The sequence below is a fragment of the Bradyrhizobium pachyrhizi genome, assembly GCF_001189245.1.
GTDB lineage: Bacteria > Pseudomonadota > Alphaproteobacteria > Rhizobiales > Xanthobacteraceae > Bradyrhizobium > Bradyrhizobium pachyrhizi.
Genome location: NZ_LFIQ01000058.1, coordinates 39,780 through 89,463 on the forward strand (window position 1 = coordinate 39,780; position 49,684 = coordinate 89,463).

The following is a 49,684-nucleotide window of genomic DNA, read 5'->3' on the forward strand; positions in this document are numbered from 1 at the left end:
TGACGGCTGGCCGCCGGCGATGCGCAAGGCCTTCAGAAATCGCTCGGCGACCGGATAGGCCTCGCGGCAGGCCAGCCGCTTCGGCCGCGGCGCGCTGTCGAGGCACTGGATCGACAGGACATAGGGAATCCCGAAGCGGGTGAAGGCGTAGCGGACATAGCCCTCGCGAATGAAGCGGCGCAGGTCCGGAAACTGCGCGGCCAGCGTCTTGACCGGCTCGCCCTTGCCGCCGAGCCGGTCGGCGAGGTCGTAGACCAGGATCGAGCCGGAAATCTGCACCTCGACCGGCTTTGCAAATGTCCGCTGCGGCAGGCCGTCGCCGGCGCCGGGGTCGAGCGAGAACACGGCATCGTAGCCCGACGCACCGGCATGGAAGAAATCGACCGCGCGGAAATCGGCCTGGTAGCGCGCGATCGACAGGCTGTCCGGCGCACTGTTTTGCCGCGCGTCGAGATAGCTTGCGGGGTCGAACGGCAGCAGCACCGGGATCGGGCTCTGCGCGATGCCGGGAAACAGCGGCGCTGTCACCGCGTTCAACTGCACCAGCGCAGGCGTCGCCCGCGGATCGGTGGCGGCGACGCGGCGCTGGCCGGCGAAAGTGAAGCCGGCGGCGATGGCCGGGCGGCTGCCGATCTCTTGCCGCAGCTGGTCGAGCACGGCACGCCATTCGACCCGCATGGCCGAGATCGATGGCGTTCGGAATTCGTCGGCATGGGCGCGGGGAAGAGGCGAGAGCAGGGCTGCCAGCCAGCAACTGACGAAGCTGACCACCTTCCTGTTCACTGCACACCCCGGGCTCATGTCTGATCGCCCGAGAGACTAAAGCAAGTTCCGGAAAAGTGTGTAGCCGTTTTCGGTAAAGTTGACGCTTAACCAACAAGTTGAGGCGCGGTGACGATTCATTTCAAATCCCACCGCGCGTCAGCGCTTAGTCCTTGGCGCGTTCGACGTAGGAACCGTCTTCGGTCATGACCACGATGCGCGTGCCCGTGGTGATGTGCGGCGGCACGCCGGTGCGCAGGCCGTTGGACAGCATGGCCGGCTTGTAGGACGAGGAGGCGGTCTGGCCCTTGGTCACGGGCTCGGTCTCGACCACTTCCAGCGTCACGCGCTGCGGCAGCTGGATCGCGACCGGGTTGCCCTCGTGCATCGAGAGCTTCACGGTCATGTTCTCCTGCAGATACGGCGCGGACGAGCCGACGATCTCCTTGGAGACCTGGACCTGGTCGTAGTTGTCGTTGTTCATGAAGTGGAAGCCGTCGCCATCTTCATAGAGGTAGTTGTAGTTGTGGTCCTCGACGGTGGCCTTCTCGACCTGGTCGGTGGTCTTGTAGCGCTCCGAGACCTTCACGCCGTCGCCGATGCGGCGCATTTCGATCTGGCTGACCGGGGTGCCCTTGCCGGGATGAATGTTCTCGGCGGACAGGACCACATAGAGCTTGCCGTCCTGCTCGATGACGTTGCCCTTGCGGATGGAACTGGCGATGACTTTCAAAGGTGTTTTCCTGAATTTGAGAGCCTAAGGGCGCCAACCGGATCGGCAGCCCCTCGGCCATGGCGGCGATTTCGGGCTGCAACATACTGATTTGTCCCTGAGATGCCAGTCTTTTGCGGCCGAATTCGCAAGGTTGCCAACCGTCCCGGCCGTCCCGATCGGCGCTATTTTCGGGCCGGATCGGGCGTTTTCAGTGCGGTCCGGTTGTGCTCGGCAAAGCTCGCGGGAACCGAGAATGTCCCGGTTTTCAGATCGTAGAGGCAGCGCCAGTCCTCGACCCAGGGGAACGGCGTTTCCTCCCCCTGGATGTCGAACGACAGGCCGATCACGGTTAGCGGGCCAGTGCTGGCGCATCGAGGCGTAGTTGTCCTCGAGCCCCTTGATCAGACAAGGCCGAGACACACACGCAGGGCTGTTCCGCGTAACCAACTGGCCATGGGGCTCATCCGTTTCAGGGAATCTGCGGATGGGACGCGCGAGCCGTCGTTCAGGTTCAGCCATGCGCGCATGGACAAGGTGCGCGTCTTTCGACAAGAAGGGATCAGTCTCGCTGCGTTCCGCGGAGGCTCGGGCTGTGTAGGCTTATGAACTTGTGCGGAATCAATCGGTTGCGCAGGACTCTTGAGTGCGGATGGCGGCTCGTTGATGTTGAATCCATGAGGATGCTCTGGCGATGACAGCTCATGACCGGCCGTCGCCCTGGTGGACGCCGCAGCGCTATGCCGACCGCAGGCCGTTCCTGCAGGCGCGGACGGCGATCACGCGAGCGGTGCGCGCCTGGTTCGAGGAGCAGGGATTTGCCGAGGTCGAGACCGCGATCCTGCAGATCTCGCCGGGCAACGAGGCGCATTTGCACGCCCCCCGCACCGAGCTCAGGCACGCCGATGGCTCACATGCGCCGCGCTATCTGCGCACCTCGCCGGAGTTCGCCTGCAAGAAGCTACTCGCGGCCGGCGAGCCGAAGATTTACGAGTTCGCGCGAGTGTTCCGCGACCGCGAGCGCGGCGACCTGCATCTGCCCGAATTCACCATGCTGGAATGGTACCGCGCCAATGCCGGCTATGACGCCATCATGGCCGACACGATCGTCGTGATCGCCCATGCGGCGCAGGCGACCGGGATCGGGCGGTTTTCCTTCCGTGGCAGGACGGCCGATCCCTTTGCCGAGCCGGAGTTGCTGACGGTCGCGGCGGGTTTCGAGCGCTTCGCCGGCATCGATCTCCTGGCGACGATCACGGGCGGCGAAGGCGACCGCGAGGCGCTGGCGGTGGCTGCAGCAGCGCGGGTGCGGGTTGCAGATGACGACACCTGGTCCGATATCTTCAGCAAGGTGCTGGTCGAGCATGTCGAGCCTCATTTGGGACAGGGCCGTCTGACCGTGCTGTTCGAATATCCGTCGCCAGAGGCCGCGCTGGCGCGCACCAAGGCCGGCGATCCTGATGTCGCCGAGCGTTTCGAGGTCTATGCCTGCGGCGTCGAGCTCGCCAACGGCTTCGGCGAGCTGACCGACGCGGCCGAGCAGCGCCATCGTTTCACCGCAGCGATGGACGAGAAGGCCCGCCGTTATGGCGAGCGCTATCCGCTGGACGACGATTTCCTTGTCGCGGTCGGCCAGATGCCGGAGGCCAGCGGCGTCGCGCTCGGCTTCGACCGGCTGGTAATGCTGGCCAGCGGCGCGCCACGAATTGATCAAGTGGTCTGGACACCGCCTGCGGGAGAGACATGAACAGGATCGATCCAAAACTGGCGGCGACGCTGCGACAGCCGCGCGAGCTGGTCGATGCCGGGCTCGCGCCGGTCGCAGCACTGGTCGAGCTCGAGCAGGTCGCTGCGCGCTACGCGGTCGCGGTGACGCCGGAGCTCGCCGCGCTGATTGACCCGGCCGATCCCACCGACCCGATCGCGCGGCAGTTCATCCCGAGCGCCGACGAACTCGTCGAGCAGCCGAGCGAGAACGCCGATCCGATCGGCGACGACGCGCATTCGCCGGTCGCCGGAATCGTGCATCGCTATCCCGATCGGGTGTTGTTCAAGCTCGTCCATGTCTGCGCGGTGTATTGCCGGTTCTGTTTCCGGCGCGAAATGGTTGGGCCGGGAAAGGCCTCGGCCTTGTCCGATGACGCCTACCGCGCGGCGCTGGATTACATCCGCGGCCATCCGGAGATCTGGGAAGTCATCCTGACCGGCGGCGATCCCTTGATGCTGTCGCCGCGCAGGCTGACCGAGATCATGGCTGATCTCGCCGATATCGATCATGTGAAGATCGTTCGCCTCCACACCCGTGTTCCGATCGCCGATCCAGGCCGTATCAATCCCGAGATGATCGCGGCACTGCGGGTCGAAGGCGCGACGACCTGGATTGCGATCCACGCCAACCATCCGCGTGAGCTGAGCAACACTGCCCGCGCGGCGTGCGCGCGCCTTGCCGACGCCGGCATTCCCTTGGTGAGCCAGTCCGTCCTGCTGCGCGGCGTCAATGACGATGCTGCGACGCTCGAAGCGCTGATGCGCGGCTTCGTCGAGTGCCGGATCAAGCCCTATTATCTGCATCACGGCGACCTTGCGCCTGGCACAGCGCATTTGCGCACCGCGATCGAAGCCGGGCAGGAACTGATGCGGGCGTTGCGCGGGCGTGTGTCCGGACTTTGTCAGCCGGATTATGTGCTCGACATCCCCGGCGGCCACGGCAAGGCGCCGATCGGCCCGAGCTATTTGTCGCAGCCGGCTTCCCGCGAACGTGAAGATCCGATGGAACGGCGCTACCGTATCGTCGATTATTGCGGCGACGTTCATCTTTACCCGCCGCAACCCTGAGGCGGCGATGAGCGGGGCCGGGGACGGACGGCAGGAGCCGCCCGAAGACGGGGGCAACCGCAGCATCGAAAATGCTGTGATGTTCGGCTTCTTTGTGGTGCTGGTCGCCGCGGGAATCTGGCTCCTTGGCACGATGGCCGATATACGGAAGGTACAGGATTGCGCAGCGCAGGGGCGACGCAACTGTGCTACCGTCGAGGCGCCGGAACGGGCGCGATAGGGTTGAGAAGCGGAGACGCGAGATGCGGAAGACAGTTTTGTTGATGGCTCTGATGATGGTTGCGGCCGGAGCGCCCCAGCTTGGCATCTCCCAAGCCTGGGCGCAGCAACAGGGCGGATCGTCCTCCATGCAGAAGGGCGGGACGGTCCCGGAGGCGCCGATCGGACATCGTCAGCCGCGCCGCGGCGACGTTGGCAGTGAGAAGAATATCAGCGATCCGAACAGTCAGGCCAACAAGGAAGACGCGGCGCTCGACAGGAAGATCAAGAGCATCTGCCGCGGTTGCTAACCCACGCAGCTGACCGGCGAGGCGCGATATCCGCCCCGCCGGCAACGCTCAATCCGTTCGGCCGCGTCAGGCCGAACGCTCCTGCAGGCCGTCACGCTGTACCCTGCGCCTTGCGTCGACAGCATCGGCCAGCTGCTTCAACACGTCTGCCGTCGTCCCGAGGTCGATGCAGCCATCCGTGATGCTCTGGCCGTAGGTCAGCGCCTTGCCCGGCACGACGTCCTGGCGTCCCGCAACAAGGTTGCTCTCGATCATCACGCCGATGATGCGCTGTTCGCCGCCTGCGACCTGGCGCGCGATGTCGGCGGCAACCGCCGGCTGATTCTCCGGCTTCTTGCTGCTGTTGGCGTGGCTGGTGTCGATCATCAGCCGCGCCGCGACACCGGCGCGGCCGAGCTCGGCGGCGGCAGCAGCGACGCTCGCGGCATCATAGTTCGGCGCCCGGCCGCCACGCAGGATGACGTGGCAGTCTTCGTTACCGCTGGTGGCGGCGATCGCCGAACGGCCGCCCTTGGTGACCGCCATGAAATGATGCGGGTGCGAGGCCGACTTCACCGCGTCCGCCGCGATCCGCACGCCGCCGTCGGTGCTGTTCTTGAAGCCGACCGGGCAGGACAGGCCGGAAGCCAACTCGCGATGGATCTGGCTCTCGGTGGTGCGCGCGCCGATCGCGGCCCAGGAGACCAGATCGGCGATGTATTGCGGCGTCGTCATGTCGAGGAATTCGGTGCCGGCCGGCAGGCCGAGATTGTTCACCGCCGACAGCACGTTGCGGGCGAGCCGCAGGCCCTTGTTGATGTCGAAGCTGCCGTCGAGATCGGGATCGTTGATCAGCCCCTTCCAGCCGACGGTGGTGCGGGGCTTCTCGAAATAGACCCGCATCACGATCTCGAGGCGGTCGGCGAGCTGTTCGCGCAGGCTGGCGAGGCGCTCGGCGTAATCGACTGCCGCCGCGGGATCGTGGATGGAGCAGGGGCCGACGACGACCAGCAGGCGGTCATCGGTGCCGTTCAGGATCGCGTGGACGGCGTTGCGGGCGCCCATCACCACCCGGGTCGCCGTCAGGGTGCGCGGGACCTCCCGCATCACCTCTTCGGGCGTACTGAGCTCTTTCAATTCCTTGATGCGAAGATCGTCTGTCGTACTCAACACGGCTGGCTCCTTTGGAGTTCGCGACCTGCCGGCACACAAAAAAGCCGCCAGGTCTGGCGGCTTGTTTTGGACGTTTGCTGCAATTCTTCAGATTGAGCGCGATCCTCCTGCCGCCAGCGAGCTGTCGTAGCTAAAGTACCAAAAATAGCTGGTGGCGACGGTGATCATGGGCGGCTCTATAGCGCAGGGATTTGGGGCTGTCACCCCCCAAATGCAAGCCCTCCGCGGTTCGGCGTCAGGTGTTTCGCGCCGCCAACGCCATGCCGATCAGGGTCGCGCCGCCGAACATCAGATTGAGGCCGACGAGGAGGCCGATCGCCCACCCCGCGGATTCCGGCAAGCCTGCGATGATGAAGAAGGCGATCACGATGTCCATCAGGCCGGCGATCAGCAGCCACGACCAGCGTCCCGACAATTCGCGGCGGTGCTCCAGCGCGTACATGACGGTGGCGACGCCCTCGGCGACGAAATAGGCGCCGACCACGATGGTGAGCGTCAGCACGCCCTGCATCGGACGGGCGAGCAGCACCATGCCGGCCAGCACGGCGAGCGCGGCCGAAATCAGCGACCACCAGAAGCCCGGCATGCTGCGCGCCCAGAACGTCACGATCAGCCCACCGATGCCTGAGATCAGGAACATCCAGCCGAGGAAGATGGTGACGGCGAGGCTCGCGAAGGTCGGCACGATCATCGCGGCGATGCCGAGGATCACCAGCAGGATGCCTTCGAACAGGAACGCCTTCCAGTGCGCCTTCACCGCGGCCTGCATTTCCGATCGCAGCTTGTCGAGGTCGTTGGACAGGGTCATCGCGGCTCTCCGGATCTGCGCGTGTGCAGTCTATCCTAACCGGTTACAAATGGTCAGCCCGTCAGTTGCGGCAGCAATAGCTGTGCGCTCATCTTTCCGCATGGCGGTTCTCGACAGCCAGAATCTTTGGCACAAGCCTGGCCGCCAGATATCGCGAGGCGCGCGGCGACAGATGCAGGAAGTCGGCCGACACCAGATCGTTTGCGCTGGTCCCGACCCTCGTCAGACATCCGTCCGCGTTGCACAGCTCATCATAGGGCGACAGATATTCGATCCCGAGATCGGCGGCGATCTGCCCAACCCTGCCGTCAGTCTGCTTGGTCGATCGCACATCGTGGCTGCGTTCCGGGATCAATGCATGATGGCGCAGGAAATATTGCACCGTCAGATGGGGCACCGTGTCGGTCCAGACCGGGACAGGGCCGACCAGGATGACACGGGCGGCGCCGGCCTGTCTGAGGGCGGCAATCGTCGGGCGGAGATCGTCGGTGGTGGGTTCTCTGCTCCACGCCAGGTGCAGGAGCACGACATCGGGGTGCGAGTTGGCAACCGCAGCAACGATGTGGCGGTTGGTTTGAACACAAAACGGAATGACCTCGGCCTGCGCGGTGAAGAGCGGCGGGCAGGAATTGACGGTGAACTGGGCTAACCCGAATTGATCGCCCTGGACTTGGCGCAGCCCGGCGGCAAGCATGCCGGCGGTCGAATCGCCCCAGACGAAAACAAGCGGGCGCTTGCTGGCGTCGACGCAACTCGGATCAAACACGGGATCGGCGGAAGCGGAGATGTGGCATTCGCCGTATCTCAGGAAGTCCCTGGATACGATCATGGCGCCGGCTTCGCGAACGATCGCCGGAAGCCGAAAGGCAAAGCCGTCGACGATCGCCAACGCTCCCACCGATGCAACGGCCACCATCGATGCCGCAAGGACTGGCGCCACCCGCCACTGCCCGAACCTGATTGGGCGCTCGACGTAGCGATAGGTTGCCCAGGCCAGAATGAAGCTGGCCCCAACGGCCAGCCCGTTCTCGGCCAAGGTCAGGGGACGACCTTTGAAGCTCGCCGCAAAAACCAGGATCGGCCAATGCCAGAGGTAGAGCGGATAGCTGATCAGCCCGATCGCGACCGCGGTACGGGTCGAGAGAAATCGATTGCGACCTGACATGATGAGGGCGGCGGCTGCGGCGACCGGCGCCACCGCTGCGATCCCGGGGTAGGTCATGGAGGGCGAATAGAACGCGGTTACCGCCGCGATCACTGCGAGCGCGGACCATCCGAGAAGGTCGCGCGCCGCGGAGAATCCGTTGGGCAGGCAGACGGCCACCAATGCTCCGGCCGCGAGCTCCCACGCCCGCGTGAACGGCTGGTAGAATGCGGCTTCAGGGTTGGTTCGAACCACCAGGATATTTGCGACAAGCGATGCGATGAAGATAAGGGCAAGGGGAGCGGCGGCGGCGATCCGCCATCGCATCAGCGCCCACAGCAGCAAAGGCCAGACAAGATAGAACTGTTCCTCGATGCCGAGCGACCAGAGATGGAGCAGTGGTTTCGTTTGCGCGGCCGCATCGAAATAGCCACCCTCCGAATAGAACAGCAGGTTTGCCGAGAAACCCGCGCCTGCCGCAATCTCCTTTCCAAGGGCCACCAACTCGCTCGGCATCAGAAGTTGCCATCCGGCGATGAAGGCGGCGATCAAGACGACGATCAGGGCGGGAAAAATCCTGCGAATGCGACGCGCATAGAACGTCGCAAGGCTGAAGCTCCCGTTCTGAATGTCGCCATAGATGATCCCGGTGATCAGGTACCCGGAAATGACGAAGAAGATGTCGACCCCGACGAACCCCCCGGGAACATATTGCGGGAACGCGTGGCCGAGCACGACCAACGAGACGGCAACGGCCCGCAGGCCGTCGATATCCGGCCGATAATTCTTGTAGTTGTGCCCCATCGTCCTCTCGCGCCTGGTCTGTGTCTCTCCCTGAACCTGCCGAGGTTGTTTTGCAAGGGGAGCGGTGCCGGCCGGGGCGCTAGCTTTGACCGGGAGCGGACGGAAAGCCCTCCGAGGCGGTCCGCATCCGGTTGCGGCCGAGGAAGTAGACCGCGGTGGTCGCGATCAGCAGCGCCAGTCCGATCAGGATCGAGGTGAAGCCGATCGGGACCAGGATGAACGAAGCATTGCGCTCGGGATTGACGTACCAATGATGCAGCGAGGTGAGCAGGAAGGAGACGCCGGCAAAGCCGGCGCCGCCGCCGATCAGCAGCAGTGCCCACATCCGCCGCAGCTGGCTGAGCCGCTCGCGCGCAACGTCAGTGCGCGGCGCATGATGCTTGCCGAGGCGTCGCACCAGGCGGATTGCAAAGCCGATCGAGGAGAAGCCGATCAGCACGCTGGCCGAGCCGAGCAGCAGCCGCGTGGTCGAGCCGAGATCGGGGATGCGCTGGAGCGCGAGCAGCGGAAAATCGAACGCCGCGTGCAGCGCGACCGGCGCGACCAGCACCAGTGCCCAATTCGTCATGCGCGCCCAGTCGCGGTGACCCCGGTAGGCGCCGAGCGCGCCACCGGAGCGCGCGATCGCAAGGTAGGCGCCGGCGATGATGCCGAGCGCGCCGTGGAACGGCACCGTGAGCACGCTGCGCAACGCCGCGAGCGCACGCCACATGTCCTTGTGCTGGACCAGATAGGCGAGGTTCTCATAGGCGGCAAATCCAAGTCCGGCGGCCGCGCCATAGACCACCGTATCCATCGGATCGGCGAAGGCGCGGCGCCGCGTCGAGATCGCGACGATGACGAGCACCTTGACGATCTCCTCCGGTGCCGCGACTCCGAACGCTGCACGCACCGCCTGCGTCGCCCAGGGATTGTCGGGAATGGCGAGCAGTGCATTGAACGGAATTCGCGCCAGGCCGAGCAGCGAGATGCTGGCCGCGCCGAGCACGAAGGCGAGCCACACCTGAACCGGCGGTCCGGGGCGCTCGTCGGCGGCGATGACCAGCCACAACACCAGCAATGCGGGGGCAATGGCGGCGGCGCCGATGACGGTTGGAAGCGACTCAAGCAACAACATGAGCCGGACGGGCCCCTTTGATGGCACCAAGGCGATGCGTGCCGAAGAAATGGCAGCAAGTTCAGCGGATTGCAAATCGGTCTGATGCCGTTCTCGTGACCAATATGCCACGGTGCCTTACGAAAGCGGGTTGGAAGGGTGCCGTTGCGGGACCTTGATCAGCTAAGGGCCGAGGGCGGCTCCCGGACAGGTTCCTGACGGGCGGCAGGTCCATGGCGTTCCAGGCGCAGGAGCTTTGGTAGCCCGACGATGCCGGGATCGCGACCTGTGGGTCCGATCAGCTTTCGGCACCGCGTCCCTGTCGTTGGGCTATAATGCCGTGGGCAAGGCGACTGATCCGGTAAAAGCCAGAGATGCTTTCGATTGATTCTGCTGTGATCGTTCTTGCCGTGATCGCGCTGTTTGCGGCGTTCGTAAATGGCGCGCTTGGTTACGGGTTTTCCTCGCTCACGGTGCCGGTCGCACTCGTCTTCTACACCAACCGCGTCCTCAATCCCGCGGTGGTCATCGTCGAAGTCTTCGTCAATCTGTATGTCCTGTGCATCAACCTGAGCGGTGTTCCGGCCGTGTGGCGGCGCGTGCTGCCTATTCTCATCGGCATGCTGCCCGGCATCGCGGTCGGAGCGTTTGCGCTGACGTCGCTTCAGCCCGGCTGGACCAAGTTCGCCACCTACTCGATCATTCTGCCGCTCATTCTGCTGCAGGCGGCCGGTTGGCGGAGGCCGATCCAGTCGAAATGGCTGGTCGGTTTGCCTTTCGGAACGATGCTCGGGATATTGTACTCGGTCACGACCATTTCGGGCCCGCCGCTGGCGATCCTCTTCAACAATCAGGGTCTCGTCAAAGATGAGTTTCGGGCCGGTCTCGCACTGGTTCGGGTGACGGAGTCCAGCCTGACTGCAATCGCGTATTACAAGCTCGGTCTGTTCGTCGACGAGAGCCGGAGCATCCTGTTGGTGCTCGTTCCCTGCGTTGTCCTCGGCATACCGCTCGGTGCCTGGCTGATCCGGCGGCTGGACGCCGAGACGTTTCGCCGGATCTGCATGAGCTTTGATGCGTGGGTCGTGGGATTCGGCCTGTCGCGCGTATTGATCGAAGTGAAGCTGATGGAAAGCCCGTGGGCCTACAGCGTCATGGCCGGCACGATCCTGATCGACATCTGCTTGCTGTACGTCTTCTTCACCGCGAGGAGAAGCACCGTGCAGAGCTCGCACGCGTTGGCTTCGCTGAAGTCGGGCAACCGGGGCGGTCCGACCTGAAGGTGCTCTAACCTGCGAGCAGGCGCCGGCAGGTTTCGACAAATACCTCAGCACCCGTGACGATATCTGCGTCGTCGGTGTTCTCGCTCCAGTGATGGCTGATGCCCCCGATCGACGGCACGAACAGCATCGCCGCCGGCATGATGGTGGCGAGGACCTGGGCGTCATGGCCGGCGCCGCTCGGCATGCGGATCGATTTGCCGCCGGCGCAGGCTGCGCTCGCGGCTTCGATCGCATCCTGGAATGCGGGCGTCATCATCGCGGGCACCCCGGTGCGGATGCGCTCAACCTTCACGCCGCAACGGCCCTGAGCGGTGGCCTCGGCCGCCAGCCGATGCAGCTGCTCCTCGAGACGTGCGATCACCTCGGGATTGTCGTCACGAATCTGGAATAGCATCTCGGCGCCGCCTGGAATGATGCTCGGTGCGCCCGGGTCCAGCGTGATGCGGCCGGTGGTCCAAACCGTGCGCGGTCCCGACAGGGCAGGGAAGCTGTCGTCGATCGCGACGCAGAACCGCGCCAGCGCGAGGCCGGCGTCCCTGCGCACCGCCATCCGCGTGGTGCCGGCGTGGTTCTGCTCGCCGGTGAAGGTGATGCGATACTGCCAGATGCCGACGATCGAGGTGACGACGCCGATCTTGAGCCCGCTGCTTTCCAGCGTGTCGCCTTGCTCGATATGCGCTTCGAGATAGCCGATATGGCGGCCGGCCTCGGCGTTGAGGCGCGGGCGGCCGGCGAAGCCTGCCTCGCGCAATGCATCGCGCATGGTGCGATCGCTGGAGCGGTCGCGGGCTGCATCGATGTCGGCTTCGGTCACTGCAGCGACAAACGACCGGCTGCCGAGGAAACTGCCGAAATGCCCTTCCTCGTCGCACCACGCGGCGACCTCGACCGCGCCGTTCGCGTCCGGGTCGGTATTGATGACGCGCGCCGCCTCCAGCGCGTAGATCACGCCGAGCGGCCCATCGAGCCAGCCCGCATGGTTCTGGCTCTCCAGATGCGAGCCGGCGAGCAGCTTTGGACCTGCCTTCGCGCTGGAGCCGAGCACATTGCCGATGCCGTCGATCGTCGCGGTGAGATTGGCGTCCGGCAAACGCGCCGCGAGCCAGTCGAGCGAGCGCAGATGCGGCTCCGAGAATGTCGGCTTGTGCACGCCGGTCTTGTAGGCGCCAATCGCTCGGAGCGCGTTGAGATCGGCGAGCACGCGCTTGCCGTCGAAGCGACCGTTGATGCCTGGCATGATTGGACTCCGGATTGCGTCTTGATTTGCGCCCTGGCGCCTCATTCCCGTCTTGATGCCGTCGCGGTTGGATGCGACGGAACAATCAGGGCAAACGATTTCTTAGCGGTTCTGCTCTTAGGTCGCAGTACGAATAGCGTGAGAGTGTGATCATGTCTGCATTCCGGAACTGGGCTCGCAAGGCCGCTGTGCTGTTTCTTCCGATCGCGCTCGGCGCCTGCGCGCAGGTCTCGCAGCAATACAGCATGACCACGCCCCCGCCGGGGACAGGTCCGCTGGCCTGGGACGGTGCCGGACAGGACCCCAATCTCCCGCAGCCGCGGCGCCATGCGCGGAATGTGTCGCCCGCGGTGGCGGACACATCGCCTGCGCAACTGTCGGAAGCGGATGCCGACGACCGGCTGGCGCGCAAGCTCGTGATCTGCAGCACCTGCATCAAGCGGACGCCCGTGGCGGATCAGCCGAATAATCGTCAGGACGTCGCCAGCAATCACTAGCGGCTGGCGCTGAGCGCTGTTGCTGGACACCCAGCCGGCTCGCAGGCCTTAGTTAGGCCACGATGTCGGTCGATGCGCAGGCTCATGTCCATCCGAAGATTCATTGTTCCCGTCGTCGTCGTCGCGCTTGCCGCAGCAATCCTGATTCACGTCGGGGGCTCGCGTGCGCATGCGCATGTGCCGACGCATTGCGGCTTCTGGACCTCGATCGAGGCCGGATTGTCCTGCAGGTGATCTCCAGGTGTCCTTCCCAGTGACCTGCAAGCCGGGAAAAGCGTTCTGAACGCTTGCCCGTCCGGCCAATCGCCACTATACGTTCGCCCGTCGCGGCTTGAGAGCTGTGGCCAGTCCGGCGCATCTCACGTCTAACGTATTGATTTGCCGGGAGTTTTGCTCCCTTCGTCTATCGGTTAGGACGCCACCCTTTCACGGTGGAGAGAGCGGTTCGATTCCGCTAGGGAGCGCCATCACGGCCAAAGTGAAGACTCCACAAAATCAGGCGTTTAAGCGTCCAGATTAACATTTTCGGCGCATCATCCGGTCGATCTCGCGACGACAGTTCTATCAGCAACTACGTGAAGTGATCCCCAAGCGCGGGCGATCGCCGCGCTTGGGGCCGGAACGGTCCCGGGTGAACTGGCGCTTGTCTTTGCTCTGCCGTCAGACCAGCAATTGCCGCAACTGCTTCTTGGTTGGGGCTTACGATCGCGATTGGCGCTGCTCCGAGCATGACGGCAGGGCAGACCGATGACTTTTTCGGCCTGCTGCGCGACTGCGAGAATTGCTAGCTCAATTTCGCCTGGAAATAATCCACACGACGATCGGCCAGCTCGGCTCATTTCGTAACGCCAATTGGTAAATTGGATTGGACGGGTCGTCCGGGATGGGTTTCATCCGAAGCGGGGATGCCATCAATCCGATCACCTCGCGGTTGCCCCATCCTCCGCAAACGATCGACTCGGCGTTCGCCTTGTCAGATATCAGCCTTAGCGATTCCGGAGTGAAACGCCAAAAGTCCTTCGGCGCCGCGTGAATGCCATTGACGAAACATGTCGTGTGACAGACGTAGCCGCCCGGCTTCACAACTCTGATTGATTCAGAGAATGCTCTTTGAGGGTCTCCCTCGACGTGTTCGAGAACCTGGTCCGAGATACAGAAGTCAAAAGTGCCGCTCTCGAATGGCAAATCTATGAAGTTGGCATCAGGATAGCTGACCTCTGTGTATTTCGTTTTGGTCAGTCCCAGCTCAACGCCGAGTCCTTTCGATCCGGATATCGAGAGGCACGTTTTTTCGTTTCCGTCATATTCTGATAGAGCGCGATGGAGCGCTTTGTACATCGCGAGGCGCGTGATCCACCACGTCTTTGGACCAGGCGCGTCGAGAGCGTGTTCGTAAAGTTGCCGAATGGTGGTTGGCGAGAGACCGTCCATTGTTTTTCCCTTGAAGGTGGCACACTACCGTAGTGCAAATATCGAACTGAGCCCCAGCAAATGGAAATGAGATGTACGGCAGTCGCCCGCTCCCTTCAATTAAAGAGAAGAGCATATGCACCACGATCAATCCGATCAAGTGCGGCGTCTAGCGGTTCGAGACTTGCATCAATTGAGTTCGGTACCAAGAACGCATTCCTTATGAGTGACGATGTGAGGATCGCGCGAACGCTGGCGGGCATTTACGGCAACGACGACACCGCAGCACTTGGCAGCGGCCAGGCAGCCGCGCTGCGCTTGGTACAAACCATGCTGCAGATCAGCCAAGTCAGCCAGGATATCACTCGCGGAGTCCTAACCGACTTCGAAACCCGGATTTGCAACGGCGCTTCCGCCATGGACGCGCAGCCAAGACTGCAGGCCCAAACGCGCTCGGAAAGATTGCCGACAAACTTGCGCAGACGGCCGCCGACAATCTCCGGACGTAGGCGTTCGGTGGCTCGTCTGGTGATGACTTGCCGAGGTTCCTTGGCATTGGGTGCCGCCTGGAGCGGGCACGATCACAGTCAGGGGGCGCTTTGCCGTGCCGCGCTGGCAGATGTAGATGTGAACAATCCCGAGATCGCTGCAATCCGCGCTTCTTTGGCAACCCTTTGTAAAGCCAACGGCGATACGGCTGGGCCCGGGATGATGTGATGGCTCCAGGGACCAAGAAGCGCGAAGCGCGCAAATCGCTGCGGCAATCCGGCTGGATCACGCTCGATGGCGGGTTCGCAGCGCGGCCCTGCGTGGTCGAGGACATGTCCTCGTCGGGCGCCAAGATCACGGTCCAGGACAACAACACGCTGCCGGCAAAGCTGCGGCTGGCGTTCTCGCGCGACGCCCGCACCGGGCGCGCCTGCGAAGTGGTGTGGCGCGAGGGCAGGACGTTCGGCGTCAAGTTCGTGCGCTAGCCTGATCCGGTGGCGTGGGATAAAAGGCCGGATGCGCAAGACCTGCATTGCCATCATCGCCGTCCTGCTTCCCGCCGCCGCGTTGGCGCAGCAGGGCGACCGCCGCAATTTCCAGACGCCCGCTGACACCGGCAAAACCTTGCCGTCGAAATCCGCGACGCGGAGCAATCCATGCGCGTCGTACGGACCCGGCTTCGTCAAGGTGGAAGGCTCCGACACCTGCGTGAAGCTTGGTGGCGCCGTCAGCGTCGGTGGCGGGATGTCCAGCGGCGGGCGTTGAGCGGCTTGCCGCCCGCGCTCACGACATCGGCGGCGCGATGAACCGCACGAAAGCCGGCCGCCCCGCGATCTCACCGAACCAGCGTTCGAGATGGGGCAGCTTCGGCTTGGTGACGCCCTCGACGCCGAGCCAGCGCCGCGCAAAGGCGCCGAGCGCGATGTCAGCGATCGTGAACTGATCGCCCTCGATGAAGCGGCGCCTTGCGAGCTGGGCCTCGACGACGCGCCACACCACGCCCTCGGCATCGGCATCCTTCTGGATCTGCACCATGTCGCGCTTCTCCGGCGGCGTGCGCACCAGCCCCCAGAACACCGGCCGGTCGACCGGCTGCAGCGTCGACAGCGTCCAGTCGAGCCAGCGGTCGACGGCGGCGCGCGCCTTCGGCGCTTGTGGATAGAGCGACGCGCCATGACCATAGGCCATGCAGAGATAGCGCATCACCGAATTGGATTCCCACAGCACATAGTCGCCGTCGACCAGCGTCGGAACACGGCCATTCGGATTCATCGCGAGATAGTCGGGCTGATCGTTCTTGCCAAACTGCATGCCGGCGTCGATGCGCTGATAGGGGAGGTCGAGCTCGGCAAGACACCAGAGCACCTTCTGCACGTTGACCGAGTTGGCCCGACCCCAGATCGTCAGTTGCGGCTTGCTATCCATCACGCGTTTCTTCCCGCTGTTGTGCTTTGCGCGCGTTCATAGCTGAAGCGTCGGGGAAAAGCGCGGGGTGAATTGCACCGAGAGCAAAAAAAGAGGCTCCGCCGCATAGCGGCAGAGCCTTGCTGAAAGCTATGCGTCAAGACGCCGTCAGTGACCGAACAACAACCACAACACAATGATCACCGGGATCGGCACACCCAACAGCCAAAGCAAAATTCCTCTTCCCATCGTTGCCTCCTCGCATGCTTGTGAGGGAGCAACGTCAACGATCGCGTCGCGTTCCTCGCGATCGCCCGGCGCTTCAGCGAGGGCGAAACGCCGACAGGAACGTAGGTGCGGGCGCGGTGTTTACCAATGGCCGGTGTTCGGCATCGATGCCCACGGCTCGGCCGGAGCTTTCGGCTCGCCCTTTTGCAGGATCTCGATCGAGTGCAGGTCGGGCGAACGCACGAACGCCATGTTGCCGTCGCGCGGCGGACGATTGATGGTGACGCCCATCTTCCTCAGCTTCTCGCAGGTCGCGTAGATGTCGTCGACCTCGTAGGCGAGATGGCCGAAATGGCGGTCCTCGCCGTATTTCTCCTCATCCCAATTGTAGGTCAGCTCGACCAGCGGCGCGCCGCGGGTCTGCGGCAGGGACTTGAGCAGATGGAGGTCTTCCTCCGCGCAGAGAAACACCAGCGTGAAGCGGCCCTTTTCATTGTCGATGCGGCGCACTTCCTTCAGCCCCAGCGCGTCCTGATAGAATTTCATCGCGACATCGAGATTGCGGACGCGCAGCATGGTGTGCAGATAGCGCATTTTTTTATCCTCCTGCAGATTCAGAGATTTTGTTTGGGCTCGGGCGAGACGGGGCAAGGAATAGCAGCAAAACGCGACGCGGGGCAGGGGTTTGCGCGAGTTTTGCCGATCGCATTTCGCCTTTGCATGCTCACGCCTTCGCGAGCGCCGGCTCCCGTCGCGCCGCGCGATCACGCAGCCAAATATGGACGGGACGTGCCGGCGACACGCTTGCGCAGCAAGCGGATGCAAGAAAGCCCCGCCCAGCAAAATTTCTGGGACGGGGCTTGTGGTCGAGCCTTGGAGGCGCGGCCTCTATCGCACCGATTGCCGATCACGGCCAATCAAGGACGCGCGAGGTTGGACGGCCTCTAAAGCGCAAAACCCCGCGAGTGGGCTCGCGAGGTCTGATGCCGACCGGCCTTGGGGAGATCGTGCCGGCAACCGGGCATACAATGTCGCTGCGCGCGGAAGGTTCCTGGGTGCGGAAAATAGAAAGCCCCGCAGGCTGGATGCGGGGCTTTCCCAGCTGACGGGCTGGGGATCTCTCAGGGCGTGAGCCGTCAACTGTTGGAGACCAAACTTAAGGTTGAATTTGTAAAATGCAACAGCGCCGCGTAGACGGAGTATGTTCGTCCCACAGCGCTGCGCCGGATGCTGGGCCCTGAAATCCCCCAGCGCCCTTTATGTCTTCGCGCGGCGCGAAAGGTTCAAAAGAAAGACCCCGCGAGAGGGATTCGCGGGGGGCTTCCAAAGCCGACAAAGGCGGTGAGCTGTCGGCACCACTTGTTATGTGCATGTCGTTTCGGCCGACTGGTTCCTCGAATTGGCTGACCGGCGTCAGGAACGTCCGGGTTTCGGCTGCGGCTCGTATTCGTCGACCCGCTCGACGCGATAACCGGCAGGCAGGATCTGGCCACCCAGTTCGTCTGCGACGGGAACATCCTCGACAAAGCCGTCGATCAGCGCCGCCTCCCAAACTTCCTTCTCTGTCGCGAACGATCTTCCGAGCTGCGTGTTGCCGCGGAACAGGGCGTACGTGGGCGCCTCCACAAACCAAAACCCCGCCAGTTACCGAAGTAAGCTGACGGGGCTTGTTGAGCTGATATTTCCGGTGGATTTCTCCCTCGTTGTACCGCTCGGCAAACCAACGGCGGAACGAGAAACTCGTTCCTTCCTTTTTTGAAGGTCGCCACCTTTTTTTGAAGGTCACTTTTTTATGGTTGCAGCTCCCCGGACGTTCGGTCGTGGGAACCTACTTTTTTGCGTCGTCCCTTTTCGCCGCGCCCTTTGCCGTGTCCTTCGTCTCGGATTTGTTGGCCCGCTTCACGTCCATCGCGCCGCTCTGAGTGGCTCCGTTGGTGTTTTCAGGCCGTTCCATGCCGCTCTGCGGCGCGGGACCCGTATTCTGGGCAAAGGCCGCGCCGCATATCAGGGTGAGGACGGTGACCGCGATCAGCTTGCACATGGCTGCCTTCTGGCGTCACCAGGATGACCCGCGCGCAGTCGAGAGGTTCCTGTCGGCCGGCGCCGCTCTCACACCTTGATGTCGAGGATGGTCTCGACCGCTTCACGGTCGGCCTGGTTCTTCGCGGCGAAGACGTCCAGCACATCCTCATTGATGATGCGCGGCTGCTCCTTCGCCGTCTGGTCGACGACGAGCTGCACTCTGGCTTGCGTCACTTCGACAGGTACGGGGTATACGAGCATGGCTCTCTCCCTCCGGAGGACCGAACCTTGTCAGGGCTTTCTTAACGATTTGTAAGCGCCCAGGGCCCGTTCTTTGCCTCGATTCGGAAGGGCGGACGGTATCGGCCCCGCTCGCATGCCGGCCCGGTTGGAGCCATACTGCGGGCCGTCAGGACCGGGCGGCGCGATCGATGAAGAACGGGCTCTATTCGATCCACATCCATATGACCGACGGCGTGAAGGGCCGCGACAGCGGCATCCTGATCCTGCGCGACGGCCTTTTGATCGGCGGTGGGCCATATTTCTGGTCGATCGGGGCCTACACGGCCGGCGAGGGGACCTGGAAGGGACATCTCAGCACCAATCAACATTCGCCATTAGCCGATCCGTTCGCGCGGCCATTGTTCGCCGGACAGGAAGTGACGAGCGGGTTCTCCGGCACATTCAGCGGCGATGAGGCTGAGGCGTTCGGAACCGTGCTGGTTGGAACCCGCAGCCTGAGTTTCCGGGCGACCCTGAAATGGCTCGCCGATGCCTGAATGCGCGCGCGGCGCGAGGCTGTGGATGAGCGTGCAGCAAGAACCGTATTTTGTTGGATAATTGGGCCCGCTGGCGTTGTGGATTTGCTGCGGACAAGCAGGGGATATCACTGTGAATCCGATACGGCCGCCAATCGGGAGATCCCGGACGAGGCACTATCCGGCCACCGCTAACCCTACCTGGTTAGGTTAAGGGCAGCATGGTGTTGTCACCACCTGCGATTGCGATTGGGATGGCTGCGGGTGACAGCCATGATGCCATCGTTCCATAGTGCTGATCGACCGACCCACCGGCGCGTAATGGTGGTGGGGCTGCTGTTCTGCTCGGCTTTTGTCGCGATCAGCTTCTGGCTTCGGCCGCAGCCGGAGAGCGGCAAGGTGCTTGTGAAGTCGGACCGGCTGGTCCGGACCGCGGGAGAGGCCCGGAAGGCAAACTGAAGACGGCAAGCCGGGGGAGCGGCAAGTCGGGACGCGCCGCCGGCGCTCAGTCCGGCAGCTTCCCGTTCGGACGCTTGTGATACATCGCGATGCCGATGAAGCCGGCAAAGCCCATCACGTTAAGCAGCAGTTCCATCCATGCCGGCATCAATGCCAACCTCGTTCACCGCCAAGCTAATCTCTGAGGTTGTATTTTTGTTCCAGCGCTAACCGATGGTAGCTTTGCGCTATCGCATGGCTGGCGCGTTTTCGAGCGATCCGATCGGAACGGAAAACGCTCGAGGGAACGGGAACTGCGTTTGCGGCAACCATCGCAAAGCGGCACTGGCAATAGCCATAAGCCCGGAGCGCACCGCTCGGGGCTTTCTCACTTGCGCCTCATGGCGCAATCGCGGGCGCCCGGACCATGAACGCGATCGCCTGGTAGGTCATCAAGCGGTCTTGCGTTAAGCGGTCTTGCGTTGAAATCCACTCCAGGCATTGCCGAGCGTGTTGTCGTAATATTCCTGGCGATCGCGCTCGAATTTCTGCTGCGTCGCCCTGAAGCTGGCAACGCGTGCGACGATCTCCTCGCGCTCGCGCGCGACGCGGTCTTCCTGATCGGTCATGCCCATCCTCCTGGCCGTGGTCCTGTCCCGGGCGCATTGGCGTCGGCGAATTGGGCGTCAATGCGGAGCAGCCAGTGCAGGAATGTGATGATGCTGAGGCGGTGGAAGAGCGACCAGGCGGAGGCGCCGACGCAGCTGGTCGCAAGCCGATCGATCAAGGCACCCTAATCGCAGCCGATCGCTCGCGCAACGGTTGAGCTCGCAATCGGTCTGGCCGTGCTATAGTCGCTGCGGCCAACCGGATTGTTTTCAGTGATCGCAAAAGACTTGCGCAGCGGCGTCGAGCAGCTCGGCAACATGATTGCGGAGGCGTCGTCCATCGTGCCCTTCACCGGGGCGGGCATCTCCACCGAGTGCGGCATTCCCGATTTCCGCTCGCCCGGCGGGCTGTGGACCCGCAACCGACCGATTCCCTTCGACGAGTTCATCGCCAGCCAGGATGCGCGCGACGAGTCATGGCGGCGCCGCTTTGCGATGGAACAGACGTTTGCGGCGGCCAAACCCGGTCGCGGGCATCGCGCACTTGCGTCGCTTTACCGGGCCGGCAAGGTTCCCGGCATCATCACGCAAAACATCGACAACCTGCATCAGGCGTCGGGCTTCAAGGCCGACGACGTGATCGAGCTGCACGGCAACACGACCTATGGCCGCTGCATCGGCTGCGGCAAGGACTACGAGCTGTCGTGGGTGAAGCAGCAGTTGGACAAGACGGGCAGCGCCCCCGATTGCGCGGACTGCGGCGATCCGGTGAAGACCGCGACGATCTCGTTCGGGCAATCGATGCCTGAGGATGCGATGCGCCGCGCGGCGGAACTCTCCCGGCACTGCGACCTGTTTCTGGCGATCGGCTCATCGCTTGTGGTGTGGCCCGCCGCGGGCTTTCCGATGATGGCGAAGGAGAGCGGCGCGCGGCTCGTGATCATCAACAACGAGCCCACCGATCAGGACGACCTCGCCGATCTGGTGATCCGCCACGACATCGGCGACACGCTTGGTCCTTTCGTAGGAAATTGATGCCCAATTGATTCGCGGCTGTGCAAGTCTGTTCATAGTTCCCGCAAGAATCGTTTTTTAGCTATGCCCGGCAAGCGGGAGTGTTATCTTTTGGTTGAGAGATTCGCGCCGCGTCCAAATCAGTCCGAGTGAGTTGGTCATGGAGAGCAGCGTGTACAGGGTGCGCCGCAACGACGGCGATCTGCATTTGATGTGTGGGGTCCGGGGTCATGGGGTCGGACGGATTTGAGTCCAAGAAGCTCGGCGGACCGCCGATGGGCGGAGTTGGGCAAAGCAGGATTGGTCAAGGCGAGTATGGAAGCGCGCCACGCGATCCGGCGATGGATGCTTTCTCAGGCCTCGGTGACACAGCGGCCAACCTCGTCGAAGTTTCCGGCGTCATCAAATGGTTCGACGCCTCGAAGGGATACGGCTTCATCGTCCCCGACAATGGCTGGCCCGACATCCTGCTGCACGTGACCGTGCTGCGGCGCGACGGCTATCAGACCGCTTATGAAGGCGCGCGGCTGGTCGTCGAATGCGTGCAGCGCGCGAAGGGCTACCAGGCTTTCCGCATCGTCTCGATGGACGAATCGACCGCAATCCATCCGGCGCAGATGCTGCCGCCACGCACCCATGTCACGGTGACCGCGACCAGCGGGCTCGAGCGCGCGCAGGTCAAGTGGTTCAACCGGCTGCGCGGCTTCGGCTTCGTGACTTGCGGCGAGGGCACGCCCGACATCTTCGTGCATATGGAGACGCTGCGTCGCTTCGGTATGACCGAACTACGCCCCGGCCAATATGTGCTGGTGCGGTTTGGGCCCGGCTCCAAGGGCATGATGGCCGCCGAGATCCACCCGGAGACCGGTCCGTCGGCGCTGTCGTCGCACTGATCCGGGTCTGATACTCCCTGACGGAAACGTGAGCCGCCGGCGAGCCGTCTCGGCTCTGGCATTTGCCGCAATCGTCGGGTTAGGGTCCGCCGGAAAATCTTCCCGGTGTGAGTATTTGCCGATGAATTTCGTTCGCATTGTTGGGTGCCATCGTTCGTGGTTGATGGCCTGCCTCGTGATCATGTTTGGTGCACTGCTGGCGCCGGCCGCGCAGGCCGCCAGCGTCCAGCCGCTCGAGATCGTCACCAAGTCCGGCGTGCACGTCTTCTCGGTCGAAATGGCGACCACCGAACAGGAGAAGGAGACCGGCCTGATGTACCGGAAGGAGCTCGCGGACGGCAAAGGCATGCTGTTCGACTTCTCGCCGGAGCAGGAAGTGTCGATGTGGATGAAGAACACCTACATCTCGCTCGACATGATCTTCATCCGCGCCGACGGGCGCATCCTGCGGATCGCCGAAAACACCGAGCCGCTCTCGACCAGGATCATTCCGTCGCGCGGGCTCGCCAAGGGCGTGCTCGAGGTGATTGCCGGGACCGCGCAGAAATACGGTATTCAGCCCGGCGACCGGGTTGCCCATCCATTGTTCGGCGGCCGTTAGCGTCCGGTTTTGACGCGATTTCCGGACGGAAAGAGGTGCCCGGATTCGCCGCACGAAGCCCCCATCCGTGCCTTGCTGGGGCTGGCTGAAGCGTGTATCCACGGGGCTTCTCGGAAATGTCGGGGTATAGCGCAGCCTGGTAGCGCGGCAGTTTTGGGTACTGCAGGTCGTTGGTTCGAATCCAGCTGCCCCGACCATCCAAATCAAAGACTTAACAGAGACGCTCCGCCGGCAGATGAAGCTGACGCGATGTTTATCGGCGCGTGCTCGGCATTCGTGTCTGACCTGGACCACACATCGCGGTCAGTTGGCTCCCTGAAATAGCAAGCGCCGGACCCAAGCCCCCGCGCTCCACTGCCTGACCGGATCAACGAGCCGGCGGGTTGTAGCGGTCCAGGATCACGGTTCTCGAGCCGCTCTCCGGCGGTCGCGAGATGGGGTCGTCGAATTTGTGATAGCGGTCGAACTGCTGCTGCTCATCGCGCAGATGTGGCGCATCGGCGGACGAGTAGGCTCTATTTGCACCGTTCCAGTGATCAAATCCCGACACGACGCAACCCCGTCTTGGTTCAGATGCTGGTTGGTTAGCATCGTTGTGGGGGTATCTCTGTATCGGCGTGGCAACACCACCAGCAATCCGCGCGACATGAGCACACGTATTGTTTCTGCGGCTCTCTGTGCGTGAACAGCTCTGGCACGGGCAACCAGGCTTCGGCCGAGATTGTCTCGCCTAATGCAACAACGCCGCCTGGACGGAATATGCTCGTCCAGACGGCGCCGTCGAAATACTGGGCCCTGAAATCCCCAGTGCCAATGGGTCGTGCGGGCGGGGGATAGGTTCAACGTTGCGCCGCCTTGCCGCAGTCCAGGGCACAACATCGTGAGCTGCGATCTCGAGCGGATGTGGCTTGCCGATAACGCGCGCGCGCTGGCAGGGTAGTTCGGCCCGACAAGACCAATCCGCGAGAAAGCACCATGGCGCGCAGACTGATCGATATCTCCGTTCCCTTGCAAAACGACGTTCCAGCCGATCCGCCCGGCAACCATCCGACGATCCAGTATATAGATCACCAGCAGGGGCTGCCGCGCATGCTGCAGTTCTTCGATGGACTGAAGGCGGAGGACTTGCCCGACGGACAGGGCTGGGCCGTCGAGCAGGTCTCGCTCTCCACCCACAATGGCACGCATCTCGATGCGCCCTGGCATTTCCATCCGACCATGAACCGCGGCGAGCGGTCCTGGACCATTGACGAGGTGCCGCTGGAATGGTGCTTCCAGCCGGGCGTGAAGCTGGACTTCCGCCATCTGCCTGACGGTTATGTCGCGACCGCCAAGGATGTCGAAGCCGAGCTGAAGCGCATCGGCCACACGCTGTCACCGCTCGAGATCGTCGTCGTCAACACCAGCGCGGGCGCGAAATATGGCCAGCCCGACTACGTCAATTCGGGCTGCGGCATGGGCTACGAGGCGACGATGTATCTGCTCGAGCGCGGCGTGCGGCTGACCGGCATCGACGGCTGGAGCTGGGACGCGCCATTCGTCTTCACCGCGAAGAGATACGCCGAGACCAGGGACGCCAGCCTGATCTGGGAAGGCCACAAGGCCGGGCGGCACATCGGTTACTGTCACATCGAGAAGCTGCACAATCTGGAGCTCTTGCCGTCGACCGGGTTCATGGTGTCGTGCTTCCCAGTGAAGATCGAGCGCGCGTCGGCGGGGTGGACGAGGGCGGTGGCGATCCTCGACGGCTAGCCGCGCCTGGGTTCTGTCCGGCCAGCTTCGGGAACCGGTGGACAGGCTGTGCATTACTGCCGGTTGTTGCGGCACAGCTACAGCTTGAGGCAGCCAAATCTGTTCTTATGCACGTAGTAGATGCATTGGGTGATCGGGCCGTCGGCTCGTCCTCGCGTCCCGATTTCGGAAGCGTTCTCTCCCGTGACTAGAGCCCCGGCGTCTCCCGGGGCTCTTTCTTGAGTGCCGCAGCTGAGGCTGGCCGCAAAAGAAAATCAGGTGCGCCGCGATCGACGCACCTGATCATTATCTTCAATATCGCTTGTGTCGGCCGGGCGGTTGTTACCACCGGCAAACGCGAACGCCACGCGGGGTCCACCAGCAACGGGGACCGGCATAACCACCGTAGTAGCCATAGCCGCGGCCATAGCCCCATCCGCGACCGCGGCCCCAGCCGCCACGATAGCCCCAGCCACCGCCACGTCCGCGCCAGGCTTGCGCAGGCGCTGTCGTGACGCCGACCAGGATGGCGGAGGTGCTTGCGACATAGACGAACAACAAAGCGACTGCTGCTAGGCAACGAGTCAGGATATTGTAGCGTTTAGTCATTCTGAAGATCTCCAGTCCACTTCCAAACATCTGAACTGATGCTGGCTGTCTCGCTTAGACGCGCAAGACCGGCATTCGGTTCGAGCATGCTAAGACGATATTTTCACTAAGGTTCTTGCGAGCTTTAACGACTCTATTGAGACCAACAGGTAAGGTCAAGTTACAGTCCCGCCTGCAAAGGATGCTGTCGTTGCTGCGCTCATCTTGTCGTTCATCCGCCGTTCATTCTGTTCATCTTGCGTTGCGCCGATTTGATTTGTGCATCGCAGAAGCAGAGATTTGAGAACCTCGGAAATTGCCGGCGAGAACTTGAAGTCGACACGATCCTGTTCTCTCAGCGTTGCAGTATCCTTCCCAAAGAGTGCCCATGCCGAAACAACACACTTACGTCCTTGGTCTCAACGTCTACGACCATGACGTCAGCGCCTGCCTGCTGCGTGACGGCGCGATCGCCTACGCGATCTCCAAGGAGCGCATCACCCGCGAGAAGCACGCCTCCGGCTTCTACAAGGAAGTCGTCGACTACTGCCTGTCAGCCGAGGGCATCACCCTCGACGATGTCGATCTCGTGGTGCGCAACAGCTACATCCTGCCGGTGCCCGAGATGGAGGAGCGGATGCTCCACCAGGATATGCCGGGCTTCCTGCCGATCGCCGAACGCAACGAGGCAATCAAGCACCCGCTGTTTCGTTCCAAATCCGACAAGGTGGTGTCGATCTCGCACCACCTCGCGCATGCCTACAGCGCGTTCGCGGTGTCGCCATTCAAGGACGGCGTCGTGATGATCGTCGATGGCGTCGGCAACTATCAGGTCGACGCGATGGAGTCCTATCCGCAGGACGGGGCATCGCCGCTGGCCCGCGAGTCCGAGAGTTACTACAGGTTCGACGACACCAGGCTCGAATGCCTGAAGAAGGTCTTCATGGAGCCGGCGCGCGGGCTCTTGTCGGACGAGTTCTACAACATGCCGGGGCTGGGGGCGCTGTACAGCCGGGTCTCGACCTATGTATTCGGCGACTGGAACAAGTGCGGCGAGCTGATGGGGCTGGCGCCCTATGGCCGCCATGAGCAGGTCGGCCATCTGCTCGAGATGAAGGACGGCAAGCTGCACGTGCCGTTCTGGGGCGCCGAGAACCAGCAGCCCTTCGTGCTCGACAGCGGCAGCTGGGACAAAAGCCCGACGATGCGGCACTGGGAGGACATCGCCTGGCGGGTGCAGGACGACACCGAGAACGTGCTGCTGGCGCGGGCGCGCTGGCTGCGCGAGACCACGGGTGCGAAAAATCTCTGCATCGCCGGCGGCGTCGCGCTGAACTGCGTGGCCAACGGGCGCATCGCGCGCGAGTCGGGTTTCGAAAACATCTGGATCCAGCCCGCCGCCGGCGACGACGGGATCGCCATCGGTTGCGCCTATTACGGCTGGCTCGAGGTGCTCAAGCAGCGCCGCTCGTTCGTGATGGACCACGCCTATGTCGGGCGGCGCTACAGCGAGGCCGAGGTGGCCGCTGCGCTGCAAAGCTTCCTGGTGCGCATCCAGATCGACGCCAAGCGCAGCGACAATATCTGCCGCGACACCGCAAAGCTGCTCGCCGACCAGCGCGTGATCGGCTGGTTTCAGGACCGTTCCGAGTTCGGTCCGCGCGCGCTCGGCAACCGCAGCCTGATCGCCGATCCGCGCAAGGCCGAGATGAAGGACATCCTCAACAGCCGGGTCAAGCACCGCCAGGCCTTCCGGCCGTTCGCGCCGATCGTGCTGGCCGAGCGCATGAAGGAGATCTTCGAAGGCGAGGAGGACTCGCCCTACATGCTGATCGCAAAGCCGGTGCGGCCGGAATGGCGCGACAGGATCCCGGCGATCGTGCATGTCGACGGTTCGGCGCGGGTGCAGAGCGTGCGGGAACAGACCAACCCGATGCTCTATCGCCTGCTGAAGGAGTTCGAGGCGCTGACCGGCGTGCCGGTCCTGATCAACACCTCGTTCAACGTCAAGGGCGAGCCGATCATCGAGACGCCGCAGGACGCGGTGAGCTGCTTCCTCACCACCGGGATCGACAACCTCGTGATGCATGACACGCTGGTGTCGAAGACCGCCATGCACAAGGTGGTCACGCCCGTGATGACGACGTTCGGCGACGTCGCCACCATCGTCTCCTCGACCACGCAGGACACCAGTCGCGGCGGCTAGAGCATGGCCCGAAAAAGTGCGAAGCGGTTCTTCCCGCGACAGACGCGAAGCGTTCGCGCGGCCTTGCTCAAAAAATAAAGGACTTACGCCGCCTTCGCCGGCGCCGTGGGTTTTGCCGCCGGCGGCTTGACCGGCTTGTCCTGCCGCTTCGACCACGAGATGTAATAGGCCACGATCGTCATGATCGCGATGCCGGAGATGCTGACGAAGATCTGCGCGAACAGCGAGCCCGAGCTCATCGAGAGCTCGAAATGTCCGACAAAGGACAGGAACACGCCGACGCAGAACACCGCCAGCGACTGCTGGCCGCAGACGATCAAGGGATCGAACACCTTCCACTCCAGCGCCGCCCAGTCCTTCGGGATGAAGCGGATCACCAGCACCGTGATCACCACGAAGTGCAGGAAGCGATACGGCGCGAGGTTGGTCTTGTCGTTCGGGTTGAAGGCCGAATAGAGCCAGTCCGGGAACATGGCGCCGAAGTCCGGGAAGCGCCCGGCCATCGTCATGATCAGCGCGAAGATCATATAGGCGATGCAGAACCACAACGTGTAGCGCGAGTTGATGATGCGCATGTTGTTGCGGGCGCCGCCCATCGCGCACCACGAGCCGAACACGAACAGCACCTGCCAGGCGAACGGATTGAAGTACCAGCTGCCGGCCGGGTAGGCCGGCAGGTTCCAGCCCTGGTGGCGCGACACCAGCCACAGCACGAGCGAGGCCGCCATGGTCCAGTTCGGCCGCCGCAGCATGAACCACAGCACCGGCGGGAACAGGCCCATCAGCACGATATAGAGCGGCAGCACGTCGAGATTGACCGGCTTGAATTTCAGGAACAGGCCCTGGCGCAGCGTCTCGGTGGCGTTGTCGACGAGGCCGGCGACGTTGAACTCGTTGATGATCTCGGAATCGCCGAAGCGCAGCGCCAGATAGCTGATCGAGGCGATGTAGATCACGAACAGGATGATGTGGGCGACGTAGAGCTGCCAGACCCGCTTGGTCAGCCGGGTGGCGCCGACGATGAAGCCGCGTTCCAGCATCATGCGGGCATAGACGAACGAGGCGGTGTAGCCGGAGATGAAGACGAACAGGTCAGCGGCGTCGCTGAAGCCGTAATTCCGCGTCGTGATCCAGTTCACGACGTTGTCGGGGATGTGATCGAGGTAGATCGCCCAGTTCGCGACCCCGCGGAACAGGTCGAGCCGGAGGTCACGTCCTTTTTCGGGCAGGGTAGCGTGGATTTCCATGGCGCGCCGTTTCCTCGAGGTGATGCTTGTCGAGAAGATCGCGCCGCGGGCCCGGGGGGACTCCTAAGGGAAGCCTCCCGAGGCCAGATTGTCACAGCGCGGTAGAATGACTATACCGGTCCGGCGAAGGCTGCCTCCGAGATCGAGGAATCACCGATCAGATCGTTGATAGGTGTCTCTATACTATCCCGGCGGTCTCCTTCAAATCGCTTCCATGTCGCACATCCCACGGGGCCGACCATCCATGACCGCACGCATTTTTAAGCCCGCCAAAAACGCGATGCAATCGGGACGTGCCAAGACCAAAGAGTGGCAACTGGACTACGAGCCGGAGCAGCCGCGCTCCGTGGAGCCCTTGATGGGCTGGACCTCGTCCACCGACATGAAGCAGCAGCTGACGCTGCAGTTCGAGACCAAGGAAGAGGCGGTCGCCTATTGCGAGCGCAAGGGCATCGCCTACCAGGTGATCGAGCCGAAGGATTCGGCGCATCGCCAGATCGCCTATGCCGACAATTTCGCGTTCCGCCGCTGGGAGCCTTGGACCCACTAGGTTAGACGCACTGGTCTGGACTAGCGCCCGGATCAGCTCGCCGCAGGCGCAGCGAGGGCGCCCGGGATCGGCAGCGGCGCGTCCTTGGAGACGCCGAGCACCGGAAAGCTTCTGATCTTACGCACATTGGGCAGGCCGGCGAATTGCAGCAGCTGCTGGCGCATGTCGTCGACGCTGGGTGCGACGCATCTCAGCATGAAGTCGGCATCGCCAGAGATCCGCCAGCATTGCAGGAAGCGCGGCACGGCCGCCACATCAGCCTCGAACGCCTCGATCGCGCTCAGGGTCTGGCTGTCGAGCTGGATCAGCACGAAGGTCGTCACCTCGTAGCCGAGCAGCCGTTCGTCCAGCGTGGCGCGGATCGCCTGGATCACGCCGCGGCTGCGCAGGGCGCGAACCCGGCGCAGGCAGGGCGGGGCGGTGATGCCGACCCGTTCGGCAAGCTCGTTGATCCTGATCCGGCCGTCCTGTTGCAACTCGGACAGGATCCGCAGATCGATGTCATCGAGCTGTGGGCGCTCGGTCACGGTCACGAGCCCGCCACGGCGGCGCGCCGGCTGTCGCTGCCGTAGCTCGCCTGGCCGATCGCGGCCTGCGGCGCGACACCCGACAGCACCAGCTTCTCATGTGCCGCGATGATGGCGTCGCGGGTCAGCCGGCCGCCGGGGCGGTACCAGGTGCACAGCCCGGTGAGCAGCGCCAGGATCGCGAAGGTCGCGACCTGGATGTCGACCACCTCGAACACGCCGTCCGACACTCCATCGGTGAGGATCTGCGCCAGCCGCTGCTCGTAGGCGCCGCGCAGCGCCACCACCGCGTCGTAGTTCTTCGCATCGAGGCTGCGCAGCTCGGAATTGGCGATGAAGACCTCGCGCTTGCGGGTCATGTGATAGGTGACGTGGAAGGCCACGAAGGCGCGCAGCTTCTCGACCGGATCGGCCTTGCCCTCCAGCGCAAGGTCAAGCTCGCGCAGCAAATCGTTGATATGGTCCTGGACCAGATCGAACAGCAGGTCCTGCTTGGTTGAGATATGGTTGTAGAGTGAGCCCGCCTGGATGCCGACCTCGGCGGCAAGCTGGCGCAGGCTCATGGCCTCGTAGCCGTGTTCGAAGATCAGGCGCACGCCGGCCTTGCGGATCGCCTCCAGCGTGGTGGGACCGTGTGAGCCGATCGTGCGTGCCATCGGGGCCTCGGAGGGTGTTGGCTTGCCAGGGAGAACCAGGAAACAAGCGAACGACCGTATGTATATCGCATGAAATCCCAGTGAATTCAATGAACTGCGGATTTCGCGCCCAAACCTTAGCACGATTGCTTGCGAAGCCAAGAAAAAAACGTATGATCGTTTAATTGCAAGATGAATCTCACGGGAGGGATCATGGCCTCGAACCAGGCGGCAATCTTCAATTTCGACCTTGGCGAGACCGCGGATGCGATCCGCGAGACGGTGCATGATTTCTCGACCAACGAGATCGCGCCGCGCGCCGCCGAGATCGACCGCAGCAACCAGTTTCCGCGCGACCTCTGGCCCAGGATCGGCGCGCTCGGCCTGCACGGCATCACCGTCGAGGAGGAGTATGGCGGCTCGGGCCTCGGCTATCTCGAGCACTGCATCGCGGTCGAGGAGATCTCGCGGGCGTCGGCCTCGGTCGGCCTGTCCTACGGCGCGCATTCCAACCTTTGCGTCAACCAGATCCGCCGCAACGGCAACGAGGCGCAGAAGCGCAAATACCTGCCGAAGCTGATCTCCGGCGAGCATGTCGGCTCGCTTGCGATGTCGGAGCCGCAGGCTGGCTCGGACGTGGTCTCGATGAAGACCCGCGCCGACAAGAAGGGCGACCGCTTCGTGCTGAACGGCAACAAGATGTGGATCACCAACGGCCCGGTCGCCGATACGCTGGTGGTCTACGCGAAGACCGATCCGAATGCCGGCCCGCGTGGCATCACCGCCTTCATCATCGAAAAGGGCATGAAGGGATTTTCCACCGCGCAGAAGCTCGACAAGCTCGGCATGCGCGGCTCCGACACCTGCGAGCTGGTGTTCGAGGATTGCGAGGTGCCGGAGGAGAACGTGCTCTCCGAGGTCGGCCGCGGCGTCAACGTGCTGATGAGTGGTCTCGACTATGAGCGCGCGGTGCTGGCGGCGGGGCCGATCGGCATCATGCAGGCCTGCATGGACGTGGTGCTGCCCTACGTGCACGAGCGTAAGCAGTTCGGCGAGCCGATCGGCTCGTTCCAGCTGGTGCAGGGCAAGGTCGCCGACATGTACACCACGATGAACGCCTCGCGCGCCTATGTTTATGCCGTGGCGAAGGCCTGCGACCGCGGCGAGACCACGCGCGAGGACGCCGCCGGCGCCATCCTCTATGCCGCGGAGAAGGCCACCCAGTGCGCGCTGGATGCGATCCAGCTCTTGGGCGGCAACGGCTACATCAACGATTATCCGACCGGCCGCTTGCTGCGCGACGCAAAGCTCTACGAGATCGGCGCCGGCACCAGCGAGATCCGCCGCATGCTGATCGGCCGCGAGCTGTTCGCCAAGACAGCCTGATATCTTCTCCCTCGCCCCGCGTTTGCGGGGAGAGGGGCGGGGTGCGGGGCTGTCACCGCATCAATGGTGGCAGTTGTGTTCATCCCGGCACGATGATTGACCTTGAACCCCACCGATACTCCAACGAAACGTGCAACACCGATGCCGCTTCATTCGACGATCGATCCCACATCTTCTGAATTCGCCCGCAACGCCGAGGTGATGCGCGGCCTGGTCGCGGAGCTCCGCGGCAAGCTCAACCAGGTGGCCGGCGGCGGCGGCGAGACCTCGCGCAAGCGGCACACCTCGCGCGGCAAGATGCTGGCGCGCGACCGCGTCGATCTCCTGGTCGATCCCGGCACCGCATTCCTCGAGCTGTCGCCGCTCGCCGCCAACGGGCTCTATGGTGGTGACGTGCATTCGGCCAGCGTCATCACCGGCGTCGGGCGCATCTCGGGGCGCGAATGCATCATCGTCGCCAACGACGCCACCATCAAAGGCGGCACCTATTACCCGATGACGGTGAAGAAGCATCTGCGCGCCCAGGACATCGCGCGGCAGAACAATCTGCCCTGCGTCTACCTGGTGGATTCCGGCGGCGCCTTCCTGCCGCTGCAGGACGAGATCTTTCCCGACGAGCGGCATTTCGGCCGCATCTTCTACAATCAGGCCCAGATGTCGTCGCAGGGAATCCCGCAGATCGCGATCGTGATGGGCTCCTGCACCGCGGGCGGCGCCTATGTGCCGGCGATGTCCGACGAGAGCATCATCGTGCGGAATCAGGGCACGATCTTCCTCGGCGGTCCGCCGCTGGTGAAGGCGGCGACCGGCGAGGTCGTCACCGCCGAAGAGCTCGGCGGCGCCGATGTCCACTCCCGCCAGTCCGGCGTGACCGATCATTATGCGCAGAACGACGCCCACGCGATCGGGATCGCGCGCCGCGTCGTCGGCACGCTGAAGCAGCCGGTGAAGGCGCAGCTCAACATGCGTCCCCCGCAAGAGCCGCTGTTTCCGGCCGAGGAGATCTACGGCGTGGTCTCCGCCGACGGCAGAAAACCGTTCGACGTGCACGACATCATCGCGCGGATCGTCGACGGCTCCGAATTCGACGAGTTCAAGAAGCTCTACGGCACCACGCTGATCTGCGGCTTCGCCCATATCTTTGGCTATCCGGTCGGCATCATCGCCAACAACGGCATCCTGTTCAGCGAGAGCTCGCTGAAGGGCGCGCATTTCATCGAGCTGTGCTGCCAGCGCGGCATTCCCTTGGTGTTCCTGCAGAACATCACCGGCTTCATGGTCGGCAAGAAGTACGAGGCCGGCGGCATCGCGCGCGACGGCGCCAAGCTGGTGACGGCGGTCGCGACCGCCGGGGTGCCGAAATTCACGGTCGTGATCGGCGGCTCCTACGGCGCCGGCAATTACGGCATGTGCGGCCGCGCCTACAGCCCGCGCTTCCTCTGGCTGTGGCCGAATGCGCGCATCTCGGTGATGGGCGGCGAGCAGGCCTCGATGGTGCTGAGCCAGGTGCGACGCGACGGCATCGAGGCCAAGGGCGAGAGCTGGTCGGCGGAAGAGGAAGACAAATTCCGCGAGCCGATCCGCGCGCAATACGAGAAGCAGGGCAATCCCTATTACGCCACGGCGCGGCTGTGGGATGACGGCGTGATCGATCCGGCCGATACCCGCCTCGTGCTCGGGCTTGGCCTGTCGGCGGCGGCAAACGCGCCGATCGAACCCACGAAATTCGGCCTGTTCAGGATGTGACCATGGACCGCTCAAAACTCACCCGGCGTTTCCGCACGCTTCTGATCGCCAACCGCGGCGAGATCGCCTGCCGCGTCATCCGCTCGGCGCGCGCCATGGGGCTGCGCACCGTCGCGGTTTATTCCGAGGCCGACGGCGACGCGATGCATGTCGCGCTTGCCGACGAGGCGGTGCTGCTCGGTCCTGCCCGGGCGCGCGACAGCTATCTCAACATCGAGCGCGTCATCGCCGCCGCCAAGGAGACCGGCGCCGAGGCGGTGCATCCCGGCTACGGCTTCCTGTCTGAAAATGCCGAGTTCGCACAGGCCTGCCTCGAGGCCGGTCTGGTGTTCGTCGGTCCGACCGCCGAGATGATGACGGCGATGGGCTCGAAATCCGGCTCGAAGGCGCTGATGGAGAAGGCCGGCGTGCCCTTGGTGCCGGGCTATCACGGCGAGGCCCAGGACGAGGCAACGCTGGCCGAAGCGGCCAACCGGATCGGCTTCCCCGTGCTGGTGAAGGCGTCCGCCGGCGGCGGCGGCCGCGGCATGCGCGTGGTCAATTCGGCGGCTGAGCTCACGGCCGCGATCACCAGCGCCAAGCGCGAGGCCAAGGCGGCATTCGGCGACGACCGCATGCTGATCGAGAAATACGTGCAGAACCCGCGCCACATCGAGGTCCAGATCATCGGCGACAGCCACGGCAATCTGCTCTCGCTGTGGGAGCGCGAATGCACGCTGCAGCGCCGCCACCAGAAGGTGATCGAGGAGGCGCCGTCGCCGACGCTGAACGCCGCGCAGCGCGAGACGGTTTGCGAGGCTGCCCGCAAGGCCGCCGGCGCGGTCAACTATATCGGCGCCGGCACCATCGAGTTCGTCTCCGACGGCAAGGACGTGTTCTTCATCGAGATGAACACCCGACTGCAGGTCGAGCACCCCGTCACCGAGCTGATCACCGGCGTCGATCTCGTCGAATGGCAGCTCCGCGTCGCTTTCGGCGAGGCGCTGCCGCAGAAGCAGGACCAGATCAAGCTGAACGGCCATGCCATCGAGGCTCGCGTCTACGCCGAAAATCCGCAGAAGAACTTCATGCCCTCGGTCGGCCGCATCAAGACCTGGCGGACGCCGCCGGAAGGCGACGGCCTGCGCATCGATGCCGGCTATCGCAGCGGCGATAACGTATCGCCTTACTATGACGCGATGCTCGCCAAGGTGATCGCCTGGGCGCCGACGCGCGAGGGCGCGATCGACAAGCTCAATCGCGGGCTGCAGGAAACCGATGTCCGCGGCATCGTCACCAATATCCCGTTCCTGTCGGCGCTGGTGACGCATCCGGACACGCGAGCCAATGCGATCGACACCGGCTTCATCGAGCGTGAGCTGAAGAACCTGACATCGGGTACCGGCACGGCCGGCGAGTTCGAGCTCTGCGCGGCGGTCGCCGCGATCGTCAACGACGAGCAGAAGGCGGCGCAGCGCGAGGCCAACTCGCCGTGGCAGGCGTTCGGCTGGATGCCAGTCGGCCGCCGTCAGCGGGTGTTTTCGTTCCGGCAGGGCCATGAGCCCGCCCAGACCATCACGCTGCACTATGGCAACGGACCGTCGACGCTCTCCGTCGGCGGGCGCGAACTCGTCTTCGCCATCTCGTCAGCCGGCGATGACGGCTTCGACCTGACGCTTGGCGGCCTCAAGTCGCGTATTGCCGCGGTCATCGAGGGCCACGAGCTTTACTTGCGCACCCGCAACGGCCGCTTCGACCTGCACTGGGTCGATCCGTTCGGCGGTGAGAGCGAGGAACAGGTCGGCGAGGACAAGATCGTGGCGCCATTGCCGGGCACTGTGGTCGCGCTGCTGGCCGAGGAGGGCGCGACGCTCGAGAAGGGCGCCCCGATCCTCACCCTGGAAGTGATGAAGATGGAGCAGACCCTGCGCGCGCCCTATGCCGGGGTGCTGAAGAAGCTCAAATGCAAGATCGGCGACATCGTCGGCGAGGGCGTCGAGCTTGCCGAAGTCGAACCTGCGGCCGCGTTATGAGCGATCAGATCCAACTCGTCGAGATGGGGCCGCGCGACGGCCTGCAGAACGAGAAGACGCCGGTCAGCGTCGAGGCGCGCATCGCCTTCGTCGTGGCGCTTGTGGCGGCCGGGCTCAATACCGTCGAGGTCGGCGCCTTCGTGTCGCCGAAGGCGATCCCGCAGATGGCGAGCTCCGACCACGTGCTGCGCGGCGTCAGCCACATAAAGGGCGCCGAATTCCACGTGCTGGTGCCGAACGAGAAGGGCTATGACGCCGCGCGCGCGGCCGGCGCCGAGGTGGTCTCGGTGTTCGCGGCGGCCTCCGAAGGTTTCTCCCGCGCCAACATCAACTGCTCGGTCGCGGAATCGATCGAGCGCTTCAAGCCGGTGCTGGCGCGCGCCAAGGCCGACGGCGTCAAGGTGCGTGGCTACATCTCCTGCGTGCTCGGCTGTCCGTTCGACGGCGAGATCAAGCCGAAGGCGGTCGCCGACCTCGCGGTGACGCTGTGGGATCTCGGCTGCTACGAGATCTCGCTCGGCGACACCATCGGCGTCGGCACGCCGCTGAAGGCCAAAGAGATGCTGCGTGCGGTCGGTTCTGAGTTGCCGATCGGCAACCTCGCGATGCACTTCCACGACACCTACGGCCAGGCGCTCGCCAATCTCTATGCCGGCATGGAGGAGGGCGTTCGCGTCATCGATGCCGCCGCCGGCGGGCTCGGCGGCTGCCCCTACGCCCCCGGCGCCACCGGCAACGTCGCGACCGAGGACGTCGTCTACATGCTCGAGGGCATGGGCGTGAAGACCGGGATCGATATGGACAGACTGCTGGCCGCGACCAACGAGATGGCCGGCTTGCTCGGCCGTCCGCCGGTGAGCCGTGTTGCGTCCGCGCTCAACGCGAAGCGCAGGCGGCTCGGCAACTCGTAAATTGTGGGATGCTTGGAGCGATTTCCGTTGCTCGAGGAGCGAAGGCGGTAGCGATACCCATCGCGGCCCGGGCGGCATTGACGGGTATCGGGATTGCAGCCGCCTCAATCTCCGGCGGTCGCGCTCGGAGTTATGCGCTGCGAAGCGCAGATTCAAGGCTCATCGTCGCGCCCCTGGCTTGCGCAGTCCGGGCTCCCGAAGCTGGACACTCAACCCATATGCATATCGTGCGACAGCGCCTCGCGCTATCGCCGCCCTCCTTGAGGGCGTTTCCTCCCTAGACTTGGGCCGCTTGTTGTTTCGAGCGGCCCTTTTTCTTACGCCGCCGGAGCATTGATCGTCGCGATCACGGCCCTCATATCGGTCGCCAGCTCGCGATAGTGCCCGCCCAACCGCTGGTATAGCTCGCGGTTGCTCCCATCCAGCGTCCTGCTTGCGATCAGCTCGCATTCGTCGGCGAGGATCTCAAATCGTTCCAGCTTTGCTTGGAGAGCAGACATGGCGGGCGCTTCCCTGACACTGTTACTGAGGGAGTTGTGACGCTACTACTCGGACTGCGTCTAACACAGCATAATTATAGGGTAGAACTAAATTCTTCCGGCAGTGACTTTGACAGATTGATGGGAGCGACTTGTCCGCCGTAGCTCGTACAACGAAGGCGGAAGCGCATGAGCGTTTCGAGGCATTCCGGAGGCAAATCGAAGCGCTCGGATATGAGGTGAGCAACTGACGATGCGGCGGAGCCGTAATCGGATCGGTAGCGCGCAGCGAAGCCCATCAATTCAGTATCCGCGGCGCAAATGATGGGTAGCGCTTCGCTCCACCCTACGAGCGAGTCCTCTCGCCGGATGGAACCCGTTTTGCGGCGCACACAGCCGGCGTCATCGGCTCGGCTCCCGATAAACCCTCCCGAAGCGTTCATGGCTTGGTGACTCAAACGTGCTGAGGTGAGAGGGCTCGCAATTGCTCCAGGTGGATTCTCGCCATGTCCGGACAGGTGTCAGCTTCCCGCGGCCGAACGTTTCTGGCCGGAAAGATCGTCTTCAACTTCGGCCGGTCGGCCTTCGACTGCACGGTGCGCCAGCTCACGGAGATGGGCGCTACCGTGGAACTTGAAAGTGTCGTTGGCATTCCCGATCACATTCAACTGTTGCTCGTCGGCAGCAATCAGGTGAAGCCATGCAAACGGCTGTGGCAATCGGACCGCCAGCTCGGCCTGGCTTTTGAAGAGCAACAGGCCAACGCTGCGGCGCCCGCGCCTGCCGCTCCTGCGCCGGCCGTCATTCCGGAGCGGCGCAGCGGCGACATTCTGCGCGGGCACATGCTGGCGCTGCGCGCGGCGCTCGATCAGATCCCCGTCGGCATCCTGCTGTTGGACGCGGAGCTGAAGGCCCTGTTCATCAACCGCGCGTTTCAGAACATGTGGCGGCTTCCGGACGAGGTGGCCGACCGCAACCCCAGCTTCACCGACCTGATGCATCACGGCTGCAAGGCCATGGCCTACGAGCTGCCGGCCGCGCAGCTCGAAGCCTATGTTGCCGAGCGCGTCCGCCTCGTGAGCGTCGGGGACCCAAACCCGATCGATCTCAGGCGCAGCAATGGTGATGTGGTTCGATGTCAGTGCACGCCGCTGCCCGACGGCGGCCGGATTGTGAGCTACACGCCCGTGACCGACATCGTGCGCGCATCCGACAAGCTGAAGGTGCTGACCGGCGCGCTCGAGAACGTGGAGGACGGTGTCGTCCTGCTCGACCGCGATCTCAATGCGATCTTCCTCAATCGGCGAATGCGGGAATTCTGGGAGGTGAGCGAGGAGGAGGTCGCGCGGCATCCGGCATACATCACACTGCTCACGCGCAACCGCCGCGCCGTTCCGGCGGGCGCGACCCCGGAGCAGATCAGGGCCTTTCCTGCGAAGCGGATCGCGGAGATCAAGGCAGGCGATCACAAGCGCGACGTGCAGACGCCGGACGGCCGCGATATCAGGATCCATTGCTCGACGATGGCAAACGGCGGTCGCATGCTGACCTTCGTCGACGTGACCGATCTCGTCCGCAACGCACGGCAGCTGGAGGTACTTGCGACCACCGATCCGCTCACCGGATTGTTCAACCGCAGGCACTTCCTGACAACGCTGGATGCGGAGTGGAGCCGGTTCCAGCGCTACTATCGTTCCGTATCCGTGCTGATGGTCGATATCGATCACTTCAAGAGCATCAATGATCGCTTCGGGCATGCGGTCGGTGACGAGGCCATCAAGGCTGTTGCCGGGATATGCATTCGGGGCAAAGCGCAAGTCCGACGTCGTCGGTCGCGTCGGAGGCGAGGAGTTCGCCGTCCTGCTGCCGGAGACCACATTGTCGCGCGCCCGAACCGTCGCCGAGCGCATCCGCAAGCGGGCGGAAGCGTTAACGGTGGGCGCGGATGATCGACCGGTGTCACTCACGGTGAGCATCGGCGTTGCCGAGGCCATCACGAGCATGCCCGGGATAGACGCCCTGATGAAGGCTGCCGACGCCGCACTCTATCAAGCCAAGGAGCGCGGTCGAGATCGCGTTGAGTGCTGGTCGTCTCCGGTGCCGCCGAAGCTGGCGGCGGAGTAGAGGTTGCGAACGCCGTCTCCCCGTCGTCATTCCCGGGGCGTGCGAAGCGAGAACCCGGAATGACGCGTGGATGGGGTGCGGCCTCCCGCTGGTGCGGACATGGACGACTCTTGCTCGCGACCAACGGGGTCGCCAATTTGCTCGACCGTCCGCTGTGAGCCGTGTTGCGCAAGCCCAGTCTCGCCGGGGAGAGCACGAAGTAAGCCGTAACCCATCGCGCAGGGAAAGCCGGGTTGTTTCCGGTTACACCTGTGGTCCTACCCCCGAGCTTTCTACCCATTGCTCGGGGCCCATGGGTGCGATCGGCACCCGGCTCTTCCTGCGCCCTCTTCAACAGAGAGGGCTGAACGAAGAGCAAAGCTCGGGCAAAACATGTCGCGAGAATGCGAAGTTATAACCACTGACCGCGCAACACACTCAGTGTCGTCCCTGCGAAAGCAGGGACCCATAACCACCAATGCCGACTATTGCGCGATTCTGATACGACGAGCCCCATTCACAACATCCGCTGCGGAGTATGGGTCCCGGCCTTCGCCGGGACGACAGCGGAGGACGCACCCCCTCGGCTCAAGCACTGGCGCCTCTGGAATGCTGGATCGCTCGCATGCGCGGGTGATGACACCGAATACGCTGTTTGACAGTTGAGTCCGTGCGCAACGGCTGTCCCTCAATCCCGTTATCCAAGCAATCCCGCTACTCAAGCGAGCTCGATCACAAGGTGGCAATCTGTCGGCTACGTGGTCAGGCTCGCGCCAAGTTCCCATAAGGACTAATAATACATGGTTGCCCGGCGGCCACGATTGTTGCGATGATGCAACGGTGCCTGAACATTTAACCTTAAAAGCACCCGGTCCGTAGTCGCGCCGCTTTTTAGCCACACCCCGACATGAAAGGATATTCACGTAGCTGAATAGCCAGCGCTCCGACGGCGGGACATTTTTTCGGGTTCCGGCGTTGATGGAGGAAAGAGCGCCGGGAACAGGGTCGCGATGGACGCCAAACCGAACATCAAGGGCAGGCTGCCCAGCCGTCACGTGACGGAAGGGCCCGAGCGCGCTCCGCACCGTTCCTATCTCTACGCGATGGGGCTGACGACAGCCCAGATTCATCAACCCTTTGTCGGCGTTGCTTCATGTTGGAATGAAGCCGCTCCCTGCAACATTTCGCTGATGCGCCAGGCGCAGGCGGTGAAGAAGGGCGTGGCCTCGGCCGGCGGCACGCCGCGCGAGTTCTGCACCATCACCGTCACCGACGGCATCGCGATGGGCCATGACGGCATGCGCTCGTCGCTGCCGTCGCGTGAGTGCATCGCCGATTCGGTCGAGCTGACGGTCCGCGGCCACTCCTATGACGCGCTGGTCGGGCTCGCCGGCTGTGACAAGTCGCTGCCGGGCATGATGATGGCGATGGTCCGCCTCAACGTGCCGTCGATCTTCATCTATGGCGGCTCGATCCTGCCCGGCAACTTTCGCGGCCAGCCGGTCACCGTCCAGGACATGTTCGAGGCAGTCGGCAAGCACTCGGTTGGCGCCATGTCGGACGAGGACCTCGACGAGATCGAGCGGGTGGCGTGCCCGTCGGCCGGCGCTTGCGGCGCCCAGTTCACCGCCAACACCATGGCGACCGTCTCCGAGGCGATTGGCCTTGCGCTCCCGTATTCCGCCGGGGCTCCGGCGCCTTACGAGATCCGCGACTCCTTCTGCGCTGCCGCCGGCGAGAAGGTGATGGAGCTGATCGAGAAAAACATCCGGCCCCGCGACATCGTCACCCGCGAAGCCCTTGAAAATGCTGCGGCCGTGGTTGCAGCCTCAGGTGGTTCGACCAATGCTGCGCTGCACCTGCCGGCGATCGCCCATGAGTGCGGCATTAAATTCAATTTGTTCGACGTTGCCGAAATCTTCAAAAAGACTCCTTACGTCGCGGATTTGAAGCCGGGCGGCCGTTATGTTGCCAAAGACATGTTTGAAGTAGGTGGCATTCCGCTGCTGATGAAGACGCTGCTCGACAATGGCCACATGCACGGGAATTGCCTGACCGTCACTGGCCGAACGATCGCCGAAAACCTCAAAAGCGTGAAATGGAATCCGCACCAGGATGTGGTGCGGCCCGCCGACAATCCGATCACCGTGACGGGTGGGGTTGTCGGGTTAAAGGGTAATCTCGCTCCGGAGGGTGCGATCGTGAAGGTCGCGGGAATGTCCAACCTGAGGTTTACCGGACCGGCCCGGTGCTTCGACCGCGAGGAAGATGCCTTCGAGGCGGTGCAGAAGCGCACCTACAGGGAAGGCGAGGTGATCGTGATCCGCTATGAGGGGCCGAAGGGCGGTCCCGGCATGCGGGAGATGCTGGCGACCACGGCGGCACTGACCGGGCAGGGGATGGGCGGCAAGATTGCCCTGATCACCGATGGCCGGTTCTCCGGCGCCACCCGTGGCTTCTGCATCGGACATATTGGACCTGAAGCGGCCGTCGGCGGGCCGATCGGGTTGTTGCAAGACGGCGACGTCATCGAGATCGATGCGGTCGCCGGCACCCTTAACGTAAATTTGAGCGACGCCGAACTCGCAAATCGTAAGACCAAATGGGCCCCTCGCGCGACGAACCATACATCTGGTGCGCTGTGGAAGTACGCCGAGCAAGTGGGGCCGGCGGTGGATGGCGCAGTCACCCATCCGGGTGGCGCGTACGAGAAACAGTGTTATGCGGACGTTTAGGCGTACGATATTGGCGTTTGCGTTAGGGGCCATTCCGGTGGCAGGCCCCGGATTCGGATTCGACGGCGCCCCGGTCAACCCACAAGATAAGGTTCTTCCTGTGGTTTCCCCGCAGCCCGGGACCGCCGGCGCGCTGAAACGGGCCGCCACCCCAGTGGCGCCTGCGGCGACCTCGCCGACCTCGTCGTTCAGCACGCTGCAGTACCAGGCCGAAGGCGGCCACCCCGTGGCGCAGTGGAAGCTCGGCAAGATGTACGCCGAGGGCGATGGCGTCATCCAGGACGACATGCGCGCCTTCGAGTATTTCAGCCGGATCGCCAATGCGCATGCCGAGGATTCCCCGTCGGCACCGCAGGCCTCGATCGTGGCCAATGCCTTTGTCGCGCTCGGCCGCTACTATCTGAGTGGCATTCCCAATTCCAAGGTGAAGGCGGACACCGAGCGGGCGCGGGAGATGTTCTCCTATGCCGCGTCCTATTTCGGTAATGCCGACGCCCAGTACGACCTTGCCCGGCTCTACCTGAAGACGCCGGACGCCTCGCGCGACGATTTCCGCTATGGCGCGCGATGGCTCGGGCTCGCCGCCCAGAAGGGCCAGCATCAGGCGCAGGCGCTGCTCGGCCAGATGCTGTTCAACGGCGATCGCCTGCCGCCGCAGCGGGCCCGCGGCCTGATGTGGCTGACGCTGGCGCGCGACAGCGCGACGCCGGATGAGGCCTGGATCAAGGAAAGCTACAACCGGGCGATCGCCAAGGCCTCCGAGGACGATCGCGCGATGGCGCTGCAGATGCTCGAGCACTGGGTGCAGGGCCGCCGGGATTGATCTTCCGGTCGGCCGGCGGGGTCAGGCGATCTCGAAATCGAGATCGGCCCAGACCGGGACGTGGTCGGACGGCTTCTCCCAGGCGCGGACATAGCTGTCGATACCGACGTCGATCAGCCGGTCGCTCGCCTGCGGCGACATCAAGAGATGGTCGATGCGCAGGCCCCAGTTCTTCTGCCAGGCGCCGGCCTGGTAGTCCCAGAAGGTGTACTGGCCCGGCTCGTCATTGACCGCTCGCAATGCGTCAATCAGGCCGAGGCCGAGCAGTGACTGGAAGGCCTCGCGGGTTTGAGGCCGAAACAGCGCGTCATCGGCCCAGGCGGCGGGATTGTAGACGTCGCGCGCGGTCGGGATGACGTTGAAGTCGCCGGCCAGGATCAGCGGCTCCTCGGCCTTCAGCCGCTCCTTCGAATACTCAAGAAGCCGCGACATCCACTTGAGCTTATACGGATATTTGTCGGTATTAGCGGGGTTGCCATTGGGCAGATAAAGGCACGCGACCCGGATCACGCCTTGTTTCAGCGTGACGACGCCTTCGAGGAAGCGGGCATGGGCGTCCTCGTCGTCGCCGGCGAGGCCCGATTTGGTCTCGTCGAACGGCAGTTTCGACAGCAGCGCGACGCCGTTGAAGGTCTTCTGGCCGTGCGTGACGACATTGTACCCGAGCGCCTCGACCTCGAGGCGGGGAAACGCATCATCGACGCATTTGATCTCCTGCAGACAGACGATGTCGGGGGAGCACTCCTTCAGCCAGCTGACCAGAAGTTCGATCCGTTGCCGGACCGAGTTGACGTTCCACGTAGCGATGCGCATGCAAATGACCGGATTGAAGCCGCACTATTTCACTTAGGTGGCATACCATGGGCGGTCCGCCTGTGCTAACTCTCTCCGGAAACAAGGCGCAACAATTGCCGACGGGGGAGTGACGACGCGTTCCGGCTTGCAAGGGAAGCCGGCGGCGCACGTGCAAAACTTATGAAAAAACGCAGTTTGGTTCTGACTGTCGCTGTTCTCGGCATTGCGGCCGGGGCGGCTTATATGACCCGCACTTCATGGATGGGTGGCGGCGCCGCCACCGCGCAAGGGACCCCGCGGCCGCGCGTGGTGTCCGTGGATCTCGCCAAGGCGGAACGCAAATCGGTTCCGGTCGATGTCGATGCCATCGGGCAGGTCACGCCGATCTCCAGCGTGGCACTGAAGTCGCGGCTGGAGACCACCATTGTCGCGGTGCATTTCGAGGACGGCGCCAGGGTCAATGAAGGCGACCTGCTGTTCACCCTCGACGCGCGGCAGATCGACGCGCAGATCGAACAGGCCGAGGGCGTCCTGGCCCGCGACCAGGCCCAGCTCGAGGGCGCGCAGCGCGACCTCCGCCGCTACACCGAGCTGGTCGGCAAGGGTGCGACCACCCAGGTCAACCTCGACAACGCCAAGACCCAGTCCGACGTCCTGATCGGCACCATCAAGGCCGACCGCTTCGCGCTGGAGAATCTCCGCGTCCAGAAGAGCTACACCGTCATCCGCGCACCATTCGCGGGACGGATCAGCGCCGCCAATGTCAAGGTCGGCAACTTCGTCCGCCCCGCCGACACCCAGCCGCTCGCGGTCATCAACCAGATGGCACCGGTCTACGTCACCTTCGCGATTCCGCAGCGGGCGCTGGTCGATCTGCGCGACGCCATGGGGAAGGGCGATTCAAAGGTGATCGCGACCATTCCCGGCCACCAGCGCTCCGAGCGCGGCAAGGTCGCGATGGTCGAGAACGCCGTCGACGCGACCACCGGCATGGTGACCGTGCGCGGCATCATGAACAACGAGAGCGAGACGCTCTGGCCCGGCACCATCGTGCAGACCAAGCTGATCATCCGCAGCGAAGACGCGGTCGTGGTGCCGACGGTCGCGGTGCAGCGCAGCCAGAACGGCAATTTCGTCTTCGTCGTCAAGGACGGCGTCGCCAAGGTCCGGCCGGTCAAGGTCGATCGCACCTTTCAGGGCAGCTCGGTGATCTCGGACGGATTGGCGGGCGATGAAAGCGTCGTCGTCGACGGCCAGCTGCTGCTGTCCGAGGGATCGCGGGTCGAGTTGCGGGCGCGCAAGGCCGGAGCCTGACCGATGACGCTCTCCGAGCTTTGCATCCGCCGCCCGGTCATGACGACGCTGATCACGGCGTCGATCATCGCATTCGGCGTGTTCGGCTTCCGCCTGCTGCCGGTCTCGGCGCTGCCCAAGGTGGACTTCCCGACCATCGCGGTGACCGCGACCTTGCCCGGCGCCAGCGCCGACACCATGGCGGCCTCGGTCGCCGGCATCATCGAGCGCCAGCTCTCGACCATTGCCGGCATCTCCTCGATGTCCTCGAACTCCTCGCAGGGCACGAGCGTCATCACCATCCAGTTCGACCTCAACCGCAACATCGATGCCGCCGCGCTCGACGTGCAGACCGCGTTGACGATCGCGCAGCGCCGGCTGCCGATCGAGATGACGATCCCGCCGAGCTTCCGGAAGGTGAACCCGGCGGACTTCCCGGTGCTGTTCGTCTCGCTCGGCTCGGCGACGCTGCCGCTGTCGAGCGTCAATGAGTATGGCGACATCACGATCGGGCAGGCGCTGTCGCAGCTGCCGGGCGTCGCCCAGGTCTTGATCTACGGCGCGCAGAAATTCGCGATCCGCGTCCAGGCCGATCCGCAGGCCGCCGCCGCGCGCGGCGTCTCGATGGAGGATATCCGCGCCGCGGTGTCGCGCGCCAATTCGTCGACGCCGGTCGGTACCTTGAACGGCCCCAAGCAGGACGTGGCACTGCAGGCCTCCGGCCAGATGGACAAGGCGGCCGACTACCGCCAGATCTATGTCGCCTGGCGCAACGGCTCGCCGGTCCGGCTCGACGAGATCGCCAAGGTCTATGACAGCGTCGAGAACGACAAGATCGCGACCTGGATGAACGACGAGCGGGCGATCGTGCTCGCGATCCAGAAGCAGCCCGACGCCAACACCGTGGCGGTGGTCGACGCCGTGCTGGCCAAGCTGCCGTCGCTGCGCGCCGCCATTCCGCCCTCGGTGACCATGCAGGTCATGATGGACCGCTCGGTCTCGATCCGCCAGGCGGTCAGCGACGTCGAGGAGACCCTGCTGATCGCGATCGGGCTCGTGATCCTCGTGATCTTCCTGTTCCTGCGCTCGGCCTCTGCGACCTTCATCCCGGCGTTGGCGGTACCGATCTCGCTGTTCGGCACCTGCGCGGCGATGTACGCGCTGGACTACTCCATCAACAACATGACGCTGCTGGCGCTGACGCTCTCGGTCGGCTTCGTGGTCGACGACGCCATCGTCATGCTGGAGAACATCGTCCGCCATATCGAGCACGGCATGAAGCCGTTCGAGGCGGCGCTGAAGGGCGCCCGCGAGATCGGCTTCACCATCATCTCGATCACCTTCTCGCTGATCGCCGTGTTCATCCCGGTGCTCTTGATGGGCGGTATCGTCGGCCGCGTGTTCCGCGAGTTCGCGGTGACGATCTCGGTTGCGATCATCGTCTCCGGCTTCGTGTCGCTGACCCTGACGCCGATGCTGTGCGCCCGCGTGCTGCGCGCGCATGACGCGACCAAGCGGCCGAACATCGTGCTGCGGGCGTTCGAGGCGATGTTCGAGGCCTGGCTGCGCGCCTATGAATGGGCGCTCGACTGGGTGCTGGCCAAGAAGGCGCTGATGCTGGTGGTGACGCTCGCGACGCTCGGCGGTACCGTCTATCTCTACATGATCGTGCCGAAGGGCTTCTTCCCGCAGGAGGACACCGGCTTCCTGATCGGCGTGACGGAGGCCGCGACCGACACCTCGTTCGAGGCGATGAAGGTGCGCCAGCAGGCGTTGGTGGAGGTGATGCGGACCGATCCAGCGGTGGATTACATCAACTCCACCGTCGGCTCAGGCGGTCCCAATCCGACCACCAATTACGGTCGGTTGTTCATCGCACTGAAGCCGCAGAAGACCCGCGACAACGCCACCGTGGTGATCGGCCGGCTCCGTCAGAAGGCACGCGAGATTCCGGGCATGCAGGCGTTCTTCCAGAGCGTCCAGAACCTCAACATCGGCGGCCGGATCTCCAAGAGCCAGTATCAGTATGTGATGCAGAGCGGCGACACCGAGTCGCTGTACCGGCTGGCGCCCGAGATGCGCGACAAGATCGAGAAGATCCCAGGACTCCTCGACGTCACCACCGACCTCTACATCAAGAACCCGCAGATGACGGTCGACATCGACCGCGAGAAGGCGGCGGTCTACGGCGTCACCGTCGACCAGGTCCGCAACCAGCTCTACAACGCCTACGGCGCGCGGCAGGTCGGCACCATCTACATGCCGTCGAACGACTACCAGATTATCCTGGAGGTGCAGCCGCAGTTTCGCGTCGATCCGTCCGATCTGTCGAAGCTCTACATGAAGACCGCGAATGGCCAGACCATCCCGCTGGATGCGGTTGCGAGGTTGGTGCCGACGGTCGGACCGCTGCAGATCAACCACCAGGGCCAGCAGCCGGCGGTGACGATCTCGTTCAACCTCGCGCCGGGCTATTCACTCGGCTACGCGGTCGACAAGATCACCGAGCTCGAGCAGAACGCGAACCTGCCGCCGACGATCGCGACCGGCTTCTCCGGCACCGCGCAGGTGTTCCAGGATTCGCTGCGCGGGCAGGGCGTGCTGATCCTCGCCGCGGTGTTCGCGGCCTTCGTGATCCTCGGCATTCTCTATGAGAGCTTCATCCATCCGATCACGATCATTTCCGGTCTGCCGTCGGCCGGCATCGGCGCGATCCTGACGCTGATGATGTTCGGGATGGAGCTGTCGGTCATCGCGATGATCGGCATCGTGATGCTGGTCGGCATCGTCAAGAAGAACGCGATCATGATGGTCGACTTCGCGCTGGAGCGCCGCCGCGTCGGCCTCAGCGCCGAGCACGCGATCCGCGAGGCGGCACTGCTGCGCTTCCGCCCGATCATGATGACGACGTTCGCGGCGATCTTCGGCACGCTGCCGATCGCGCTTGGCGCGGGTGCCGGCGCCGAACTGCGTCAGCCGCTCGGCGTCGCCGTGGTCGGCGGCCTCTGCGTGTCGCAATTGCTGACGCTGTTCATCACGCCCGTGATCTACATCTATCTCGACCGCATCGACCGCAGGCTGCGGCGCAAGCTCGATCCCCATGCGGAGACAGGCGGCGACGTCGAGCGGCCGCAGGTGGTCGCGGCGGAATAGCCGAGCGTTCGGCGCGAGCCGGAAACCGGCTCGCCGGGAGAAACCGCTTGGGATCGCGAAGCGTTAGATCGAGAAGCTGGTGCCGCAGCCGCAGGAGGCGGTGGCGTTCGGATTGACGACGCGGAACGAGGCGCCGATCAGGTCGTCGACGAAATCGACTTCGGAGCCCGCGAGGAACGGGACCGAGGCCGGATCGATCAGCACCACCGCGCTGTCGCGCTCGATCACGAGGTCGTCATCGGCCTGGGTGCGCTCGACGTCGAACTTGTACTGGAAACCGGAGCAGCCGCCGCCCTCGACCGAAATGCGCAGCTTGGCGCCTTCGCCTTCCTTGCTGAGGATCTGCCCGATCCGGCGGGCGGCCCGTTCGCTGACGGTGATGGCAGCAGTCATGTCGGTCTCCGAAACCCTATTTGAGCATGATCTGATCCGGATCAGGCCCGGCGTCATCCCCAATTCATTTGGTCGGCCGCCTTAGTCATAGTTAAGTGCGTCGGACCATGGAATCAAATGGATAAGGACTAAAATACAGTGTCGGTCGGAATGGCTGCCCCCCGCGCGCCTTATGCCTGCGACCCCGATCGCAGCCGCGGCCGGCTGGTCGCGGAGCCGCCGAGCCGGACCCGGAGCCCGTTCCGGCGCGACTGCGACCGCGTGATCCATTCCACCGCGTTCCGCCGCCTCAAGCACAAGACGCAGGTCTTCGTCTTCCACGAGGGCGATCACTACCGCACTAGGCTGACCCATTCGCTGGAGGTCGCGCAGATCGCCCGGGCGCTGGCGCGCCAGCTCGGGGTCGACGAGGATCTGACCGAGACGCTGGCGCTGGCGCATGACCTCGGCCATCCGCCGTTCGGCCATGCCGGCGAGCGGGCGCTCGACGAATGCCTGAGGGATGACGGCGGCTTCGACCATAATGCGCAGGCGCTGCGGGTCGTCACCTCGCTGGAGCATCGCTACCCCGAATTCGGCGGGCTGAACCTGACCTGGGAATCGCTCGAAGGGATCGTCAAGCACAACGGTCCGCTGACCGAGCGCAACGGCGCACCGGCCGGCCGCTACCTGGAGAGTGGAATCCCGATCGGAATTGCCGACTACAACAAGGGCCACGACCTCGAGCTCTGGAGCTATGCCTCGCTCGAGGCGCAGATCGCGGCCTTCGCCGACGACATCGCCTACGACGCGCACGATATCGATGACGGCCTGCGTGCCGGCCTGTTCGCGGTCGACGACCTCAAGGAGATGCCGCTGACCGCTGAGATCATCGCCGAGATCGACCGCCACTATCCCGGGCTCGACGAGGTCCGGCGCGGGGCCGAACTGGTGCGTGAGCTGATCTCACACTTCATCAGCGCGGTCTTCAACGAAGCGAGCCGGCGCCTCGCGGCCGCGCAGCCGCAATCGGCGCACGACGTGCGCCACCACAACACCCCGCTGATCGCCTTTCCGTCGGAGGTGGCGGAGCAGGAGGCGGCGATCAAGGCGTTCCTGTTCCGGCGGATGTATCGCCACAAGCGGGTGATGCTGGTGATGGGGGAGGCGGAGGAGGTGGTCCGCAATCTGTTCGAGCGCTACCAGCAATCGCCCGAAGACCTGCCGGCAGAATGGATCGAGGGCAGCGTGCAGGAGACCGGGAGCGCTCGGAACAGGCGGATCGGCAATTTCATTGCCGGGATGACCGACCGTTTCGCCCTGATCGAGCATCAAAGGCTTTTTGACTCGACCCCGGATTTGCGTTAGCGCCCTGCCATGGCCGACACCACTGCTTCACCACACCTTTTTGCCGACATGTTGACGCGCGTGCACGCGATCTGTGCCGCTGTCGCTGCCGAGGACAATTGGCCCGCCGGCATCGACCTGTCCCGTGTCGTGGTGGAGCCGCCGCGCGACGCCAGCCATGGCGACATGGCGACCAATGCCGCGATGGTGCTCGCCAAGGACGCCAAGGCCAAGCCGCGCGAGCTTGCCGACAAGATCGCCGAGCGGTTGCGCGCCGACGCGCTGGTGGCCTCCGTCGATGTCGCCGGGCCCGGCTTCATCAACCTGACCTTGAAGCCGCA

50 protein-coding genes, 2 tRNA genes and 2 pseudogenes are annotated in these 49,684 nt (G+C 63.8%); 31 read left to right on the forward strand and 23 right to left on the reverse strand.

Annotation, left to right across the window (positions count from 1 at the left end; translation table 11 throughout):
- From AKL29_RS44695 to AKL29_RS42780, 3 genes and pseudogenes are all read right to left on the reverse strand, one after another.
- A pseudogene (locus AKL29_RS44695) lies at positions 1 to 801 on the reverse strand (M23 family peptidase); the annotation flags it as partial.
- Between the two features lie 127 nt (positions 802 to 928).
- On the reverse strand, positions 929 to 1,495 hold the full coding sequence (gene efp, locus AKL29_RS11935; protein WP_016844580.1) for an elongation factor P: 567 nt from the start codon (positions 1,493 to 1,495) through the stop codon (positions 929 to 931).
- Between the two features lie 164 nt (positions 1,496 to 1,659).
- The gene (locus AKL29_RS42780) at positions 1,660 to 1,824 is read right to left on the reverse strand and encodes a hypothetical protein (protein WP_160321738.1); all 165 of its coding nucleotides are present in this window, start codon (positions 1,822 to 1,824) and stop codon (positions 1,660 to 1,662) included.
- Positions 1,825 to 2,168: 344 nt separating this feature from the next.
- Here AKL29_RS42780 and epmA point away from each other — a divergent pair, with 344 nt between their 5' ends.
- The 3 genes from epmA (at position 2,169) to AKL29_RS11955 (ending at position 4,818) form a co-directional block, all read left to right on the forward strand.
- Positions 2,169 to 3,221 (forward strand): EF-P lysine aminoacylase EpmA, encoded by a 1,053-nt coding sequence (gene epmA / locus AKL29_RS11940; RefSeq protein WP_050384293.1) that lies wholly within the window; start codon positions 2,169 to 2,171, stop codon positions 3,219 to 3,221.
- Positions 3,218 to 4,309 carry a lysine-2,3-aminomutase-like protein gene (locus tag AKL29_RS11945; protein ID WP_050384294.1) on the forward strand — a complete coding sequence of 364 codons (1,092 nt, stop codon included), beginning with the start codon at positions 3,218 to 3,220 and terminating at the stop codon, positions 4,307 to 4,309. Before epmA ends, AKL29_RS11945 begins: the two co-directional genes overlap by 4 nt.
- A gap of 263 nt (positions 4,310 to 4,572) precedes the next feature.
- Positions 4,573 to 4,818, forward strand: a complete 246-nt coding sequence (locus AKL29_RS11955) for a hypothetical protein (protein ID WP_225644401.1) — start codon at positions 4,573 to 4,575, stop codon at positions 4,816 to 4,818.
- Positions 4,819 to 4,884: 66 nt separating this feature from the next.
- On the opposite strand, the gene AKL29_RS11960 is transcribed toward AKL29_RS11955, so the two are convergent.
- The 4 genes from AKL29_RS11960 to AKL29_RS11975 all read right to left on the reverse strand — a co-directional run bounded on the left by AKL29_RS11960 (position 4,885) and on the right by AKL29_RS11975 (position 9,843).
- Positions 4,885 to 5,970: a 3-deoxy-7-phosphoheptulonate synthase gene (locus tag AKL29_RS11960; protein ID WP_050384297.1), complete on the reverse strand. Its 1,086-nt coding sequence runs from the start codon at positions 5,968 to 5,970 to the stop codon at positions 4,885 to 4,887.
- Positions 5,971 to 6,205: 235 nt separating this feature from the next.
- Positions 6,206 to 6,778, reverse strand: coding sequence for an HdeD family acid-resistance protein (locus AKL29_RS11965; RefSeq protein ID WP_050384298.1), 573 nt, complete (start codon positions 6,776 to 6,778; stop codon positions 6,206 to 6,208).
- An 88-nt stretch (positions 6,779 to 6,866) separates the two neighbouring features.
- A complete protein-coding gene (locus tag AKL29_RS11970) occupies positions 6,867 to 8,726 on the reverse strand; it encodes an acyltransferase family protein (protein ID WP_050384299.1) in 1,860 nt (619 codons plus the stop codon).
- Positions 8,727 to 8,805: 79 nt separating this feature from the next.
- On the reverse strand, positions 8,806 to 9,843 hold the full coding sequence (locus tag AKL29_RS11975; RefSeq protein ID WP_028332171.1) for a PrsW family glutamic-type intramembrane protease: 1,038 nt from the start codon (positions 9,841 to 9,843) through the stop codon (positions 8,806 to 8,808).
- Between the two features lie 389 nt (positions 9,844 to 10,232).
- Between AKL29_RS11975 and AKL29_RS11980 the strand changes: the two genes are divergently transcribed.
- A complete protein-coding gene (locus AKL29_RS11980; protein WP_244481959.1) occupies positions 10,233 to 11,102 on the forward strand; it encodes a sulfite exporter TauE/SafE family protein in 870 nt (289 codons plus the stop codon).
- Positions 11,103 to 11,109: 7 nt separating this feature from the next.
- On the opposite strand, the gene AKL29_RS11985 is transcribed toward AKL29_RS11980, so the two are convergent.
- Positions 11,110 to 12,342 carry a Zn-dependent hydrolase gene (locus AKL29_RS11985; RefSeq protein WP_028332169.1) on the reverse strand — a complete coding sequence of 411 codons (1,233 nt, stop codon included), beginning with the start codon at positions 12,340 to 12,342 and terminating at the stop codon, positions 11,110 to 11,112.
- Positions 12,343 to 12,494: 152 nt separating this feature from the next.
- Between AKL29_RS11985 and AKL29_RS11990 the strand changes: the two genes are divergently transcribed.
- The 3 genes from AKL29_RS11990 (at position 12,495) to AKL29_RS11995 (ending at position 13,306) form a co-directional block, all read left to right on the forward strand.
- Positions 12,495 to 12,839 carry a hypothetical protein gene (locus tag AKL29_RS11990; RefSeq protein ID WP_028332168.1) on the forward strand — a complete coding sequence of 115 codons (345 nt, stop codon included), beginning with the start codon at positions 12,495 to 12,497 and terminating at the stop codon, positions 12,837 to 12,839.
- An 84-nt stretch (positions 12,840 to 12,923) separates the two neighbouring features.
- Positions 12,924 to 13,073: a hypothetical protein gene (locus tag AKL29_RS43280; RefSeq protein WP_016844593.1), complete on the forward strand. Its 150-nt coding sequence runs from the start codon at positions 12,924 to 12,926 to the stop codon at positions 13,071 to 13,073.
- A gap of 158 nt (positions 13,074 to 13,231) precedes the next feature.
- A tRNA-Glu gene (locus AKL29_RS11995) sits at positions 13,232 to 13,306 on the forward strand.
- Between the two features lie 322 nt (positions 13,307 to 13,628).
- Here the strand turns inward: AKL29_RS11995 and AKL29_RS12000 are convergent.
- Entirely contained in the window at positions 13,629 to 14,270 is a 642-nt protein-coding gene (locus AKL29_RS12000) for a methyltransferase domain-containing protein (RefSeq protein WP_050384302.1), read from the reverse strand.
- 201 nt (positions 14,271 to 14,471) lie between these two features.
- On the opposite strand from AKL29_RS12000, the gene AKL29_RS12005 reads away from it, so the two are divergent.
- The 3 genes from AKL29_RS12005 to AKL29_RS12015 are packed head-to-tail and all read left to right on the forward strand — an operon-like array spanning position 14,472 to position 15,503.
- Positions 14,472 to 14,966 carry a hypothetical protein gene (locus AKL29_RS12005; RefSeq protein ID WP_050384303.1) on the forward strand — a complete coding sequence of 165 codons (495 nt, stop codon included), beginning with the start codon at positions 14,472 to 14,474 and terminating at the stop codon, positions 14,964 to 14,966.
- Complete coding sequence (locus tag AKL29_RS12010; protein WP_028332166.1) at positions 14,966 to 15,223, forward strand: PilZ domain-containing protein; 258 nt, start codon at positions 14,966 to 14,968, stop codon at positions 15,221 to 15,223. Before AKL29_RS12005 ends, AKL29_RS12010 begins: the two co-directional genes overlap by 1 nt.
- A gap of 31 nt (positions 15,224 to 15,254) precedes the next feature.
- Positions 15,255 to 15,503: a hypothetical protein gene (locus AKL29_RS12015; protein WP_050384304.1), complete on the forward strand. Its 249-nt coding sequence runs from the start codon at positions 15,255 to 15,257 to the stop codon at positions 15,501 to 15,503.
- Between the two features lie 18 nt (positions 15,504 to 15,521).
- Here the strand turns inward: AKL29_RS12015 and AKL29_RS12020 are convergent, their stop codons facing one another.
- The 5 genes from AKL29_RS12020 to AKL29_RS42785 all read right to left on the reverse strand — a co-directional run bounded on the left by AKL29_RS12020 (position 15,522) and on the right by AKL29_RS42785 (position 18,653).
- Entirely contained in the window at positions 15,522 to 16,163 is a 642-nt protein-coding gene (locus tag AKL29_RS12020; protein ID WP_050384305.1) for a glutathione S-transferase family protein, read from the reverse strand.
- Between the two features lie 348 nt (positions 16,164 to 16,511).
- On the reverse strand, positions 16,512 to 16,964 hold the full coding sequence (locus AKL29_RS12025; RefSeq protein WP_028332163.1) for a VOC family protein: 453 nt from the start codon (positions 16,962 to 16,964) through the stop codon (positions 16,512 to 16,514).
- 819 nt (positions 16,965 to 17,783) lie between these two features.
- A complete protein-coding gene (locus tag AKL29_RS12030; RefSeq protein WP_050384306.1) occupies positions 17,784 to 17,996 on the reverse strand; it encodes a hypothetical protein in 213 nt (70 codons plus the stop codon).
- A gap of 202 nt (positions 17,997 to 18,198) precedes the next feature.
- On the reverse strand, positions 18,199 to 18,411 hold the full coding sequence (locus AKL29_RS12035) for a hypothetical protein (protein WP_050384307.1): 213 nt from the start codon (positions 18,409 to 18,411) through the stop codon (positions 18,199 to 18,201).
- A 68-nt stretch (positions 18,412 to 18,479) separates the two neighbouring features.
- Positions 18,480 to 18,653, reverse strand: a complete 174-nt coding sequence (locus tag AKL29_RS42785) for a hypothetical protein (protein ID WP_018271496.1) — start codon at positions 18,651 to 18,653, stop codon at positions 18,480 to 18,482.
- Between the two features lie 170 nt (positions 18,654 to 18,823).
- On the opposite strand from AKL29_RS42785, the gene AKL29_RS12040 reads away from it, so the two are divergent.
- On the forward strand, positions 18,824 to 19,171 hold the full coding sequence (locus tag AKL29_RS12040) for a GrlR family regulatory protein (RefSeq protein ID WP_050384308.1): 348 nt from the start codon (positions 18,824 to 18,826) through the stop codon (positions 19,169 to 19,171).
- Between the two features lie 252 nt (positions 19,172 to 19,423).
- Positions 19,424 to 19,609, forward strand: a complete 186-nt coding sequence (locus AKL29_RS41815) for a hypothetical protein (RefSeq protein ID WP_035632016.1) — start codon at positions 19,424 to 19,426, stop codon at positions 19,607 to 19,609.
- A gap of 446 nt (positions 19,610 to 20,055) precedes the next feature.
- Here AKL29_RS41815 and AKL29_RS43285 read toward each other — a convergent pair whose 3' ends face one another.
- Positions 20,056 to 20,217, reverse strand: coding sequence for a hypothetical protein (locus tag AKL29_RS43285; protein WP_162832435.1), 162 nt, complete (start codon positions 20,215 to 20,217; stop codon positions 20,056 to 20,058).
- A 252-nt stretch (positions 20,218 to 20,469) separates the two neighbouring features.
- Here AKL29_RS43285 and AKL29_RS12050 point away from each other — a divergent pair, with 252 nt between their 5' ends.
- From AKL29_RS12050 to AKL29_RS12065, 4 genes are all read left to right on the forward strand, one after another.
- Complete coding sequence (locus AKL29_RS12050) at positions 20,470 to 21,231, forward strand: SIR2 family NAD-dependent protein deacylase (RefSeq protein ID WP_050384309.1); 762 nt, start codon at positions 20,470 to 20,472, stop codon at positions 21,229 to 21,231.
- 209 nt (positions 21,232 to 21,440) lie between these two features.
- Positions 21,441 to 22,103: a cold-shock protein gene (locus tag AKL29_RS12055; RefSeq protein ID WP_028332158.1), complete on the forward strand. Its 663-nt coding sequence runs from the start codon at positions 21,441 to 21,443 to the stop codon at positions 22,101 to 22,103.
- Positions 22,104 to 22,224: 121 nt separating this feature from the next.
- Positions 22,225 to 22,704 carry a DUF192 domain-containing protein gene (locus tag AKL29_RS12060; RefSeq protein ID WP_050384310.1) on the forward strand — a complete coding sequence of 160 codons (480 nt, stop codon included), beginning with the start codon at positions 22,225 to 22,227 and terminating at the stop codon, positions 22,702 to 22,704.
- A 120-nt stretch (positions 22,705 to 22,824) separates the two neighbouring features.
- Positions 22,825 to 22,901: transfer RNA gene (locus tag AKL29_RS12065), tRNA-Pro, on the forward strand.
- A gap of 170 nt (positions 22,902 to 23,071) precedes the next feature.
- Here AKL29_RS12065 and AKL29_RS12070 read toward each other — a convergent pair.
- Positions 23,072 to 23,254, reverse strand: coding sequence for a hypothetical protein (locus AKL29_RS12070; protein ID WP_028332156.1), 183 nt, complete (start codon positions 23,252 to 23,254; stop codon positions 23,072 to 23,074).
- 425 nt (positions 23,255 to 23,679) lie between these two features.
- Here AKL29_RS12070 and AKL29_RS12075 point away from each other — a divergent pair, with 425 nt between their 5' ends.
- A complete protein-coding gene (locus tag AKL29_RS12075) occupies positions 23,680 to 24,456 on the forward strand; it encodes a cyclase family protein (protein ID WP_050384311.1) in 777 nt (258 codons plus the stop codon).
- Between the two features lie 321 nt (positions 24,457 to 24,777).
- Here the strand turns inward: AKL29_RS12075 and AKL29_RS40595 are convergent, their stop codons facing one another.
- A complete protein-coding gene (locus AKL29_RS40595) occupies positions 24,778 to 25,044 on the reverse strand; it encodes a hypothetical protein (RefSeq protein WP_082190564.1) in 267 nt (88 codons plus the stop codon).
- 367 nt (positions 25,045 to 25,411) lie between these two features.
- On the opposite strand from AKL29_RS40595, the gene AKL29_RS12080 reads away from it, so the two are divergent.
- Positions 25,412 to 27,229, forward strand: a complete 1,818-nt coding sequence (locus AKL29_RS12080; RefSeq protein WP_050384312.1) for a carbamoyltransferase family protein — start codon at positions 25,412 to 25,414, stop codon at positions 27,227 to 27,229.
- Positions 27,230 to 27,312: 83 nt separating this feature from the next.
- Here AKL29_RS12080 and AKL29_RS12085 read toward each other — a convergent pair whose 3' ends face one another.
- On the reverse strand, positions 27,313 to 28,476 hold the full coding sequence (locus tag AKL29_RS12085; RefSeq protein ID WP_050384313.1) for an OpgC domain-containing protein: 1,164 nt from the start codon (positions 28,474 to 28,476) through the stop codon (positions 27,313 to 27,315).
- A gap of 244 nt (positions 28,477 to 28,720) precedes the next feature.
- Here AKL29_RS12085 and AKL29_RS12090 point away from each other — a divergent pair, with 244 nt between their 5' ends.
- Complete coding sequence (locus AKL29_RS12090; protein WP_016846428.1) at positions 28,721 to 29,026, forward strand: ETC complex I subunit; 306 nt, start codon at positions 28,721 to 28,723, stop codon at positions 29,024 to 29,026.
- Positions 29,027 to 29,058: 32 nt separating this feature from the next.
- On the opposite strand, the gene AKL29_RS12095 is transcribed toward AKL29_RS12090, so the two are convergent.
- Both AKL29_RS12095 and AKL29_RS12100 read right to left on the reverse strand, forming a co-directional pair.
- Positions 29,059 to 29,553, reverse strand: a complete 495-nt coding sequence (locus AKL29_RS12095; protein ID WP_050384390.1) for an Lrp/AsnC family transcriptional regulator — start codon at positions 29,551 to 29,553, stop codon at positions 29,059 to 29,061.
- Positions 29,554 to 29,555: 2 nt separating this feature from the next.
- Positions 29,556 to 30,209 carry a TetR/AcrR family transcriptional regulator gene (locus AKL29_RS12100; protein WP_050384314.1) on the reverse strand — a complete coding sequence of 218 codons (654 nt, stop codon included), beginning with the start codon at positions 30,207 to 30,209 and terminating at the stop codon, positions 29,556 to 29,558.
- Positions 30,210 to 30,401: 192 nt separating this feature from the next.
- Here AKL29_RS12100 and AKL29_RS12105 point away from each other — a divergent pair, with 192 nt between their 5' ends.
- The 4 genes from AKL29_RS12105 (at position 30,402) to AKL29_RS12120 (ending at position 36,243) form a co-directional block, all read left to right on the forward strand.
- Positions 30,402 to 31,574: an isovaleryl-CoA dehydrogenase gene (locus AKL29_RS12105; RefSeq protein ID WP_028332150.1), complete on the forward strand. Its 1,173-nt coding sequence runs from the start codon at positions 30,402 to 30,404 to the stop codon at positions 31,572 to 31,574.
- A gap of 141 nt (positions 31,575 to 31,715) precedes the next feature.
- Positions 31,716 to 33,320: a carboxyl transferase domain-containing protein gene (locus tag AKL29_RS12110; RefSeq protein ID WP_050384315.1), complete on the forward strand. Its 1,605-nt coding sequence runs from the start codon at positions 31,716 to 31,718 to the stop codon at positions 33,318 to 33,320.
- Positions 33,321 to 33,322: 2 nt separating this feature from the next.
- Positions 33,323 to 35,332, forward strand: a complete 2,010-nt coding sequence (locus tag AKL29_RS12115) for an acetyl/propionyl/methylcrotonyl-CoA carboxylase subunit alpha (protein WP_050384317.1) — start codon at positions 33,323 to 33,325, stop codon at positions 35,330 to 35,332.
- Entirely contained in the window at positions 35,329 to 36,243 is a 915-nt protein-coding gene (locus tag AKL29_RS12120; RefSeq protein WP_050384321.1) for a hydroxymethylglutaryl-CoA lyase, read from the forward strand. Before AKL29_RS12115 ends, AKL29_RS12120 begins: the two co-directional genes overlap by 4 nt.
- 317 nt (positions 36,244 to 36,560) lie before the next feature.
- On the opposite strand, the gene AKL29_RS12125 is transcribed toward AKL29_RS12120, so the two are convergent.
- Entirely contained in the window at positions 36,561 to 36,743 is a 183-nt protein-coding gene (locus tag AKL29_RS12125; RefSeq protein WP_016846867.1) for a hypothetical protein, read from the reverse strand.
- Positions 36,744 to 37,228: 485 nt separating this feature from the next.
- On the opposite strand from AKL29_RS12125, the gene AKL29_RS12130 reads away from it, so the two are divergent.
- The 4 genes from AKL29_RS12130 (at position 37,229) to AKL29_RS12140 (ending at position 42,383) form a co-directional block, all read left to right on the forward strand.
- Positions 37,229 to 38,671 (forward strand): sensor domain-containing diguanylate cyclase, encoded by a 1,443-nt coding sequence (locus AKL29_RS12130; RefSeq protein ID WP_283809397.1) that lies wholly within the window; start codon positions 37,229 to 37,231, stop codon positions 38,669 to 38,671.
- Entirely contained in the window at positions 38,586 to 38,846 is a 261-nt protein-coding gene (locus AKL29_RS46270) for a GGDEF domain-containing protein (protein WP_283809398.1), read from the forward strand. The genes AKL29_RS12130 and AKL29_RS46270 overlap by 86 nt, the downstream gene beginning before the upstream one ends.
- Before the next feature lie 989 nt (positions 38,847 to 39,835).
- On the forward strand, positions 39,836 to 41,560 hold the full coding sequence (gene ilvD, locus AKL29_RS12135; protein ID WP_050384322.1) for a dihydroxy-acid dehydratase: 1,725 nt from the start codon (positions 39,836 to 39,838) through the stop codon (positions 41,558 to 41,560).
- Positions 41,547 to 42,383 (forward strand): tetratricopeptide repeat protein, encoded by an 837-nt coding sequence (locus tag AKL29_RS12140; RefSeq protein WP_050384323.1) that lies wholly within the window; start codon positions 41,547 to 41,549, stop codon positions 42,381 to 42,383. Before ilvD ends, AKL29_RS12140 begins: the two co-directional genes overlap by 14 nt.
- A gap of 21 nt (positions 42,384 to 42,404) precedes the next feature.
- On the opposite strand, the gene xth is transcribed toward AKL29_RS12140, so the two are convergent.
- Positions 42,405 to 43,196, reverse strand: a complete 792-nt coding sequence (gene xth, locus AKL29_RS12145; protein ID WP_050384325.1) for an exodeoxyribonuclease III — start codon at positions 43,194 to 43,196, stop codon at positions 42,405 to 42,407.
- Between the two features lie 162 nt (positions 43,197 to 43,358).
- On the opposite strand from xth, the gene AKL29_RS12150 reads away from it, so the two are divergent.
- Together AKL29_RS12150 and AKL29_RS12155 are read left to right on the forward strand one after the other, a co-directional pair.
- Entirely contained in the window at positions 43,359 to 44,492 is a 1,134-nt protein-coding gene (locus AKL29_RS12150) for an efflux RND transporter periplasmic adaptor subunit (RefSeq protein WP_028332143.1), read from the forward strand.
- A 3-nt stretch (positions 44,493 to 44,495) separates the two neighbouring features.
- The gene (locus AKL29_RS12155; RefSeq protein ID WP_028332142.1) at positions 44,496 to 47,624 is read left to right on the forward strand and encodes an efflux RND transporter permease subunit; all 3,129 of its coding nucleotides are present in this window, start codon (positions 44,496 to 44,498) and stop codon (positions 47,622 to 47,624) included.
- 63 nt (positions 47,625 to 47,687) lie between these two features.
- Here the strand turns inward: AKL29_RS12155 and erpA are convergent, their stop codons facing one another.
- A complete protein-coding gene (gene erpA / locus AKL29_RS12160; protein ID WP_016846874.1) occupies positions 47,688 to 48,017 on the reverse strand; it encodes an iron-sulfur cluster insertion protein ErpA in 330 nt (109 codons plus the stop codon).
- Between the two features lie 138 nt (positions 48,018 to 48,155).
- On the opposite strand from erpA, the gene AKL29_RS12165 reads away from it, so the two are divergent.
- A complete protein-coding gene (locus AKL29_RS12165) occupies positions 48,156 to 49,364 on the forward strand; it encodes a deoxyguanosinetriphosphate triphosphohydrolase (protein ID WP_028332141.1) in 1,209 nt (402 codons plus the stop codon).
- A gap of 9 nt (positions 49,365 to 49,373) precedes the next feature.
- Positions 49,374 to 49,684, forward strand: a pseudogene (locus tag AKL29_RS44700) (arginine--tRNA ligase); the annotation flags it as partial.

Coding starts and splice junctions, on each gene's coding strand:
- AKL29_RS12015 (WP_050384304.1), top strand. CDS start 15,255: ATGCGCAAGACCTGCATTGCCATCATCGCCGTCCTGCTTCCCGCCGCC.
- AKL29_RS12005 (WP_050384303.1), top strand. CDS start 14,472: ATGAGTGACGATGTGAGGATCGCGCGAACGCTGGCGGGCATTTACGGC.
- AKL29_RS12100 (WP_050384314.1), bottom strand. CDS start 30,209: ATGGCACGCACGATCGGCTCACACGGTCCCACCACGCTGGAGGCGATC.
- AKL29_RS12040 (WP_050384308.1), top strand. CDS start 18,824: ATGAAGAACGGGCTCTATTCGATCCACATCCATATGACCGACGGCGTG.
- AKL29_RS12080 (WP_050384312.1), top strand. CDS start 25,412: ATGCCGAAACAACACACTTACGTCCTTGGTCTCAACGTCTACGACCAT.
- AKL29_RS12090 (WP_016846428.1), top strand. CDS start 28,721: ATGACCGCACGCATTTTTAAGCCCGCCAAAAACGCGATGCAATCGGGA.
- ilvD (WP_050384322.1), top strand. CDS start 39,836: ATGGACGCCAAACCGAACATCAAGGGCAGGCTGCCCAGCCGTCACGTG.
- AKL29_RS12110 (WP_050384315.1), top strand. CDS start 31,716: ATGCCGCTTCATTCGACGATCGATCCCACATCTTCTGAATTCGCCCGC.
- AKL29_RS12105 (WP_028332150.1), top strand. CDS start 30,402: ATGGCCTCGAACCAGGCGGCAATCTTCAATTTCGACCTTGGCGAGACC.
- AKL29_RS40595 (WP_082190564.1), bottom strand. CDS start 25,044: ATGACTAAACGCTACAATATCCTGACTCGTTGCCTAGCAGCAGTCGCT.
- AKL29_RS12075 (WP_050384311.1), top strand. CDS start 23,680: ATGGCGCGCAGACTGATCGATATCTCCGTTCCCTTGCAAAACGACGTT.
- xth (WP_050384325.1), bottom strand. CDS start 43,196: ATGCGCATCGCTACGTGGAACGTCAACTCGGTCCGGCAACGGATCGAA.
- AKL29_RS12120 (WP_050384321.1), top strand. CDS start 35,329: ATGAGCGATCAGATCCAACTCGTCGAGATGGGGCCGCGCGACGGCCTG.
- AKL29_RS12140 (WP_050384323.1), top strand. CDS start 41,547: ATGCGGACGTTTAGGCGTACGATATTGGCGTTTGCGTTAGGGGCCATT.
- AKL29_RS12155 (WP_028332142.1), top strand. CDS start 44,496: ATGACGCTCTCCGAGCTTTGCATCCGCCGCCCGGTCATGACGACGCTG.
- AKL29_RS42785 (WP_018271496.1), bottom strand. CDS start 18,653: ATGCTCGTATACCCCGTACCTGTCGAAGTGACGCAAGCCAGAGTGCAG.
- AKL29_RS11965 (WP_050384298.1), bottom strand. CDS start 6,778: ATGACCCTGTCCAACGACCTCGACAAGCTGCGATCGGAAATGCAGGCC.
- AKL29_RS12125 (WP_016846867.1), bottom strand. CDS start 36,743: ATGTCTGCTCTCCAAGCAAAGCTGGAACGATTTGAGATCCTCGCCGAC.
- AKL29_RS43285 (WP_162832435.1), bottom strand. CDS start 20,217: ATGACCGATCAGGAAGACCGCGTCGCGCGCGAGCGCGAGGAGATCGTC.
- AKL29_RS12150 (WP_028332143.1), top strand. CDS start 43,359: ATGAAAAAACGCAGTTTGGTTCTGACTGTCGCTGTTCTCGGCATTGCG.
- erpA (WP_016846874.1), bottom strand. CDS start 48,017: ATGACTGCTGCCATCACCGTCAGCGAACGGGCCGCCCGCCGGATCGGG.
- AKL29_RS12010 (WP_028332166.1), top strand. CDS start 14,966: ATGGCTCCAGGGACCAAGAAGCGCGAAGCGCGCAAATCGCTGCGGCAA.
- AKL29_RS12060 (WP_050384310.1), top strand. CDS start 22,225: ATGAATTTCGTTCGCATTGTTGGGTGCCATCGTTCGTGGTTGATGGCC.
- AKL29_RS12055 (WP_028332158.1), top strand. CDS start 21,441: ATGGGGTCGGACGGATTTGAGTCCAAGAAGCTCGGCGGACCGCCGATG.
- AKL29_RS12020 (WP_050384305.1), bottom strand. CDS start 16,163: ATGGATAGCAAGCCGCAACTGACGATCTGGGGTCGGGCCAACTCGGTC.
- AKL29_RS11985 (WP_028332169.1), bottom strand. CDS start 12,342: ATGCCAGGCATCAACGGTCGCTTCGACGGCAAGCGCGTGCTCGCCGAT.
- AKL29_RS43280 (WP_016844593.1), top strand. CDS start 12,924: ATGTCCATCCGAAGATTCATTGTTCCCGTCGTCGTCGTCGCGCTTGCC.
- AKL29_RS11945 (WP_050384294.1), top strand. CDS start 3,218: ATGAACAGGATCGATCCAAAACTGGCGGCGACGCTGCGACAGCCGCGC.
- AKL29_RS11955 (WP_225644401.1), top strand. CDS start 4,573: ATGGCTCTGATGATGGTTGCGGCCGGAGCGCCCCAGCTTGGCATCTCC.
- AKL29_RS12085 (WP_050384313.1), bottom strand. CDS start 28,476: ATGGAAATCCACGCTACCCTGCCCGAAAAAGGACGTGACCTCCGGCTC.
- AKL29_RS12025 (WP_028332163.1), bottom strand. CDS start 16,964: ATGCGCTATCTGCACACCATGCTGCGCGTCCGCAATCTCGATGTCGCG.
- AKL29_RS12130 (WP_283809397.1), top strand. CDS start 37,229: ATGTCCGGACAGGTGTCAGCTTCCCGCGGCCGAACGTTTCTGGCCGGA.
- AKL29_RS11975 (WP_028332171.1), bottom strand. CDS start 9,843: ATGTTGTTGCTTGAGTCGCTTCCAACCGTCATCGGCGCCGCCGCCATT.
- AKL29_RS12035 (WP_050384307.1), bottom strand. CDS start 18,411: ATGTGCAAGCTGATCGCGGTCACCGTCCTCACCCTGATATGCGGCGCG.
- epmA (WP_050384293.1), top strand. CDS start 2,169: ATGACAGCTCATGACCGGCCGTCGCCCTGGTGGACGCCGCAGCGCTAT.
- AKL29_RS12000 (WP_050384302.1), bottom strand. CDS start 14,270: ATGGACGGTCTCTCGCCAACCACCATTCGGCAACTTTACGAACACGCT.
- AKL29_RS12115 (WP_050384317.1), top strand. CDS start 33,323: ATGGACCGCTCAAAACTCACCCGGCGTTTCCGCACGCTTCTGATCGCC.
- AKL29_RS11990 (WP_028332168.1), top strand. CDS start 12,495: ATGTCTGCATTCCGGAACTGGGCTCGCAAGGCCGCTGTGCTGTTTCTT.
- AKL29_RS11970 (WP_050384299.1), bottom strand. CDS start 8,726: ATGGGGCACAACTACAAGAATTATCGGCCGGATATCGACGGCCTGCGG.
- AKL29_RS41815 (WP_035632016.1), top strand. CDS start 19,424: ATGATGCCATCGTTCCATAGTGCTGATCGACCGACCCACCGGCGCGTA.